The following is a 42,306-nucleotide window of genomic DNA, read 5'->3' as shown; positions in this document are numbered from 1 at the left end:
CCGGCGGGCTCTACGAACCCACCTGGCGTCTCGGCCAGACCGGGGACCTGCCCGTCGCGGGTGACTGGAACGGCAACGGCAACTCCGACTACGGCATCTACCGGCCGTCCGACGGCTCGTTCCACATCCTGTTCGACTCGGGTGGCCTGTACGAACCGACCTGGCGGCTCGGCGGGCCCGGCTACCTGCCGGTGGCGGGTGACTGGAACGGCAACGGGAACAGCGACTACGCCGTCTACAACCCCGCCGACGGGTCGTTCCACATCCTGTTCGACACCGGCGGGCTCTACGAACCCACCTGGCGTCTCGGCCAGACCGGGGACCTGCCCGTCGCGGGTGACTGGAACGGCAACGGCAACTCCGACTACGGCGTCTACCGGCCGTCCGACGGCTCGTTCCACGTCCTGTTCGACACCGGCGGGCTCTACGAGCCGAGCTGGCGTCTCGGCCAGACCGAGGACCGGCCGGTCGCCGGTGACTGGAACGGCAACGGGAACTCCGACTACGCGGTCTACCGGCCGTCCGACGGCTCGTTCCACGTGCTCTTCGACACCGGCGGCCTCTACGAGCCGAGTTGGAGGCTCGGCGGCACCGGCCACCTGCCCGTGTAACTGAAAGCCCAGGGGCGCGTTCACTTCGGTGGACGCGCCCCTTCGGCATTAGCGGGCGGTGAGGGCGTAGGCGGGCAACGGCACGTTGCCGCTCTCGCGCGCGACCTGGCCGAGCAACTCCTTGGCCAGCCCGTCCGGCGCCTCCTTCAGCGCGATCGAGATCTCCCAGTCCGCGTCCTGCAACGCGCTCGTGTCGACGTCACCGATCCGCTCGACCTGCCAGCCCGCGCTGTCGAGCGCGGCGAGCAGGGTGGCACGGGTCAGCGGCGCGCGCACGTTGCCGTCGGTCTCGCCCATGCGGTCCTGGGCGAGCACGGCCAGCAAGTGCGGAACCTGGTCGGCGCGCTGGGGTTCCGGGTCCCACTCGGCGAAGCAGAGCCGCGAACCGAGCTCGCGGGCCTTGGTCAGAGTGCGTTCGAGCAGGTCTGCCGAGGCGAAGTACCAGGAGCAGTGGGCGAGCACGACCAGGTCGTAGCCGGTGCCGACGTCGTCGGTGAGCGCGTCGGTCTCGTAGCGCATCTCGATGCGGTCGCCGAGGGGGCCGTCGAGCAGGTGCCGCGCGGAGTCGCCGACGGTGACCGGGGCGCCGTAGCCGGGCGGCGCGATGTCGGTGCCGACGACCCTCCCTTGTGGACCGACGGCATCCGCGAGCACGGCGGTCATGTCGCCCTGGCCGCAGCCGATCTCCAGCACTCTCGCACCTTCGGGGATCTGCCAGGTTCGCGCGAGTTCCAGGCGGTATCCGGTCTGCGTGACCTGGACGTCCGGGCTGACGGCGTGAGCCGCCATGAGGTGGGCGATCTCTTCGGATTTCATCGAGGCGGAGCGTAAGAGCGGAACTCCGCCGGCGCATCTTGTTTCTGGAGGTCACCGGCGCCGGGCGCCATCGCCGCGGCTTCCTCGACGGTCAGCCGGGTGCCCTGGTCGAACGCCAGGCTGAACGCCGTGTCGCCGAGAGCCGACCGGGCCGCTTCGGTGACGCGATCGACGTCGCCGCGCTCGGCGGGCGGCAGCGGGGCGTCCACGCTGCGCCGGGCGGTGTCGGCGGCGCCGAGCAACAACGCCGCACACTCGTCACCGCGAAGGGCGGCCGCGCCGGCGAGACCTTCGAGGGACAGGGCGAGCGCGCGGGGTTCGTTCAGCGACCGGGCCAGGTCGAGGCTTTGCAGGTGCTGGACGGCCGACTGGCGCGCGTCGCCGCGGAGTTCGGCGATGAAGCCGAGTTCCGCGTGGAGCAGGTGGTCCCCCGCCAACGACGACAGGTCGGCGTAGTCGTCGCGGATCTGCCGGAGGTGTTCTTCGGCGGCGTCGAGATCGCCGCACCGGCGGGCTCCCAGAGCCAGGCCCATCTTCGCGTGGATCTGGCCGTAGGTGTAGCCGTGTTCGACGGCGATGCGATGTGCGCGCTGGTGCAGGTCGTGCGCGCGCTCCCAGTCGCGGTCCAGCAACGCGAGGCGGCCCAGGCCGGACAGCCGTGCCGACACCTCCGCCTGCAGGCCCAGTTCCTGGGCGATGGCGAGTCCTTCGTGCTGGCAGCGTGCCGCGGACTCGTAGTCGCCCTTGATCTCCGCCAGCGTGGCGAGGGGCGGGATGGTCTGCATCTCGCCCCAGCGGTCGCCGAGCCGGCGGAAGAGTTCCGCGCTGTGGCGGCCGTCGCGGCCGAGTGCGGCGAGATCCCCGCGCACCAGCGCGAGCATCGCGCGCAGGCCCAGTGCCGCCGCGATCCCCCACTGGTCGTCCTCGGCGGTGAACAGGTCCAGCGCACGGGTGTTCACCTCGGTGCTCACCGCCAGGTTCCCCGCGCTGAACAGGCCATAGGCGCAAAGCCACTGTGCACGGGCGGGCGCGGCGGCGACCGGGGCAGCCTCGTGATCGCCGTTGAGCAGGGCGAACGCAGCGTGCAGGACGACGAGTTCGGGGGTGGCGCAGGTGCTCAGCACGGCTGCCAGGGTGCGGCGGCCTTCGGCGAGACGGCCGCGCAACAGCCACCACCACGACAGGGCCGTGACCAGCCGGACGGCCTCGCCCGGACCGGCGTGCTCCAGTGCGGCGCGCATGTTTCCGGCTTCGGCGTCGAGCCGGGCGAGCCAGACCTGCTGACCGCTCCCGCGCAACTGGGGTTCGGCGTGCTCGGCGACCGCGAGGTAGTGCCTCAGGTGGCGGTCGCGGGCGAGGTCCGCCGCGTCCTGCAGTCGTTCCAGGGCATAGGCGGAGACGGATTCGAGCAGCCGGTAGCGGGGCCCCTGCGTCACGACCACGAGCGACCGGTCGACGAGCCGCGTCACGAGGTCGAGCACCTCCGCCCGCGCGACGCCGTCGCCCGCGCACACCTCTTCGGCAGCGGCCAGGTCGCACCCGTCGCTGTGCACGGCGAGGCGGCGCAGGACGACGCGTTCGGGAGCGCTGAGCAGTTCCCAGCTCCAGTCGATCATGGCGCGCAGGGTTCGCTGCCGGGCGGGAGCGCCGCGTTGCCCGAGGGTCAGGACGGAGAACCGGTCGGCCAGCCGCACCGCGAGTTCCCGCACGCCCAGGGCGCGCACCCGCGTGGCCGCGAGTTCCAGCGCGAGCGGGATGCCGTCGAGGCGGCGGCAGATCTCGGCCACCGCGTCGAGGTCGGCCGGGTCGCAGTCCTCCTGGCGCGACGGGAAACCGGGTGCGGACGCGGCGGCACGCGCGAGGAAGAGCCTGATCGCGTCCGGGGGCGGCAGCGGTTCGACGTCGAAGACGCGCTCACCGGCCAGGCCGAGGGGTTCCTGGCTGGTGGTGACCACGACCAGGCCACGCGCGGCGCGCAACAGCAGTTCGGTGAGTTCGGCGGCGGCGTCGACGACATGCTCGCAGTTGTCCAGCACGAGCAGCATGCGGCGGTCGCGCAACGCGGTGGCGAGACGGCGCGCGGCCTCGCCGGTACCCGAGTCGCTGATCCCGAGCACGGCGGCGACGACCTCGGCCAGGTCCGCCGCGGTGGCGGTGCGCAGTCCGGCGAACTCGACCAGCCAGACGCCGTCCGGGAACTCGCCGGACCCCGCGTGCGCGATCGCCAGGCTGGACTTGCCGACGCCACCGGGGCCGGTGAGGGTCACCAGCCTGGCTTCGCGGTGCAGTTCGGCGAGCTGCGCGAGAGAGCGCTCTCGTCCGATCAGCGGGGTGAGCGCGCTGGGCAGGTTCGAGGGCGCCTTGCCCTGGGGCGAAACGAGTTCCTGACGGAGCATCGCCTGGTGCAGCGCCCGCAGTTCGGGACTCGGATCGACGCCCAGTTCCTCGGCGAGGCGGCCGCGCAGGTCCTCGTACGACGTGAGCGCCTCGCTCTGCCGCCCGGTCAGGTAGAGGGCCCGCAGCTGCGTCGCGCGCAGACCCTCCCGCAACGGGTGCTGGGGCACGACGGTCGCGAGTTCTCCCACGGCGAGCGCGTGATCACCGGCCTCGAGCCAGGCGTTCGCCCGTTCCTCGACGACGGCCAGCCGCAGTTCGGTGAGGTGGTGGGCGGCAGGGCGCACGAACTCGTCGTCGGCGAAGTCCGCGTACGCGGCGCCGCGCCAGAGATCGAGCGCCTCGGTGAACAGCGCCGCCCGCGAGCGCGGGTCCGCCGTCGACCTGGCCCGTGCCACGAGAGCGCGGAACCTGGTGGCGTCCAGGTCCTCCGCGCCGAGCACGAGCCGATAGCCCGGTGGCTGCCGGACGATCCGGTCCCTGCCGAGGGTCCCGCGCAGCTGGGAGATCTTGACCTGCAACGCCCCCGCGGGCTTGCCCGGCGGCCGGTCGCCCCACAGGTGCTGGACGAGCGCGTCCACGGCGACCGGGGCACCGTCGTGCGCGATCAGCGCCGCGAGCAGCGCGCGCACCTTGAGCTCCGGGACGGTGACCGGCTCCCCCGCCTCGTCCCACACCGCCAGCGGGCCGAGCACCCCGAACCGCATCCAGCACCCCTGACGTCCGACCCCTAAGCCGATCGTAAGCGAGTCCGAAGAACGTCCCAGCAGGGTGCTCGCATGAGCGCGCCACCCGACACCGTCCAGAAGCTCCCCCTGTTCGCCCTGCTGTCCCTCGCCACCGCCGTCTTCGTCACCAGCCTCACCGAGACCCTTCCCGCCGGCCTGCTCCCGGCGATGAGCGACTCCCTGGGCGTGACCGAGTCCGCGACCGGGCAGACCGTCACGATCTACGCGCTCGGCACCGTGCTCACCGCGATCCCGTTGTCCTCGCTCACCGCGGGCTGGCGGCGCAGGACGCTGCTGCTGACGTCGATGGCGGGTTTCGCCGCCGCCAACACGGTGACGGCCGTGTCCTCGGTGTACAGCGTCACGATGGCGGCGCGGTTCGTCGCGGGTGTCGCCGCCGGACTGGCCTGGGCACTGCTCGCGGGCTACGCGCGCCGCCTGGTCGTCCCTCAGCTGCAGGGCCGCGCGATCGCGATCGCCATGGCAGGCATCCCCGTCGCGCTGTGCCTGGGCGTGCCCGCTGGGACGTTCCTCGGCCAGGTGGCGGGCTGGCGCACGGCGTTCCTGTCGATGACGGCGCTGACCGCGGTCCTGCTGGTCTGGATCATCGCGGCCGTGCCGGACCATCCCGGTCAGGAACGAGCTCAGCGGCCCAGGACGCTGCCGACCCTGCGCGTGCCCGGCGTGGCCCCGGTCCTGTTCGTCACGCTCGTCTTCGTCCTCGCCCACACGATCCTGTACGCCTACATCGCGACGTTCCTCGCCGGTCTCGGCATGGGCGGCGCCACCGGCCTGGTGCTGCTGGTCTTCGGCATCGCGTCGATCCTGAGCATCTGGGTCGTCGGGGCCCGGATCCACCGCCGGTTGCGGCTGTTCACCGTCACGAGCGCGCTGCTGGTCGCCGTGGCCGCCCTGATGCTGGCCACGATCGCGGACGACCCGGCCCTGATCTACCTCGCCGCGGCTCTGTGGGGCCTCGGCTGGGGCGGTGTGCCCACCCTGTTGCAGACCGCCGCGGGCAACGCCGGTGGCGAGTCGGCCGACGCGGCCCAGGCGATGCTCGTGACGTTGTGGAATGTCGCCATGGCGGGTGGAGGTGTCATCGGCGGCGTGCTGCTCGACCTGAGCGGCAGCGGTTCGTTCCCGTGGAGCGTGCTCGTGCTGATGGTGCCGGTGCTGGCGGTCGTCGTCTTCGCTCGCCGGCACGGCTTCCCGGCTCAGCACGCCGGGAAGGCTGACTGAGTCAGCCCGTGCCGAGGGCGAACAGGTGGATCTGCTTGTCGGACGGCAGGGTCACGGCGGCGATCGTCTTGCCCTCCGGCGCGTCGAACGGCGCGGTGGCGAAGATGAACGCGGGGCCGGTGCCGCCCCAGTTCACGTTGCGGTAGCGGGGATGCGCGACCACGGTGTTGCCGAAGACCGGGTCGTTCGCGCTGCCGCCGGGCAGCACCCAGTCGCCGAACGACAGGTCGGTCTGGGCGGTGCTGCCGTCGGTGAAGGTGACGGTCGCGGTGCCGCGGTGGTCGCCGTTGCTCGCCGCGCCGACGAACACCAGGCGTTTCGGCTGCCCCGCCACGGTGACGGTCTGGCCTTCGGCGGCGACGTTGTCCGGGCGACCGGCCGGAGGAGCGGGCCAGGTGAACGCGGTGCCCGCCACCTCGACCCGCTTTCCGCCGGTCAGGCCCGCCTCTGCCAGGGCCTGGCGGGAGTAGCTGTTGCCGCCGCCGTCCAGGTTGGCCTGCGACTTGGCGTCGTCGTCCGAGATCCCTGTGTTGTTGTAGCGGGTGACCAGGCTGCCTTCCGGTGCCACCAGGACGGTCACCGTGGTCGTGACGGCGCGGTGGTCGCCCTTGATGGTCACCGGGACGACGTAGTAGCCCTCGGGTGCCGTCGCGCTCACCTGGTACTTCGCCTCGCCGTCGTTCAGGCGGAACCGCTGCGGTCCGGTGACGGTGAGCCCGGCGGGCGGGGCGGTGGTGACGGTGAGGTCGCGGTCCTTGCCCGCCAGCCTGCGCGCGGACACGGTGAACTCCGCGGTGCCGCCGGGTCGCACGGTGATCATGCTGTTGGCGCTGGCCAGGAAGTCGTGCTCACCGTCGCGATAGGACGGTGGCGCCTCCTCGGCGTCCGTAGCCCAGCCGCGGTCCGGGGTGGTGCCGAGCTCGAAGTCGAGCCTGCCGCCGGTGCTGACGATGTCGCGGGGCAGGCCGGTGCGCTCGTGGTCGCGGCCGTTGAGGTTCAGGTCCTGCACGTACATCGCGGTGGCCGAGGCCTTGGGGGCGTTGATGGTCAGGTCGCGGCCGGGCAGGTCGAGCACGATCTTCGGGAACAACGGGCTGTGCAGCGCCAGGTCGGACGTGCCCGGCGTCGCGGGGTAGAGACCCAGTGCGGCCCAGACGTACCAGGAGGACTGGGCGCCGAGGTCGTCGTTGCCGGGCTCGCCGTCCGGGGTGGGGCTGAACAGGGTGGTCATGATCTGCCGGACGACCTGCTGGGTGCGCCACGGCCGTCCGGTGTGGTTGTACAGCCAGGGAATGCCGAACGCCGGTTCGTTGCCCGCCCACATGTACGGCTCCTGCGGGCCGGCGTTGAGCTTCGTGGTGAACGTGTCGAGCCGTGCCGCCGCCGCGTCCTTGCCGCCCATCGCGGTGATCAGGCCCGCCGGGTTGTGCGGCACCATCCAGCTGTACTGCACCGAGTTGCCCTCGTCGAACCCGTCCTGGCCGAACCCGCCGCCGGGGCTCCAGGCCGGACCGTCCGGGAACCGCCCGTCGCCGTCACGCGGCTGGACGTGGGAGGTGGCCGGGTTGAACAGGTTCTGCCAGTTCTGGCCGCGCCGGGTGAACTCCGCGGCGGTCCTGCGGTCACCGGCGGCCTTCGCGAGCTGGGCGATGGCGAAGTCGTCGACCGACCACTCCAGCGTGATCGAGGCGCCGACCCGGTTGTGGTCGCCGCGGGCGGCGTCGGTGTTGGGCAGGTAGCCGCGCTTCACGTACTCGCCGATGCCCGGCCGTTCCTGGTAGGCGCCGGGCGTGGTGTCCACACTGGTCGCGCCCTTGACCAGGTACTGCAGTGCGGTCTTGAGGTCGAAGTCGCGCGCGCCGTACGCGTAGAGGTTGGCGATCAGCGGAACGGAACTGTCCCCCGTCATCTGCGCCGTGTAGTCGTTGGCGAGCGGCCAGCGCGGCCACCAGCCGCCCTGCACCGCGTCGTTCACGAGCGACTGCGCCATGTCACTGGCCTCGCGCGGCCACAGCATGGCGTGCAACGGGGCCAGGCTGCGATAGGTGTCCCAGTCGGAGAAGTTCGCGTACTGGGTGCGTCCGGCGGGCAGCGTGTGGATCTGGTCGTCGAAGCCGATGTAGCGGCCGTCCACGTCGTTGAACGTGTTGGGGTGCATCAACGAGTGGTACAAAGCGGTGTAGAACGTCTTCAGCTCACCGGTGTCCGTGCCGGCCACGCGGATCTTGCTCAGCTCGGTGCGCCACTTCGCCCTGGTGTCCGCGCGGACCTGGGCCGCGTCCCAGTCCGGGATCTCCTGGGCCATGTTCCGCTTCGCACCGTCCACACCGACGAACGACAGCGCCACCTTGGCCTTGACCTGGCCCGCGGGGAAACTCAGGTACGCGCCCGCCTTCGGCGCCTTGACGCCGCCACTACCAGGGCTGACCGCGTTGCCGTCCCACGTGCCGCGAGCCGTGAACGGCCGGTCGAAGGTGATGGCGTAGTAGACGGTGTACTTGTTGGACTTGCCGCAGAAGCCGCCGGTGCTGGCCGAACCGGTCACCGTGGTGTCGTTCTCGATGGTCACCTCGGCCGCCGAGTTGCCCGACAGCGTCGCCCCTCCCTTGACCAGCACGTGGCCGTCGGCGGGCAGCGTGAACGTGGCCAGGCCGGTGCGGGTGGTGGCGGTGAGCTCCGCCCGGACCTTGGAGTCCTCCAACGTCACCGCGTAGTAGCCGGGCTCGCCCTGCTCGCTGGTGTGCTGGTAGCGCTCGACCCGGTCCCAGGGCTTCTCCCCCAGGTCACCGGTGATCGGCAGGATCGGCACGTCACCGAACGCGCTGCACCCGACGCTGGCGTGCGTGAGGCTGAAACCTCGGATCTTTTCGTTGTGGTACTGGTAGCCGGCGTACGAGCCCAGCGTGTCCGGCGAGAACTGCATCATGCCGAACGGCACCGCCGGACCGGGAAAGTTGTTGATCTCACCAACCGCGGCGTTGGCCAAACCGGTGCCGATGAACGGATCCACGTACGCCGTGGGGTCGGAGACCAGCGCGGGCTCCGGTTGTGCGGCGGCCACCACCGGAGCAGCGAGCACCAGCGCGGCCGCCATCACTACCAGTCCCCTGAAGCGCATAGATCGGAACTTTCCGCAGACCTGACACGCTGTCAACGTTGTCGACGTCGATCTGACCGGTTCCGGACACCGCGTCAGGAAGGCGGCGCCAGCACGATCGCCGAGTTGTGACCGCCCATGCCGAGCGACGACTTGACCGTGAGGCCGTCGACGAGCGGCGTGAGCCCGTCCAGGAGCGCCGGATGCCCCGGCGCGACCACGGGCGGCGCAGGGATCACGCCGGTGTCGTACGCCATCGCGGTCACCGCGGCCTCGATCGCCGACGCCGCGCCCTGGCAGTGCCCGGTCAGCGGCTTCACGGAGTAGACCTCGGTGTCCGGCCCGAACAGCTGCTCCAGGACGGCCGCCTCGGCGGTGTCGCACTGAGCGGTGCCGGGACCGTGCGCGTTGAGGTAGCGCACGTCGGCGGCGTTCACCCCGGCGTTGTCCAGCGCGTCGGTGAAGCACGCGGTGATCTGGTCGAGCTGCGGGTCGATCGACGTCACGTGGTACGCGTCGTGCGACATCGCGCCGCCCAGCGTGAGGGCGTACGGCCGGGACGCGTGCCGGGAAAGGACGAACGCCACCGACGCCTCACCCATCACGAAACCCCTGCTGCCCTGTTGGAACGGACGGCACGCGTCGAGCGGCTCGGCGTCCACGATGGCCACACCGAGCCGGACGAAGTGAGCGACGTTCTCGGGTGTGAGAGAAAGATCCGTCGCAACGAACACGACGTCGTCGACGATTCCCGCGTCCAGCCACGCTTTCGCCGTGATCAGGCCGGCGTTGCCCGACGCGCACATCGCCGAGACGTTCATGGCAGGCCCGTGGAAACCGTATTCCTGCATGAGCATCGACATCGGTGTGGACGGCATCAGCGCCAGATAGTCGTGCACCGGCAACGATCCCCCGCGCGTGACGTAGAAATCGCGCCACAGGTCGACCTCGCCCAGCACCACGGCGTGCAGGAGACCGACCCGGCGACCGGGACGCCAGCCGCGGGTGCCCGCGTCCTCGATGGCCTCTCTGGCCGCGGCTCGCATGGCCTGCGCGAACCGGCTCGGTCCGTCGAGCGGATCACCGCCGTCGCCGACTCGCGCCGCCCAGACCGTCTCGCCGGGGTTCCTGCCCAGCTCGGGAACAACGGTGGCGGCGGGTTTCCCGCTCGCCAGACCGTCCCACAGAGACCGGCGGCTCCAGCCGTACGCGCTGACGACGCCGATTCCGCAGATGCTCACACCTCGCGCGACCATATCCAGCTCCACCACCGAGGGCCGACACCTCCTACCAGGGTAACTGCCCTGGACATCTGGCGGGTGAGCGATCTATTGCTCCACAATGGACACTGAAGTCGACCCCCTGATCGCCGGACGGTGTCCGGGTACCGATATAACGGCACACCATGTTTACGCCAGACGGATGCGCCTGCGGCCGCCTGTGCGGTAGGACTTCACGATGGCCACGCCACCGCGAATCCGAGGGAGCGCAGGACCTGGGAGCCACGACGTGAGCGGCCTGATCGGCGACGACGAGTTCGACCACGAGATGCTGGCCGGCCTCGCGCTCTCGATCGGCGCCTCGGTGGTGTGGTGGCTCGACCTGCGCGAGGACCGCCTCGGCTGGATGCCGGGCCTCGACGTGGTCATCGGCGTGCCCGGAGCGGACCCCGAGACCGTGCGTGCCGCGCTGGCCGCCCTGGTGGCGCCGCTGACGGTGGCCGCGAGGTCGGCTCCCGCCTGGCAGGACTTCGAGCTGGAACAACCCGTGGAGACGCCGTCCGGCACGTGCCGGCTCCAGTTCCGCGCCCGCGTGTCGACCCGCGACAACGCGCCGGCGCTGGTCGGCGTGGTCGCTGACGTGACCTGGCGGCACACCCAGCAACAGCAGCTCACCGACCTCGCGGACCGCTACCGGCTCCTGGTCGACCTCTCCCCCGACGCGATCGTGGTGCACGAGTCGGGCCGGATCGTGTACGCGAACCCGGCGGCGGTCCGGTTCGTGCGGGCGCTGTCCGACGGCGAGATCCTCGGCAGGCTGATCACCGACTTCGTCCACCCCGCCTCGCAACAGGAGATGCTGCGCCGGATCGCGAAGCTGACCGAGCCCGGCGCCGCGAGCGAACCCGCGGACGCCGTGCTGGTCCGGTTCGACGGCGGCACGACCGACATCGAGTCGGTGTCGGTCCGCACCACGTGGGAGGGCAGACCCGCGTTCCAGGTGATCATGCGGGACGTCACCGAGCAGAAGGCGGCCGCGGCGGCGTTGCGCTACCAGGCCGCACTCGCCGCGCACGTGAGCGACGCGCTCATCGCGACCACCGCCAGCGGTGTCGTGACCAGCTGGAACCCCAGCGCCGAGAACGTCTACGGCCACCTCGCCGCCGACGCGATCGGGCGGCCCATCGCCCTGGTGGTCGGGGCGCCGCTCGACCCGTCGGCGATCCTGGACGCGGGCGGCGTGGTCCAGGCGGAGCACCGCAGATCCGGCGGCGAGGCGCTGGCGGTGCGCGTGTCGGTCGCCAGGATGGACGACGGGTACGTGCTGATCTGCGCGGACGAGACCGCGCGCAGACGGGCCGAGCAGCGCTTCACCGCGGTGGTCGACGCCATCGAGGAAGGCGTGCTCGTCGTCGGCGCCACGGGCCTCGTCGAGTCGGTCAACCCGGCGGCCGAACGGATCCTCGGCGTGGGCGCGCGCGAGGCGACCGGCGAGCTCGCGTCGTCGGTCCAGCTGCACGACGAGGCGGGCCGGCCCATCCCGCTGCACCTCTTCCCGTCGGCCATCACCCGCGCGACCGGCAGAGCGCAGCACGGCCGGATCGTCCGGGCACCCCGGCCGGACGGCAGCCACGTCTGGCTGTCGCTGAGCGCCCGCCCGCTCAGCCAGGACGGCACGCTGCCGACGGCGACGGTGTTGTCCTTCACCGACATCACCGAACGGCGCATGATCGACACCCGGCTGGAGCACGAGGCGACGCACGACGCGTTGACCGGCCTGAGCAACCGCACGGTGACCATCAACCGGCTCAGCCCGCCCGCCAGGGCCCACCGGTCGGGACTCACCGCCGTGCTGTTCATCGACCTGGACAAGTTCAAGGTCATCAACGACTCCCTCGGCCACAGCGCGGGCGACGAGGTGCTGCGGGTCGTCGGCTCGCGGCTGAGCCTGAGCGCCCGCCGCGGCGACGTCGTCGGCAGGCTCGGCGGCGACGAGTTCACCGTCATCGCGTACGGCGTCACGGGCGAGGACGAGGCCACCGCGCTCGCCGACCACATCCGCTCCGAGATGAACCGGCCGATCACCGTGGACGGCCGGCAGCTGCACGTCGACGCGAGTGTGGGCATCGTGCTCGCCGAACCCGGCGACCCGCGCGACGGCGCCGATCTGCTCCGCGACGCCGACCTCGCCATGTACCAGGCCAAGACCAGGGGGCGCGGGCGGATCGCGTTCTTCGACGTCGAACTCCGCGACCGCATCCAGCGCCGCCTGCAGTTGGAACAGGACCTGCGGATGGCGCCGCTCAACGACGAGCTGTGGCTCGCCTACCAGCCGATCGTCGACCTCCGCACGGATCGGCGCACCGCCGTCGAGGGCCTGCTGCGCTGGACGCATCCCCGGTACGGCCTGATCTTCCCCGGTGAGTTCATCACGCTCGCCGAAGAGAGCGATCTCATCAACATCGTCGGCGCGCACATGCTGCACACCGCCGCCCGCGAGATCGCCGAGCAGGCACCGGATCTGCAGCTGACCGTGAACCTGTCGGCCCGCGAGCTCGACGACCCGTGGCTCGTGTCGGCCATCCGCAACGCCACGCACAAGGCGGGACTGACGCCCGCCTCGTTGTGCCTGGAGATCACCGAGAGCGCTCTCATGCGTGACCCGGCGCTGGCCGCCCGCACCCTCTCCTCGTTGCGCGACCTGGGAGTGCGGCTCGCGATCGACGACTTCGGCACCGGCCACTCCTCGCTCGCCCAGTTGCTCACGCTGCCGCTGGACACGCTCAAGATCGACCGTTCCTTCACGGCGGGCCTCGGGCGTTCCGACGAGGCGACCGCGATCGTCACCAGCATCATCGCCATGGCCCACGCGGTCGACCTGACCGTGATCGCCGAGGGGGTCGAGCACCCGGAGCAGCTGGAGATCCTGCGGGAGCTCGGATGCGACCAGGCGCAGGGGTATCACCTCGGGCGGCCGGCACCGCTGGCCGAGCTCTGACTTTGTTGACGGTGTGACCGGGCAGGTCCTAGGGTCGGTGCAGCACCAAATTGAAACGTTTCAATCGGCCGCCTGCGTTACCAGCACTCCCCTAGCCCAGGAGAAACGCGATGCGAAGTCGATCCCTGCCGCACGCCCCCAGCCGGTTACTCTGCGTAATATTATCGGCACTTCTAGCCATGTCCGTGATCATCGTGGTCCCCGCCGCGGCGGCTCCCGCCGATCTCACCGGGGCACACTGGATCTGGTACCCCGAGGGCAGTCCCGCGTCCTCCGCCCCTGCCGAGCACCGCTACTTCCGCCGCACCTTCACCCAGCCCGCCGGGCAGGTCAGTGACGCCCGGCTGGTCGTCACCGGCGACGACACGGTCGACGTGTGGCTCAACGGCGAACCTCTCGCCGCGTCCGCCCGCTACGTCAGCTCCTGGCAGCGCGCGGTCACCGTCGACCTGCGCTCCGCCCTCGTCACCGGCACCAACACGCTGGCGATCGCGGTGCGCAACACCACCGCCGGTCCGGCGGGCCTCGTCGGCCGCGCGCGGATCGTCACCGGCGGCACGGCCGTCGACCTGGTCACCGACGGGGCGTGGAAGGCGGGCCGGGGCGCGGGCGAGGGCTGGGAGAAGCCTGCTTTCGCCGACGGCGCCTGGCCCCAGGCCGCGGACCTCGGTTCGTACGGGATCGAGCCGTGGGGCAGCGGTGTGACCACGACCGATCCGGGCGAGGCGACGCCGTTGACGGTCGCCTCGATGACGACGGAACGGCGCGTCGCCCCGCTGGGTGTGGACGCGAGGCGACCGAGGCTGGGCTGGACGCTCACCTCCACGGCCTCCGCGCAGCGGCAGGGCTCGTACCAGGTGATCGTCGCCAGCACGAAGGCGCTGGCCGAGGCCGGGACCGGTGATCTCTGGGACAGCGGCCGGGTGCACGACGAGCAGTCCGTGGACGTCCTCTACGCCGGTGCCGCGCTGACCTCGATGACCGCCTACCACTGGCGGGTCCGCGTGTGGGACACGCAGGGCAGAGCAGGCGGCTGGAGCGCGGTCTCGTCGTTCGAGACCGGGCTCTACAACGCCGCCTCGGAGTGGCGGGGAGCGTTCGTCGGCGGGCCGGTCGGCCAGGGCTTGGACGGCGCCACCTGGATCTGGTACCCGGAGGGGTCGCCGACGGCCGGTCTGCCGCCGATGACGAGGTACTTCCGCAAGACGTTCACGCTCGCCTCGGTGCCGGCCGCCGCCACGCTCGCGGTCACCGCCGACGACACGGCGACCGTGTGGGTCAACGGCGTGCAGGTCTACTCCAGTCCGCAGGTGGAGCACTCCTGGCGGCGGGCGGGCGTGATCGACCTGACCGGCCGCCTGCGCGCCGGTGCCAACACCATCGCGGTGTCGAGCGCCAACACGTCCGACTCCCCCGCGGGTCTCGTGGCCAGGCTGTCCGCGGACGCCCTCGTGGTGCAGTCCGACGGGACCTGGAAGGCGTCGACCCAGTCCCCCGCGGGCTGGGAACAGCCGGGGTTCGACGACGGCGCCTGGGTCCAGGCGAGGGCACTGGTCGGCATCGGCGGAGCCCCGTGGGGCAACGAGGTCGTCGTGCCGCAGCCCGCTCCGTTGCTGCGCAAGGGTTTCACCGTGACCAAGCAGGTGCGCAGCGCCCGGTTGCTCACGACCGCGCTCGGCATTCACGAAACGCAGCTCAACGGCGCCAAGGTCGGCGAGGACGTGCTGGCACCGGCGTGGACCGACTACAACAAGCGCGTGCAGTACAAGGTGCACGACGTCACCAGCCGCATTCGTCAGGGCGACAACGCTCTCGGCGCGTGGCTGGGCAACGGCTGGTACTCCGGCAGCCTCGGCATCGGCGGCAACAGGTTCTACGGAACGCAGCCGTGGTACTCGGCGCAACTGGTTCTGACCTATGTGGACGGTACGACGCAGACCGTGGCGACGGACGGTTCCTGGAAGTACCGGGCCAGCCCGATCATCGCCGACGACCTCTACCACGGTGAGCGCCAGGACGCCCGGCTCGCGGTCCCCGGCTGGGACGGCGCCGGCTTCGACGACAGCGGCTGGCGTTCCGCCCAGGTCCGGCAGGGCGCGGTGCCGAACCTGGTGGCGCAGGTGGACGCCGGCACGAAGGTCCAGCGGGATCTGCGTCCGGTGGCGCTGACCCAGCCCAAGCCGGGCGTGTGGGTCTTCGACCTCGGCCAGAACTTCTCCGGCTGGAACCGGCTGCGGGTGCAGGGTCCCTCCGGCACCACCGTCACCCTGCGGCACGCGGAGGTCCTCAACTCCGACGGCACGCTCTACACCACCAACCTGCGCGGCGCGCAGGTCACCGACCAGTTCGTGCTGGCGGGTACCGGGCAGGCCGAGACCTTCGAACCGAGGTTCACGGTCCACGGCTACCGCTACGTCGAACTGACCGGCCTGCCCAGCGCGCCGACGCTGGACACGATCACCGGCCGGGCGGCGTGGACGAACGGCGAGGAGATCGGCGGGTTCGACACCTCGGACGCGATGCTCGACAAGCTGCAGAACGCCATCGTGTGGGGCCAGCGATCGAACATGCTCTACGTCCCGACCGACTGCCCGCAGCGCGATGAGCGCCTGGGGTGGACCGGGGACATCGCGTCGTTCGCCCCCACGGCCACGCACAACCTGGACGTGTCCGCGTTCCTCGACAAGTACACCGACGACATGGTCGACGCCCAGCGCTCCGACGGCGCGTTCACGGACGTCGCACCGAACGTCGGCGGCATGGGCGGCGGCACCGCGGCGTGGGGCGACGCGGGCGTGATCGTGCCCTTCACGCTCTGGCAGCGGTACGGCGATCTGCGCGTGGTGCAGGACAACTTCGCCGCCATGACGAAGTGGGTCGACTACCTGCGTTCGACCGCGGAGGCGGATCTCATCCGCGATCGCGGCGGATTCGGCGACTGGCTCAACGTCAACGACGACACGCCTCGCAACGTCATCTCGACGGCGTACTTCGCGTGGTCGGCGCGGCTGGTGTCGCGGATGGCGCAGGCCATCGGGAAGACAGCCGAAGCGGCGTCCTACGGTGCGCTCGCCGACCAGGTCTCGGCCGCGTTCACCAACCGGCTCGTGGCCGCGGACGGCACCGTCTCCGGCAACACGCAGACCGGGTACTCCCTCGCGCTGGCCTTCGGGCTAGTGCCCCAGGGTCGCGTGCAGTCCCTGGTGGACAAGCTCGTGGCCAGGATCCGGGCCGCGAACAACCACCTCACCGTCGGGTTCGTCGGGGTGTCGCACCTCCTGCCGGTGCTGGCCGACCACGGCCGGGCGGACGTCGCGTACCAGGTGCTGATGCAGCCGGACTACCCCGGCTGGGGCTACATGATGAACAAGGGAGGGACGACCGTCTGGGAGCACTGGGACAGCATCCGTCCCGACGGGTCGTTCGAGGACCCGGGCATGAACTCCTTCAACCACTACGCGATGGGCTCGGTCGGCGACTTCCTCTACCGCACCGTCGGAGGACTGAGCTCGGCCTCGCCCGGCTACCGGTCGTTGCTCATCGCGCCGAAACCGGGCGGCGGGCTGACCTCGGCCAGGTCGTCACACCGCACGCCGTACGGGGAGGCGGTCAGCGAGTGGAACACGAACGGGGGGCGCTTCACCCTCCACGTGGTCGTGCCCACCGGGACCTCGGCCGTCGTGCGCGTGCCGGCGACCACCGCGGTGACGGCTCCGGCCGGGGCTGTGCCGCTCGGCACTGGTTCCGGTGTGGCGTCGTTCCACGTTCCGGCCGGTGATCACACCTTCACGGTCTGACGGGTGAACGGTTCGGCGCGGAGCAGTCCGCGCCGAACCGTTCAGCAATTCCCTCAATACTATTATCGGCCGTTCGCCGCCCAAATTTTTATTAGGCATCTGGACCGTTTTCCCGAAACGCAGCACTCTGGCTGTGCGCCCCGCAACCCTGCCGGGGGGCGATTCTCGTTGCACAGTCGGGAGTTCTCGATGCGCGTTTTCCCTGCCACGCTCACGTTGGTGTCGATAGCCGCGCTGGCGGCCGGTTTCGTGTCCGCACCCGCCGCACAGGCCGATGTCTCCACTCTGGAAACAAGGCTCGGCACGTCCGCCGCCGGGTCCTATCTGGACGATTCCGGAAAGCTCGTCGTCACCGTGACCGACCAGGCCGCGCTGGCGACCGTGACCGCGGCCGGCGCACGAGCCCGGCTCGTCCAGCACAGCGCGGCCACCCTCGAAGCCAGCACCGCCGTACTCGATCGCACGGCCAAGATCCCCGGCACCTCCTGGGGCACGGACCCCGTCACCAACCAGGTCGTCGTGTCCGCCGACACCACCGTGACCGGCGCGGCGCTCGCCCGGCTGAAGACCGTGGTCGCCGGGCTGGGCGGCACCGCGCGACTGGAGCAGGTCCCCGGCTCGTTCCGCACCACCATCGCGGGCGGTGACGCCATTCTCGGCGGCGGCGTGCGCTGCTCGCTCGGGTTCAACGTCAAGAGGCCCGGCACCAGCACCGCCTACCTGCTCACCGCCGGCCACTGCGGCAACCTCACGTCCACCTGGTCCACCTCCGGCGGCCAGGTCATCGCGTCCAGGACCGGGACCAGCTTCCCCGGCAACGACTACGCGCTGTTCCAGTACACCAGCAACATCAGCAGGCCCGGTGAGGTCAACCTCTACGACGGCACCCGGCGTTCCATCGACAGCGCGGGCAACGCCGTGGTGGGTCAGACCGTCGGCCGCAGCGGCAGCACCACCGGGTTCCACCGCGGCAAGGTCACCGGCCTCAACGTCACCGTCAACTACGTGGACGGCACGACGGTCACCGGCATGATCGCGACGACGGTGTGCGTCGAGGGCGGCGACAGCGGCGGGTCGTTGTTCGCCGGCAACACCGCGCTGGGCCTCACCTCCGGCGGCAGCGGGAACTGCACCAGCGGCGGGCGGTCCTTTTACCAGCCCGTCACCGAGGCGCTCAACGCCTACGGGGTGACGGTCTACTAGCCGACCGAGTGATCGGATCTGTGCCGGGAAAAACCGGTCCTCGCTGGAGCATCCGACGTATTGACGCTCTCGATACGTCGGATGTTAACTGGGTGTGACACCGCCCTGTTCACCTTCTCCCTGCTCCGGAAGGTGCTCCATGAGGTCGCTTCGTCTGTTGCCCATCGCCGTGCTCGCAGGCGCCACCCTGACCGCCATCGCTCCCGCCGTCGCCGCACCCGGCGACGCCGCGTTCTCGAACTCGTCGGGCCGGCTCGACGTCGACCACGCGAACTACCTGTCCAAGCACGACCTCGTCTACAACCGGCCGAACACCAACCCCGACCACGGTCTGACGGTAGGCAACGGCCGGACCGGCGCGATGGTGTGGCAGTCCGGCGGCCTGAGCATGCAGGTGTCCAATGTGGACGCCTCGCAGCAGACCGCGTTCGGCGCCGGACTGCTCAACCTCGCCACGTCCCCGGCCATGGACACCGGCTACAGCACGTTCCAGCAACGACTTTCGCTGTACGACGGCACGTTGACCACCAAGTACGACAACAACCGCACCGTCACCATCATGGGCCGGCCCAACTCCGAGGTGATGGGCATCCACGTCGAGGACACCCGCAGCGGCATCAACGCGGTGACGCTCGAGCTGTCGCTGTGGGACGTGGCGAACCTCGGCAACAGCGGCGACGTGCCGGACATGACCACCTGGCGGACAGTCAGCAGTTACGCGGACGCGTCCGGCGCGGGGATCAGCCGGGGCCAGACGGACGCGCAACGCTTCGGGTACACGCTCGCCGCGACGGTCGAGGGCGCGAACTACAGCGCGTCCGTCGTGAACAACAGCCGCGTCCGCCTGTCGATCACCCCGTCGCAGAGCTACACGGTCTGGTTCACCGCCTCCACCCGGATCAACGCCCCGGGCAACAACTCCGTCAACCAGGCGAAGAACGCCCTGAGCGCGGTGAAGTCCACCGGCTACGCCACGACCCTCACCAACTACCGCAACTGGTGGCACAACTTCTGGCAGAAGTCGTTCGTCCAGTACGGCGGGATGGGCGGCGAGGCGGACTACCTGGAGAACGTGTACTACCTGTCCACCTACCTCGTCGCGGCCGGCGGGTACGGCAACTACCCGTTCCACTTCATCAACGGCGTGTTCCGCGCGACGGGTGATGCGACGAAATGGAGCAACTCGTACTGGTACTGGAACCAGCGCGACGTCTACAACTCGTTCCTCGCGTCCAACCACGTAGACCTGATGAACACCTTCAACAACCTCTACAGCCGCAACTACAGCGCACTGAAGGCGTACACGCAGACGCGCTACGGCGTGGACGGCCTGTGGGTGCCGGAGACCATGGGCTGGGACGGCAACGCCCGCGGCACGATCAACAGCGACTACACCAAGAACGTGCTGTCGACCGGGTACGAGGCGGCGTTCAACATGTACCTGCAATACCGGTACACCAACGACGCCAACTACCTCCGCGACGTCGCCTACCCCTACATCCGCGAGGTCGCGAAGTTCTACTCGCGCACGCTGTCGGTCGACAGCAGCGGCAAGTACTACATGGCCAACTCCAACTCCCACGAGACCTACTGGAACGTCCGCAACGCGATCACCGACCTCGCGGCCGTGCGCAGCCTCTTCCCGATCGCCCTGACGGTGTCACAACAACTCGGGGTCGACGCGAACCTGCGGCCGGAGTGGCAGCGGATCCTGGACAACCTGGTCGCGTACCCGCAGGAGAACGGCGCGTACCTGCCGCACCAGCCGCCGCTGTCGCAGACCCGCAACGGCGAGAACGTGGCGTCGGAGCTGATCTGGCCGTACAACGTCACGGGTCTGGGCTACCCGGACTACCAGACCGCGCTGAACACGTGGAACAGCAGGCCTTTCCCGTACGGCAACGTGTGGGCCAACGACGCGGTCCAGGCCGCGCGGCTCGGCCTCGGCGACCAGACGTTCACCGGCATGAAGCGGATGTTGCAGCAGTACCAGAACTACTCCAACGGTTTCACCAACAACACCAACGGGGTCTTCGAGTACCACGGCGTGCACCTGTCGGCGATGAACGAGGCGTTGCTCCAGTCGTACAACGACAAGATCCGTGTGTTCCCCGCCGCACCCAACAACTCGTCGTTCGTCGGCAAGTTCACGCTGCTGGCCAAGAACGGTTTCCTCGTCAGCTCCGAACGGGAGGCGAACGAGACCAAGTACGTCGGCCTGCGCAGCCAGTGGGGCGCCACCGCACGGGTGATGAACCCGTGGGGCGGCCAGCAGATCCGCGTCCGGCGCACCTCGGACAACGCGGTCCTGCTGACCACCTCGGCCGCCGAGTTCGAGTTCGGCACCGCCGCGAACGCCACCTACGTCGTCGAACGGACCGCCAAGCCGCTCAGTTCGTACGCCACCGCCCGTCTGACCGGCAGTCAGAACCAGGGTGCGAAGTCGTTGAGCGGCACGGCGTCCACGCTCGGACTCAACGCGAGCGGCGGCGGCCTGGTGAACAACACCGAGGGCAGCTACGACGGCAACTGGCACCTCACGACCGGCCGTGGCTACGGCGACTACAACGACGACACCCACCACTCGACCACCGTGAACGCCGCCGCGACCTACACGTTCACCGGCACCGGCATCCAGTACCTCTCCGAACGCAACGGCGACATGGGCACGGTCGACGTCTACCTCGACAACGCGTTCCAGTCCACAGTGGACCTCCGCGTCACCGGTGCACGCCAAGTGCAACAGGTGGTCTGGCAGAAGTCCGGCCTGACGCGCGGGCAGCACACCATCCGCATCGTCAACCGCAGCACGTCGGTGGGCATGATCGACGCCTACCGCGTCACACCCTGATCTCCGCGAGGCACACGCAGTCGAAGCGGGTCGCCGGGCGACGGAGTCTCCGGACTCCGTTCGCCCTCGACCTGGATCTCGATGTTCGTCCGGTGCGAGATCGGGTCCCAGATCTCCTCGATCGGCGACAGCATCGACCCACCACCACCCCGGCGGCGGGCCCGCGCGGCGTACAGGACGAACACCGCCAAGCCGAGCGGCACGCTGAGAAACGCCGCCAGAGGCCCCAGAAGCTCCATGCGCCCGACGGTACAGTAACGTCGTGTTTCCAGAAACGGTCTGTTACTGAAATGGCGGGCGATGATCCGGCTGACCCGGGCTGAGCAGCAGCAACGCACCCACGAACACCTGCTCGCCGCCGGGCGCGAGGTGTTCCTGCGCCGCGGCTTCCTGGCGGCGACGGTCGAGGAGATCGCCGCCGACGCCGGATACACGCGCGGCGCCGTCTACAAGCACTTCGGCGGCAAGGAAGGGCTGTGGCTGGCGATCATCGAGGCCGGCGCGGACGCCCACCTGCACGGGCTGCGGGACGCGCTCGGCCGCGCCACCAGCCGCGACCAGGTGCTCGCGGCCCTCGCCCCCGCCGACCCGACCGACGAGGACGCCGCGAAGTGGAGCGCGGCGGCCGCGGAGGTGCTGGCCGCGACGGCGCAGCAACCCGAGACCGCGACCCTGGTCGCCGCCATCCAGCGACGGCACGACGACCAGGTCGTCGCCCTGCTCACCGAGCACTCGCAGCGCCTGGACCTCGACCCCGCGATGCCGCTGGACCAGGCGGTGGTCATGCTCGGCGCCCTGGGCATCGGACTCGCCCTGCGGCAGGCGGTCGCCCCCGCGTCCGATCCCGGCGCCATCCTCGCCCACGTCCTGGGCACGATCTTCCGGTGACCGTCAGGGCTGGAGGCGCACGACGTCCTCCAGCACGGCGCGCACCGGGATCGCCGGTCGCCCGAGCAGGTTCTCCAGCGCCGGGTCGGTGACCGCGAACTGACCGGCCCGCGCCGCGCGGAACATGCCGAGCGTGAACTCGGCCGCCGCGGTCGGCATGCCCTGGGCCACCACCGTCTCCTTCCACTCCTCGTCGTCCACCACGACCCGCTTGACGTCGCGGCCGGTGATCTCGCCGAGAACGCGCGCCACGTCGGCGAAGTCGAGCAGGTCCGGCGCGGTGAGCGGCGGCGTCAGGCCGTCGAGCGCGCCGGGGCGCGTCAACGACAGGACGTCCGCCTCGACGAGGTCGGCGTGCGCGGTCCAGGAGAACGGCCCGTCCTCCGGCAGCCGGAACTCACCGGTCCGCAGCGCGGCGGGCACGTAGTGCTCCAGCGTGCTCGTGTAGAAGCCGTGCCGCAGGGCCGTGAACGCGACGCCCTGACCGGCGAGGTGCCGCTCCGTCGACGCGTGCTGCCGTCCCGGGTCGAACAACGAGTCGGGCGAGGCCGCCTGGTGGCTGGTGTAGAGCACGCGTGACGCGCCCGCTCGCACGGCGGCGTCGATCGCGGCCACGTTGGCACCGGCGGCCTGCGGGCCCCTGATCGAGGCCGAGACGACCAGCACCTGGTCCGCACCCTCGAAGGCGTGGTCCAAAGTGGACGGATCGGTGAAGTCGCCTGCCCGGACGCGGACGCCGCGAGCGGCGAGTGCCGCCGCCTTGTCCGGGTCGCGCACGCTGGCGCCCACGGTGTCGGCGGGAACGTGGTCCAGCAGCTTCTCGACGATCTGGGCGCCGAGCCTGCCGGACGCCCCGGTAACGATGATCATGCTTCCTCCTGCGTGAACCAGTGATTCGTTTTCACGCTACCACTGATTCGGATCGTTGGTATCAACTTCCTGATACCATCGATCCATGTCGGAGCCGACCACCACTGACACCCGGTCCGGGATCGTCGCCGCCGCGGCCCACCTGCTCCGCACGAGCGGCGCCAAGGCGGTCACCACCCGCGCGGTCGCGCAGGAGGCGGGCGTGCCGCCGCCGACGATCTTCCGGCTGTTCGGCGACAAGGACGGCCTCCTGGAGGCGGTCGCGGAGCACGTGCTGGCCGGCTACGTCGCCACGAAGGCGGCCAAGGCCGCCGGCGAGAACGGCGACCCGGTCGAGGACCTGCGGGCCGCCTGGCACGCCCACATCGCGTTCAACCTCGCCAACCCCGACGTGTTCCTGCTCCTCGTCGCGCCGGGGCGACTGCGGAACTCCTCCACCACCAGTGACGGCACCGAGGTGCTGCGGGCCCGAGTCGCACGGGTGGCGGCCGCGAGGTTGCTGAAGGTGTCCGAGGCGCGGGCGGTCGACATGATCCACGCCGCCGGCACCGGCGCGGTGTTCGCGCTGCTGGGGCAGCCGGAGGACCGCCGCGATCCGGACCTCGCCACCGCGTTGCTGGACGCGGTTCTCGGCGAGATCCTGACCTCGGCGTCCATCCGGCCCGACTCCGGGCCCATCGCACTCGCCGTGGCGCTGCAGGCCGCACTGCCTGACTTCCCAGCACTCAGCGAGGCCGAGCGCACTCTCCTGGCAGAGTGGCTCACCCGTGCTGTAGCCGAACTCCAGGACCGCCCACAGCGGTGACCGTCGCGTTGCGGCGCAGCGCGATCGCCGTCACCACAACGAGAAGCTGCACCGTGAGGACCACCGCCTGCGTCATCGGCGAGAAGGCGTTCAGCACGGCCGTCGTCGCGTTGACTCCGAAGTGGACGGCGACGGCCGCGGGAACACCACCGAGCTCGTAGGCGTAGCCGGTCAGCAGTGCCATCGGGAAGACGCTGAGCGTGAACAGCAACCCGCTCCAGCTCAGCAATCCGAAGCCCGCCTGCACGGTTCCGGTCATGAAGAACAACGGCAGGTGCCAGACCGCCCACGCCGCACCGAGAACCAGCCCGACGCGGAAGCGCCCCATCCTCGCCAGCAGGCGCGGGTAGGCCGTGCCGCGCCAGCCAGGCTCCTCGGCGAGCGGGCCACCGACGAGCATGCTGACGAGGAACGGCGCCGCACCGCCCGCTGTCGCGATCAGCGCCCGTCCCTCGTCCAGACTCAGCACCGGACCACCAAGTGCCTGCGCGAGCACCGTGCCGCCGGCCACCGTCGCGACCGCCAGCACCAGCAGAGGTAACGCCCACAGCAGCCGGGCGTTCAGCCGGAGCCTGACGGTGTGGGCGGGCACCGGCCCGCCACGCCGGCGAATCCTGACCGCGATCGCGCCGAACACGGGGCCGAAACCGCCGAGCAGGAACGGGATCACGGTCGGGAACGTCGTCGGCGGCTGCCCGAGCACGATGGCGACGAGCCAGAACCCCCACGTGGTGATGAAGGTGACCGCGAAGAACGTGGCGAGGCCACTCCCCCGGCCGGCCCGCGCGTTGTCGTTCATCCTCTGCTCCTCAGGTTCGATCGCTATCAGTTTCGAGAACATTATCAGACTTGATAGCGATGTCGACCCTCAGTGCCCGAGGCGGGCCAGCAGCAGGTTGGGGTCCGTCGCGGTGAGGTAGGCGGCGCTCGGCACGTAGACGGTCCGGCCGCGCACCGCGATCGAGGTCGGACCCTGCAGCCCGTCGGCTGCGGTCAGGACGACCTCGTGCGTGCCGTCGGACTTGACGAGCGCGACCTCGTTCACGGTGTCCAGCGCGGCGATGATCTCGTCGCCCCTTCCGGTGAACGCGAAGTCGTCGATGCCGGCGAGACCGGTGGCGGCGACCTGCACGGGACCAGCGCTTCCGTTGGCGCGCACCGGGATGCGCAGGATCGTGCCCTGATCCAGGTTGGTCACCCACACCGAGCCGTCGTGCAGCTTGAGGCCGTTCGCGCCGAGGAAGCCGGTCGGCTCGAGCTCCTGGCCGGACGCCCAGACGGTCGCGCCCCCGGTCGTCGGCACCTTCCACACGGCGCCGGTGGAGTCGGCGACGTAGAGGGTGCGGGTGCGCTGGTCCAGCGCGAGACCGTTGGGCAGGCTCCCGGCGGGCAACGGCGCGATGCGGCGCGGTGTCCCGCCCGGCCGCAGGCTCCAGACGCCGGTGAGGTCCGCGGTGCCGGTGGCGTAGAGGAAGTACAGGGTGCCGTCGGACGCCCGGTCGATGCCGACCGTCAACGGGAAGCCCAGCGCGGGAGTGTTGATCCCGCCGTCCGCGGGTGCGGGCAGCGTGGCCAGGATCCGGACCCCGCCACCCGGCGAGATCTCGGCGATCTGCCGGGCCTTGGCGAACGTCACGTACGCGGTTCCGCTGGGAGACAACACGATGCTCTCGGGCGTCTGCCCCTTGGCCAGGTCGAAGTGCTGGACGACCTGCGGAGCGCACAACGCGGCGGCGTGCGCCGGTGTGGCGGCGAAGGTGGTCGCGGCCAGGATCGCGGCGACGAACGCCTTGCGGACATGCTTCGCGGACATGGTTTCCTCACTGTTTTCGGGCATGCGGCAGCGCCGCACCCTTCTGATGTTGTTGCCGTGCGGGCGTTCTACGCCCGGATCAGGTGAGCGAGCAGGGACAGCGCGGCGTCCGACGGCGACCCCGGCGGGGCGGTCGCGACCACGACGCTCGGGCCAGGCCCGTTGCTCAGGGTCTGTTGCGTGACGACCAGCGGACCGACGAGGGGATGCCTCATCTCGTACACGGCCGTGGCGCAGGCTTTCACGCGGTGGTCGGCCCACATCGAGGCGAAGTCCGTGCTCCTCGCGCTCAGTTGCCCGACCAGTTCGTGCAGCGCGGCGTCGTCGGGATGCTGCCCCGTCATCAGGCGCAGGTTCCCGACCACCGCCTTGGCCTTGCTCTGCCAGTCCGCGTACAGCTCACGGGTGTGCGCGTCCAGGAACACGAGCTGGGCCATGTTCGGGCGTTCTGCCACCCGGTCCACCGCGGTGAAGTCCAGGTGGCCCGCGAACAAGGCGTGTCCCAGCCTGTTCCAGGCCAGCACCTCGCTGCGTCGGCCGAGCACGATCGCGGGAACGTCCGCCAGTGCGTGGAGCAACTGGACGGTCGCCTCCGGCACCCGTTCGGGAGCGGGGCGGCGTGCCCTGCGGGCCTTCGCCGGCTTCGCCAAGGTGTGCAGGTGCTGCCGTTCCGCGTCGTCCAACTGCAGAGCGGTGGCGAGCGCGTCCAGCACCTCGGGTGAGGCGCTGAGGGAGTGTCCCTGTTCGAGCCTCGTGTAGTAGGAGACGCTCACGCCGGCCAGCTGCGCCAGTTCCTCCCGGCGCAGACCTTGCACGCGTCGCCGTTCGCCGTAGGTCGGGACGCCGACGTTCTCCGGGCGAAGCTGCGATCGCCTCGTCTGGAGGAAGTCCCTGAACTGCGCGGTTCCGCTCATGGTTTCGAGTATGGGCTGCGATCAGGAGCGTTACCTGTCCCAGCCAGGGATACGCAGAGCCGGGAGTGGTCCACTCGCGGGACACCCGCTGAAGTGGGTTCCATGAGCACAGTCACCGAGCTGGACCCGTCCGATTTCACCTTCACGCGCCGCACGTGGATCGACGCCGATCCAGGCGACGTCTACGGCCTCGTGAGCGATGTGTCCGCGATCAGCCGCTGGAGTCCCAACGCGAGCGACGTCGCGTTCGACGAGGGCTCCGGACCCGAGGCCGGCGCGTGGTTCAGCGGCCGCAACCGCAGGGACGGCAAGGAGTGGACCACCCGGTCGCAGGTGGTGAAAGCCGAGCCGGGAGCCGTTTTTGCCTTCGTGGTCGACGGCATCGTGGAGTGGAGCTGGACGTTCGAGGCGCACGACCGCGGCACCGTGGCGGAGCAGTCGTGGCGGTTGCTGCGCATGGATCCGGTGCTCGGCAGCACTCGCGCGGACGTGGAAGCGTTGCGCGACTACATGGCGGCCAGCGCCGAGACCACGCTCGCCGCGCTCGCCGACTGGGTCACTCGGAACCCTTCGGCTCGTCGGGCACCACGACGAGACTGACGACCCGCCGCCTGCGTCCGCCGTCCCGCGCCCCGCCCATCCGCGACAGGACCGCGTGCTGGATCTCCGCGTTCATCGCGGCGAACTCCTCGTCGGTCAGCCAGACCGCGGCCTGCTGGTAGAGCACGCCGTCCGCGTGCGGATCGGCGCCGTCGTGGGCGAGATAGCGGTCGAAGTCGCCCATCAGCGAGGCGGCGAACGTCGAGTACGACCGCAGGTGGTCCTCGCGGGTCATCGCGGCGCGCGCGTCCTGGTCGACCGAGGCCTCCTCCTTGCGCACCCGATAGCTGCGCTCGACCGTGCCGCGGACACGGCGTTCGTCCGCCACTTCGAGCACGCCGCCCTCCGCGAGGACCGCGATGTGCCGGTACATGGTGGCCGGCGCGATGTCGGGCAGGCGTTCCCTCAACTGGGCCGTGGTCAGCGGATCAGTCTCGAACAACGCCTGCAGGATGCGCATCCGCACGGGATGCAGGAGGAGGTCCGCGGTCGCCATGTCCCCATCTTCTCACATACGGTAATGTTCTCAGAGTCGAGAATATTCGTGGCGCTGAGAGACATGCGGAGCTGGGACTTTGCAGAACTTGGACCTGACGATCAACGCGAGTGACGACACGCCGTTAGCGGGCACGCTCTCCCTGCCCGACGGCGCCGGACCCCACCCGGCCGTTCTGCTGCTGCACGGTTCCGGGCGGCTCGACCGCGACGGCAACGCGGGGCGGCTCAAGCAGAACCTCGGTCCGGCGCTGGCCGAATCGCTCGCCCGGCAGGGCATCGCGTCCCTGCGTTACGACCGGCGCGGTGTCGGGGCCTCCTCCGGCGACTGGCTGGCGACCGGGTTCGCCGACAACCGGGACGACGCCGCGGCGGCACTCGACGCGCTCGCGGCGCGCCCGGACATCGGGAGCGTCGGCGTCGTCGGCCACAGCGAAGGCGCGCTGCACGCCATGGCGCTCGGCTCGCGTCCCGGGGTCGCGGCCGTGGTGCTGCTGGCAGGGTTCGCGCGCTCGGGCGAGGACGCGATGCGCTGGCAGGCCGAGGCCGTCGCCCGCGGTCTTCCCGCACCGCTGCGGCCGCTGGCCAGGATGGCCGTCCGGCGGGTGATCCGGCTCAAGCCGCCAGGCCCGGACGTCGTCCGCGTCGCCGGGAAGCCCGTGAACGCCCGGTGGACGCGCGAGATGCTGGGCCACGACACGAGGTCCGACCTCACGCGCATCCGCGTTCCGGTGCTGGCCGTGACCGGCGAGAAGGACATCCAGGTCGATCCCGACGACCTGCAGCAGATTCACGCTCTCGTCCAGGGCGCGGCGGAGGTGCGGCGGGTGCCCGACCTGACCCATCTGCTCCGCCGCGACCCCGGCCGTCCGTCGATCCTCTTCTACCCCAGGCAGTTGCGCCGGCCGGTGGACGACGAACTCGTCAGGACCACGACGGCCTGGCTCGCCCGCACCCTCGAAGGAACCGGACAGGAATGACCGCGCACGAACAGTTCCGCGTCAAAGCACTGGGACACGGGTTCTCCGAGTCCGAAGTGGAGCGGTGGGCACCGCTCGTCCGCCCGTGCGGGGTGCACCGCGAAGGCGGACAGCGCGTGGGCCACTTCGGCGGGCCGATCCTGGTTCCCGAGGAGGTCGGCGAGCGCTGGTTCCCGTTGGTCGCGACGATCGACTGCGCCGCCGTGCCAGCGGAGGTGACAGACCTCCCGCTGCCGTCCGACGGGCAGTTGTTGTTCTTCGGGTATCCGGAGGAGGACGGCATGGGAGACGTCGTGCACGTGCCGTCGGGTGCGGCGGTGCAGGAGCGGGCGTTGCATCCCGACATCGGGTACGACGAGGACTTCCCCGAGATCTACCAGGAACTCCAGCGCGGCGACATCCACCTCGTGCCCGGCCTGTCCCTGCCGTTCACCGACGACACGAAGGCCGCGGCCGAGGCTCTCGCGGAGGGGTGGGGCGCCCCCGCGTCGCGGCTCCTGTTCGGCGGGTGCGGCACCGAGTTCGACGGCCGTCCGCCCGATCGGGCGACCGACACCGAGCACCGGGTGCTGCTGGCCGAGCTCAACATGTACCGCCCTGGCGGTGGCGCGACCATGTTCTGGGCGATCCACCGCGACGACCTGGCCGCACAGCGCTTCGAGAAGGCCCAGTTCGTCGTGCACTGGAACCCCTGATCCCGCAGGAACACCTACGCCGGTAGTCCTCGCGCGGCGATCGTCAGAGCCTCGGCGGTCGCCGCCGCGAGGGACGCCGGCGTCTCGGCGTTGAACGCGTGGTGCTCCACGGCCACCCGCAACGCCCCGTTGATCATCGCCGCCTGGATCGCGGTGGCCAGGTCGGGCTCTGCCAGCCCCGCGCGGTGGGCGAGCGCCTCGGCGAAGGCCGGTTCCGCCTCCCGGTGCGCCTCCAGCCAGACCGCCCGCAGGCCCGGATCGGTCCTGGTCAGCCGGACCAGGTTCAGCATCTCGCCCGCCGCCGCGGGCGTCTCGACGTGGGCGGACGCGAGCGTGCTGACCAACTCGGCCACGCCCTGGTCACCGCGCCACGACCGCAACCGCGCCGCGGTCTGCTCGATCCCGCTGGCCAGCAGCGGCATGACACAGCTCTCCTTGCTCGGGAAGTAGCGCCACAGCGTGCGCGCGGAGATGCCCGCCTGCGCCGCGATCTCCTCGACGGACGTGTCCGCGACCCCCTTGGCCAGGAAGAGGCGGACGGCCGCGCGCGCGACCTCCAGCCTGGTCTCCGCCTTGCGCCGTTCGGTCAGCGGCGGGCGTCCGGTCCGCTCCGCCGCGCGGGTCTGCTGATGGCCGGTCATGCCACCTCCGTCCTGTGTGCTCCACATCCTACTTTTTGTCTTTCAGCGACATAGTGGCGCAGCGTGCCAATAAGTCGGTACGGTGATCACATGACCACAACCAGTGACCTGGACGGCAGCAGCGTCGTCGTGACCGGCGCCGGATCGGGCATCGGACGGGCAGCAGCCCGTCAGTTCGCCCAGTTGGGCGCGAAAGTGGTGGTGGCCGACGTCAACGGCGACGCCGCCAAGACCGTGGCCGAGGAGATCACGGCGAGCGGTGGCACCGCGGTGGCCGTGGCGGGTGACCTGACCGATGCCGCCGTGGTGGACGAGGTGGTCACGACGGCGGTGAGCGCGTTCGGCGGCCTGGACGTGCTGGTGTGCAACGCCGGGATCATGGACTCGATGACGGCGGCGGCCGACGTCTCCGACGAGGAGTGGGATCGCCTCCTCGCCGTCAACCTGACCTCGCCGTTCCGGCTCACCCGCGCCGCGTTGCCGCACCTGCTCGCCAACGGCAGGGGCGCCATCGTCTACACCGCGTCGGAGGCGGCCCTGCGCGGCAGCGCCGCCGGACTCGCTTACACGGCAGCGAAAACGGGGCTCGTCGGGCTCATGCGCTCGGTCGCGGTCATGTACCGCGAGTCGGGTGTCCGAGCCAACGCCATCGCGCCCGGCGGCACGGCGACGGGCATCTCCACCTCCCCCGACCCCGCCGGGCACGGACCCCGGGTCGTCGGGCGGTACATGCCGAACGTCGGCCGAATCGCGGAGGCCGAGGAACAGGCCGCCGCGATCGTCTTCCTCGCCTCCGCAGCCGCCTCCAACATCACCGGCGTCGTCCTCCCGGTCGACAACGGCTGGTCCGCGGTCTGACGACCACTTCTTCAGCGAAAGGCTCTTTCTGTGCTGTCCGTTTCCGAAGACCTCGGCTTCGACCCGCACGAACTGCGCGCCAGGTACCGGGCCGAGCGGGAGCGCCGCATCCGCCCCGACGGCGCCGCGCAGTACCGCGACGCCTCCGGCGAGTTCGGCTACTACGCCGAGGACCCGCACGGCGATCCGCACTTCACCCGCGAACCCTTGCAGGACACCGTGGAGGTGATCGTCATCGGTGGCGGGCTCGGCGGCCTGCTCGCCGGCGCCCGACTGCGGCAGGCCGGGGCCGGCTCCATCCGGGTGATCGAGAAGGGCGGCGACTTCGGCGGTACCTGGTACTGGAACCGCTATCCCGGAATCCACTGCGACATCGAGTCCTACATCTACCTGCCGCTGCTGGACGAGCTCGGCTACGTCCCCGAGTGGAAGTACTCGCCCGGCGAGGAGATCCGCCTGCACGCCCGCGCCATCGGCGAGCACTTCGACCTCTACCGCGACGCGTGCTTCCAGACCGCCGTCACGGAACTGCGGTGGGACGAGGACGCGGCCGAGTGGATCGTGTCCACCGACCGCGGCGACCGGATGCGGGCGCGGTACGTCGTGATGTCCAACGGCACCCTGGACCGGCCCAAGCTGCCCGGCATCCCCGGCGTGGAGACCTTCACGGGCCACACCTTCCACACCAGCCGCTGGGACTACGGCTACACCGGCGGCGACGCGAACGGGAACCTCACCGGACTGGCCGGCAAGCGCGTCGCCCTGATCGGCACCGGCGCGACCGCGATCCAGGTCGTGCCCCACCTCGGCCGCGACGCCGGGCAGCTGTACGTCTTCCAGCGCACGCCGTCCACTGTGGACTACCGGGGCAACCGGCCGACCGACGACGACTGGGCCGCGTCGCTGACACCGGGCTGGCAACGCGACAGGATGGAGAACTTCCTCGACATCCTCAGCGGCGGCCAGACCGACGAGGACCACGTCGGAGACGCGTGGACATCCAGCGCCCAGCTGTTGCGGAAGATGACCCAGGGCCAGGCGCACGAGTCGCTGACGCCGGAGGAACGCGAGCGCGTCGAGGAGCTCCTCGACTTCCGCAAGATGAACGAGGTCCGTGCCCGCGTCGACGGCATCGTGGCGGATCCGGACACGGCCGAACTGCTCAAGCCGTGGTACCGGTACGCGTGCAAGCGGCCGACGTTCAGCGACGAGTACCTCCAGACCTTCAACCGCCCCAACGTCACCCTGGTCGACACCGCGGACCACGGCGGCGTCGAACGCGTCACGGAGAACGCGATCGTGGTCGGCGACCGCGAGTACGAGGTGGACTGCATCATCTTCGCGACCGGGTTCCAGGTCGGCATGTCGGACCTGGTCACCGGCCGCCTGCCGGTGTACGGCCGCGACGGCGCCCACCTGCTGCAGAGCTGGAGCCGCGGCCCGCGGACGTTGCACGGCTTCTACAGCAACGGTTTCCCCAACCTGTTCACCATGGGCGCGCTGCAGAACGCCGCCTCGGTGAACTTCACGCACGTCCTGGACGAGCAGGCGAGCCACATCGCGGCCGTCGTCGAGGAGGCCGGCAAGCGCGGCGCGCGGTGGGTCGAGCCGAGCGCCGAGTCCGTGGACGCCTGGGTGTCGGCTCTCGGCGCCAACGCGGAGGAGCTCTACCGGTTCCACCTCGAATGCACGCCCGGCTACTACAACAACGAGGGGAAACCTCAGCCGCGCAACGGTTACGGCGCGGGTGCCAGCGCGTTCCACGCCCTGCTCAGGGACTGGCGGGCGAACGACATCGACGACGTCATGGTGATGGGCGGATGAGCCCGTTCCGCGGTACCAACGGCATCGCGTTCGGCCCGGACGGCCGGCTCCACGTCGCCGAGTACCTCAGCGGGCGCATCAGCGCCGTCGATCTCAGCACCGGCGAGATCGAGGTGATCGTGCCGGTCGACAGCGTCGTCCAGTCACCCGACGACCTGGCCTTCGGCGCGGACGGCTCGATGTACATCGCCGACCTGGTGCCCGGCCGGGTGTGGCGCCGCGCCCCGCGCGGCGAGTACACGCTGGTCAGCGACGAGGTGAAGGTGCCGAACGGCATCACGTGCGTGGGAGACCGGCTGTTCGTCAACGAGATGCGTCCCGGCGGCCGGCTGCTCGAACTGTTCCCGGACGGTGGCGAGCCCGTCGTGCTCGCCACCGGTCTGGCCATGGGCAACGCGATGCAGGCAGGCCCCGACGGGCACCTGTACTACCCGCACATGCTCACCGGTGAGGTACACCGGATCTCACCCGACGGCGGCGCACCCGAACTCGTCGCCGACGGCCTGCACACCCCGGTCGCGGTCCGCTTCGACCGCGAAGGCGCGCTGCTCATCCTGTCCGCCGGCGCCGAGGGCGAGATCACGCGCATCTCCCCCACCGGGCAACGGGAACTCCTCACCACCGGGGTGTTCGGGCTCGACAACGCCGCGGTGGACGACGACAACCGGGTGTACGTCTCCAGTTTCGCCGGCGGCGGCATCGCCGAGGTCCACCCGGACGGCCGGATCCGGCAGATCGTGCCGCAAGGCCTGGTCGGGCCTTACGGCATCACGGTCGACTCCGGCGGCGTCGTCCACGCGGCGGACCACTATCGCGTGGCCGGCGAACGGGCGGTCAGCTTCACGCACGGCGTGGCCGCCGATCAGGACCGGCTGCACACGACCTCGCAGTACGGCGAGGTGCGCACGGACGGGAAGGTGCGCGCCAAGAATCTGCGCTGTCCGCTCGGTCTCGCGGTGCGCGACGACGGCGTGCTCGTGGTCGCGGAGACGGGCGCCGGGCGGATCATCGCGATCGACGCCGACGACACGATCACCGTGCTGGCGGAGGGTTTCCGCGAGCCGATGGACGTGGCGTTCGACGCCGAGCAGCGTTGCTACGTCAGCGACGAGCAGGGCGTGCACCGCGTCGACGGACAGCCCGTGCTGATCGCCGGAGGTCTGGCGGCACCGCAGGGTCTGGCCGTCCGAGGCGACGAGCTGTTCGTCGTGGAGGCCGGTCGGCGGCGGCTGCTGGCGATCGACCTGACCACCGGCGAGATCAGGACTGAGGCCGAGGATCTCGCCCTCAGTCCACTGGAGACGGTTCCGCGCGCTTTGTTCGTGCACGGAATGCCGGGGTGCCCGCGTGGTTTCGCCGGGCTCGCCCTCGCACCGGACGGCACGCTGCACGTGTCCGGCGACGGCGCTGTTCTCCAGGTCAGATCACTGATTTGATCGTGCCGCCGTCGACCCTGATCGTCGCGCCGCTGACGTAGTCCCCGTACGGGCTCGCCAGGTAGGCCACGGCGCCGGCGATCTCCTCCGGACGACCGAAGCGGCCGATGTCGTTGGGCACGAAGTCCCTGGCGGCGTTGCGTTCGATGTCCTCCCACCGCTCGCCCCAGCCGTTCGCCGGCGCGTGACCGGTCAGCCACTCGCGAACCGAGTCGACCATGATCGCGCCCGGTGAGACCACGTTCGAGGTCACACCGGTCTCCTTGAGCTCACGGGCCAGGGAGACGGCGAGGCTGTGGCGGGCGGCCAGGGTGGCGCTGTAGTGGGGCTGGACCGGGATCGGCTGGGAGCCGAGGCCGCCGCCGATCTGGATCACCCGGCCCCAGCCGCGGGCGCGCATGCCGGGGACGAAGCGCTGGATCATCCGCACCGCGGAGACCACGTTGGTCTCGTAGATGTCCCGCCACACGTCCGGGGTCGAGTCCTGCCAGCTCTCGTGGCCGTAGACGCCGGCGTTGTTCACCAGCACGTCGATCTCGCCGGCGGCCTCGGCGACCGCGTCGGCCCCGGCGTCGGTCGCGAGGTCGCCGATCGCCACCGCCGCGGCGCCGATGTCCGCCGCGACGGCCTTGGCGCGGACCTCGTCGCGTCCGTGCACGACGACCTCCGCTCCCTCCGCGGCCAGCAGCCGTGCGATCGCTTCGCCCAGCCCCGAGCTCGAGCCCGTGACCAGGGCACGCTTGCCCTTCAGGTTCAGTTCCACTGCGTCTCCACCAAGTCTACAGTCGTATACTTACGAGGTAAGTCTACACTCGTATACATGACGACGACACATCGCCGGGACGCGTCCGCCACTCGTTCGGCGATCCTGCGAGCGGGCATCGAGGGCTTCACCCGGCACGGCTTCGACGGGATCGGCGTCCGCGAGATCGCCCAGGCAGCCGGGGTCAGCGCGATGCTGGTGAACCGCTACTTCGGTTCCAAGGAAGGGCTGTTCGCCGAGGTCGCCGAGGTGTCCATGACCGACCGCACGGTGCTCGGCGGCGACCCGGCGACCCTGGCCCGCGACATCGCCGCCGCGCTGGTCCGCCGCACGGCACCGGCCGCGGACGACCTGTCGCCGTTCCTGCTGATGCTGCGCTCGGCCGCCAACCCGCGGGCCGCCGAGATCCTGCGCGAGAACATCGAACGGCACGTCGAGGCGCACCTGCACGAGGTCGCGCCGGAGACCCGCGGCACCGACCGCGCCGCGGTGGCGCTGTCGGTGATCGCGGGATTCTGGTTGCTGCGCAAGGTGATCGGCAGCACCGCGTTGAACGGGACGGACGAGGAGCAGCTCGAGGCCACCCTGCGGCAGCTCTTCGAGCTCCTGCTGCCCTGACGTCAGCCGAGAAGCCGCACGAGGTGCACTGTCCGGTCGCGAGACCACGACTCGCGCGCACCGCCGTGGAAGTCCACCTCGACGTCCTCGCCGATCGTCACGGCCGCGACCTGACCGACGGGTCCGATCGTGCCGTACAGGCGGACGTTGTCGCCGGGCACCAGCTCGTCCGCCGTCGTGGTGCCGATGTTGCGCGCCGGGGACGCGGGCTTCAGCCGGGTGGTGAACAGCCACCACGCCCCGCCGCACACCACGGGCACCGCGAGCACGAGGACCCCGGCGGCGACGGGTTGCGCACGCACCAACGCGGCCGCGACGACCACGGCTCCCAGCAGGCCGACCACCGCGGCGACGAGCGCCGAGCTCACGGGGTGGTCGCCGACCTGGAGCCAGCCCGTCGTGCGCACCCAGCCGCCGGGCGTCAGGCCACGCGGGGTACGGCCGTCGGCGAGGCCGGGCCCCGTCTCGGCGGCGGGAGCGGCCTTGCTGAAGAGGTCGACGTCGTCGTCAGTCTCCACGGCGCCACCTCAGCTGGTTCTTGCCGTTGCGGGAACAGACGATCTCGTAGCCGTCCTTGGTCGTCCTGCGCGCGCCCTCGATGAGGCAGAACTTGCCCAGCCTGGAGTCGTCCCACTGCTCGTCCGGCGCCGAGGTGGTCGTGGGCGGCGGCGGAGGAGGTGGCGGAGGCGTGGAGGTCTCCGTCGTGGTCGTGACCGTTGTCGTCGTGGTCGGACTCGGCACGGAGGACGACGGAGGCGTGCTGGACGCACTCGTCACCGCGCCGGGAGCACAACCGGCCGCCCAGAGTCCGAGGCGCCCCAGCCGGGCACCGGACTCGTCGGGCGCCAGCTCGCCGCGGGCCGCGAGATCGGCCTGCACCACGCCGCCGCTCACCACGGTCTGCGCGTAGTCCGTGCCGTCCGGCAGCTCCACGTCGACCAGGATCCGATCGGACGCGTCGTCCCTCCTCACCACGAGACGCACGTCCTTGCCGCGCAACAGGTCCTGGGCGGTGGCGCGGGACTCCGCCACCCAGCAGCCCGCCGCCGGTCGCAACCCGGCGACGCGAGCGCGCACGACGCGTCCGGTGATGGGCTCCGCACCCTCGAAAAGATCCACTTCGGTCACTTCGCGCACGGTCACCTGGATCGAGTCGCCGCGGAACCCGCTCGCTTCAAGTCCGGCGTTCCCGCGTTCCCGGGAAAGGGCGTCGCCACTGAACGCCACCGCGCCCGTGGCGGCGAGCACGGTGACGACACCGAAACATCCGATCGCGAGCCTCGCGGGCTGGCTGGTGCGCCACCAGAATCGGCGGACGATCCCCGCGGCCGCCCCGTGAGCGGCGGATTCAGCTGTGCTGGGCAATGGCGGTCCCCGGCTTGATGAAGGTCGGACGATCCATGACACAAACGGCTGTTCTGTCTTTGACTAAATACGCGTCACCGACCAGATCGTTCATTCACAGATCGGCATTACCGTTCACAGGGAGCCGGGGGCTGTGATTGATGGCGCACGCTCTGTCACTTCTTCTTCGGCCAGGGAATCAGCATCATGACGCCGGCGCTGGCGCACAGCAGCCCGATCGTCGTCCAGAGCTGCTGCCCCGTCATGAAGCTGCCCTTCAGATAACCCAGCCCCTGCGCGGTCCACACCCCGCCGACCAGCAGCAACACGATTCCGAGCCCGACCAGCAGTTTTCTGCTCATGGACGGGAGGCTACCGGCGAGTCCGGGACCACTGAAGGTTCGATGACGGTCGTACTATGAACGACATCGAAGTCGTGAGGAGTTCACCGTGGCACGTCCCCGCACCACCCCGCGGACCGTGGAGCACCCCGAGCTGTCCGAGGTCACGTTGCAGCAGGCCCTGGAGGCGCTGGCGGACCCGGTCCGGCGGATGGTCGTGTGCCAGCTGACGCAGGCGGGCGGCGAGAAGGGCTGCGGCACGTTCGACACGCCGGTGTCGGACTCGACGCTCACCCACCACTTCAACGTCCTGCGCGAGGCGGGCGTGATCCGGCAGCACTACCGGGGCACGACGAAGCTGAACTCGTTGCGCACGGAGGAGATGGAGGCCCGCTTCCCCGGCCTGCTGCCGGCCGTGGTGACCGCGGCGGACGCCGAGGCATAACTTCGATGCGCGTCAAAGTTTGACGGCCATCAAAGTTTGGGGCAGGGTGGGCGGCACTGCTTCCCGACCCCTGAGGACGGCTCACCATGGCCAGGCACGTGCAGTTCGACCGGCTCGGCGGTCCCGAGGTGCTGACGCTCCGCGACGTCGAGGTGGGCGATCCCGGCACCGGTGAGGTGCGGATCCGCGTGGACGCGATCGGCCTGAACCGGGCCGAGATCATGTTCCGCGAGGGCGTCTACTACGAACAGCCGGTCTTCCCCGCCACGCTCGGCTACGAGGCCGCGGGCGTGGTCGAGGCAGTCGGCGAGGACGTGTCGCACGTCGCCGAGGGCGACCCGATCGCCGTGGTGCCGGCGTTCTCACTGACCAGGTACGGCACCTACGGCGACCACGTGATCGTGCCCGCCTCCGCCGTGTTCCCCCGCCCGGCGAACATCGGCGCGGTGCAGGCCGCGGCCGTGTGGATGGCCTACATCACCGCGTACGGACCACTTTTCGAGTCCGGCGAGGTCCGCCCCGGCGACCACGTGCTGCTCAGCGCCGCCGCGAGCAGCGTCGGCCAGGCCGCCGTCCAGATCGCCCGCCACATCGGCGCCGTCCCGATCGCCACCACCCGCGACGCCTCGAAGCGGCAGCGACTCCTGGACGCGGGCGCGGCCCACGTCGTCGTCACCGGCGACGAGGACCTGCCCACCCGCGTCAAGGAGATCACCGGCGGCGAGGGCGTCCGCCTGGCGTTCGACCCGATCGCGGGACCCGGCGTCGAGACCATCGCCCAGGCCATCGCTCCCGGCGGCCACCTGGTGGTCTACGGCGCGCTCGACCCGCGCCCCACTCCCCTGCCGAACGCGAGCAGCTACCCGCAGCTGACCAGCCGCGCGTACTCGATGCACTCGATCAGCAGGGACCCCAAACGCCTGCGCCGCGCCGTCGCGTTCATCAACGCGGGGCTCGCGACCGGCTCGTTCACGCCGGCCGTGGACCGGACGTTCGATCTTGCCGAGATCGCCGACGCCCACCGCTACATGGAGGCGAGCAGCCACATCGGCAAGATCGTCGTCACCGTCACCCACTAGACCAGCCAGGCCGGCTCTCCGGTCACCACCTCCGCGATCGCGGACAGCGGAATGACCGTCCACTCCGGACGGAACCGGTGCTCGTGCCGCACCTCCAGCACCGCCCGGTCCAGTTCGACGGCGGTCAGCAGCGCGCCGTCGGGCCGCAGGTCCGGCGCCAGCTCGGCGTACCCGTCGCAGAACGCCTTCCGGTTGCGCTCCAGCCATCGCGCGGCACTCGGCAGCAACGTGGCGACGTCCTCCGCGCCGACCAGCAGCTGTGCCGCCGCGTAGTGCAGCGACCGCAGGACGGTGGCCACGTCGTGCTCGGCCGGGCGGGGCCGCGCGCGTTCCGCCGCGGTGCCGTTCGGGTCGCCCTCGAAGTCGACGAGCACCCACGTGCGCGGCGACCGCAGCACCTGGCCCAGGTGCAGGTCGCCGTGCACCCGTTGCAGCCGAACGGGTTCGGCGGTCGCCAGCACCGCGTCGAACCGGGCGCGCAGGCCCGCCTCGAACGGTGCCAGCGCGGGAACCTCGGCCAGCGCGGCGTCCAGGCGGCGGTGCAGGGCCGCGGCGAACTCGACCTCCTCGTCCGGTCCGGCGATCTGCTCGCCGAGCGTCTCGCGCAGGTCGGCGTGCACGCGGGCGACGGCCCGGCCCAGCCGGTGCGCCTCCGCGGCGAAGTCGCCGCCCGCGTCCTGCGGATCCGCGCCGGGGCCTGCCAGGAAGTCCCGGACGCTGGCGGTGGCCATCGGCCAGCCGAGGGCGCCGAGCGGCACGAACTCGTGCAGCACCGCGAAGGTCGTGCGCACTCCGTCCAGTTCGGACTCCAGCGCGCCCAGCGGCGGTGCGATGTGCGGGTCGTCGATCTCGTGCAGTGCGTTGTGCAGCACCAGTTCCGGGTTGTCGCCGGGCACCAGCTCGCGGAAGAACTTCAGCACGTGCCGCTGGCCGTAGACGATCGAGAAGTTGCGCTGCGGCCCCGGGAACGGTCGTCCGACCGGTGCGGCGGTGTACCTGGGCGGCAGCGCGCCGCGGAACCGCAGCTCCTCCACCTCCGAGGGCTTCTCGAAGTGGTCGAGCAGCACTGCCGTCAGCTCCGGGTCGTACACCGCCTCGTACACCTGGCGCTTCCCGGCGGTGCCGATCCGGGCGTGCACCAGGCGTTCGGGCAGCTCGTCCCGCAGGCCCAGCAGCAGCTGGTACCGGCGCCCGTCGGCCGCGAGCACGACGTGGACCAGCGCGGGATCACCGTCGCGCAGGACCGTCACGCGTTCGCACACCACCGGCGCGCGGCCGCGGAACCACGGCTGCGCGTGCAGCCAGCGGTCCAGCTGTTCGGGGGCCGGGACGACCTCGACGGCCTCGCTCGTCGTCACTTCTTGTCGCCGCCTTCCACGTCGGAGCTCAGCTGGAACCAGTAGAAACCGTGGCCGGGCAGGGTCAGCTGGTACGGCAGCTCCCCGACCGCGGGGAACGCCACCCCGCCGGTGAGTTCCAACGGCACCGTGCCGGCGTGCTCGGACAGGTCGAGCTCGACGGGCTGCGGGAAGCGCGAGAGGTTGTTGACGCACAGCACCACGTCGGCGCCGAGCGTGCGGCGGTACGCGAGCACCGTGGGGTTGGACGCCCCGAGCTCGGTGAAGTCGCCGTGACCGAACGCGCGGTGCTGCTTGCGCACCTCGATCATCCGGCGGGTCCAGTTCAGCAGCGACGACTGGTTGCGGGTCTGCGCCTCGACGTTGAGGCCCTGGTAGCCGTAGACCGGATCCATGATCACCGGCAGGTAGATCCGTCCCGGGTCGCACGACGAGAAGCCCGCGTTGCGGTCCGGGGTCCACTGCATCGGCGTGCGCACGGCGTCGCGGTCCTGCAGCCAGATGTTGTCGCCCATGCCGATCTCGTCGCCGTAGTACAGAACCGGCGAACCCGGCAACGACAGCAACATGGCGGTGAACAGCTCGTGCTGGTTGCGGTCGTTCTCCAGCAACGGCGCCAGACGACGGCGGATGCCGATGTTCGCCTTCATCCGCGGGTCCTTGGCGTACTCCGAGTACATGTAGTCGCGCTCTTCGTCGCTGACCATCTCGAGCGTGAGCTCGTCGTGGTTGCGCAGGAAGATGCCCCACTGGGCGTTCTCGGGGATGGCCGGCGTCTGCGCCAGGATCTCCGAGATCGGGAACCGCGACTCCCGCCGCACCGCCATGAAGATCCGCGGCATCAACGGGAAGTGGAACGCCATGTGGCACTCGTCGCCGCCGACGGCCTGATCACCGAAGTACTCGACCACGTCCGACGGCCACTGGTTCGCCTCGGCCAGCAACACCCGGCCGGGGAACTCGTCGTCGACGACCTTGCGGCACTTGCGCAGGAAGTCGTGGGTCTCTGGCAGGTTCTCGCAGTTCGTGCCCTCGCGCTCGAACAGGTACGGCACGGCGTCGAGGCGGAACCCGTCGATGCCGAGGTCGAGCCAGAAGCGCAGGATGTCGAGCATCGCGTCCTGGACGGCGGGGTTGTCGAAGTTGAGGTCCGGCTGGTGGCTGAAGAAGCGGTGCCAGAAGAACTGCCCGCGCACCGGGTCGTACGTCCAGTTCGACGACTCCGTGTCGACGAAGATGATCCGCGCGTCGCTGTAACGCGAGTCGTCGTCGCTCCACACGTAGTAGTCGCCGAAGGGGCCCGTCGGGTCCTGCCGCGACTGCTGGAACCACGGATGCGCGTCGGACGTGTGGTTGAGCACCAGGTCCGTGATCACCCGGATACCGCGCCGGTGCGCCTCCTCCAGCAGATAGGAGAAGTCTTCGACCGTGCCGAACTCCGGCAGCACCGCCCGGAAGTCGCTGATGTCGTACCCGCCGTCGCGCAACGGCGACGCGTAGAACGGCGGCAGCCACAGGCAGTCGACACCCAGCCACTGGAGGTAGTCCAGTTTGGACGCGAGCCCGCGGAGATCGCCGGTGCCGTCTCCGTTGGAGTCGCTGAACGCCCGGACCAGAACCTCGTAGAAGACCGCGCCCTTGAACCAGTTCGCCTCGTGCTCCATGGCACCTCTCGCTCGCACGTAGTGGGAATTGCGGCAGAGTGCGGCACAGCGGGCGCCAAGATCAAATCGTTCACCTGACCGTGTGAACGCCCGAATCTCGGCGTCTGCCAACGACTTTCACCGGATCAGGTGAGCCGCGGCCGCGAACCGTTCGGCGCAGGCTCGGCGCAGGACCCGCATCGGGGTGACAGGATGCGCACATGGACGCGCGGCGGAGGAACAACGTGACCGTCATCGGTCGCGAGGACGGTCCGACCGTGTTGCTCGCGCACGGGTTCGGCTGCGACCAGAACCTGTGGAGGCTGGTGGCGCCGAAGCTCGCCGAACGGTTCCGCGTCGTGCTGTTCGACCACGTCGGCTCCGGCAGGTCCGACACGGCGGCGTGGTCGCCGCAGCGCTACTCCACCCTCGACGGCTACGCCGAGGACGTGCTGGACATCTGCGCCGAGCTCGACCTGCGCGACGTCGTGCTGGTGGGGCACTCGGTCAGCGCGATGATCGCCGTGCTCGCCGCCCGCCGCGAACCCGCGCGGTTCGCCAAGCTCGTGCTGCTGACCCCGTCGCCCTGCTACCTCGACGACGGCGACTACCGCGGCGGGTTCTCCCGCGCCGACATCGACGAGCTGCTCGACTCGCTGGAGTCCAACTACCTCGGCTGGTCCGCGGCGATGGCGCCGGTCATCGCCGGCAACCCGGACCGTCCCGAGGTCGCCGGGGAGCTGGAGGCATCCTTCTGCCGCACCGATCCGGCGATCGCGCGGGTGTTCGCGCGCACCACGTTCCTCTCCGACAACCGCGCGGACCTCGCGGGCGTCACCGTTCCCACCGCGGTCGTGCAGTGCTCGGCGGACGCGATCGCGCCTCCGGAGGTCGGCCAGTTCGTGCACGACCAGATCAGGGGCAGCGTCCTGGTGACGC

Annotated in this window: 34 protein-coding genes and 1 pseudogene (1 of these 35 only partly in view); 18 read left to right on the top strand and 17 right to left on the bottom strand. The window is 70.5% G+C overall.

What is annotated here, in order from left to right; genetic code table 11:
* Positions 1-611: pseudogene (locus ACH413_RS04485) on the top strand (hypothetical protein); the annotation flags it as partial.
* Between the two features lie 48 nt (positions 612-659).
* On the opposite strand, the gene ACH413_RS04480 reads toward ACH413_RS04485, so the two are convergent.
* Together ACH413_RS04480 and ACH413_RS04475 are read right to left on the bottom strand one after the other, a co-directional pair.
* A complete protein-coding gene (locus ACH413_RS04480; protein WP_360042736.1) occupies positions 660-1,427 on the bottom strand; it encodes a methyltransferase domain-containing protein in 768 nt (255 codons plus the stop codon).
* Positions 1,424-4,528 carry a BTAD domain-containing putative transcriptional regulator gene (locus tag ACH413_RS04475; RefSeq protein ID WP_360042739.1) on the bottom strand — a complete coding sequence of 1,035 codons (3,105 nt, stop codon included), beginning with the start codon at positions 4,526-4,528 and terminating at the stop codon, positions 1,424-1,426. Before ACH413_RS04475 ends, ACH413_RS04480 begins: the two co-directional genes overlap by 4 nt.
* Positions 4,529-4,600: 72 nt before the next feature.
* Here ACH413_RS04475 and ACH413_RS04470 point away from each other — a divergent pair, with 72 nt between their 5' ends.
* Positions 4,601-5,791 (top strand): MFS transporter, encoded by a 1,191-nt coding sequence (locus ACH413_RS04470; protein WP_360042742.1) that lies wholly within the window; start codon positions 4,601-4,603, stop codon positions 5,789-5,791.
* A gap of 1 nt (position 5,792) precedes the next feature.
* On the opposite strand, the gene ACH413_RS04465 is transcribed toward ACH413_RS04470, so the two are convergent.
* The gene (locus ACH413_RS04465) at positions 5,793-8,909 is read right to left on the bottom strand and encodes a GH92 family glycosyl hydrolase (RefSeq protein ID WP_360042745.1); all 3,117 of its coding nucleotides are present in this window, start codon (positions 8,907-8,909) and stop codon (positions 5,793-5,795) included.
* A 74-nt stretch (positions 8,910-8,983) separates the two neighbouring features.
* On the bottom strand, positions 8,984-10,144 hold the full coding sequence (locus tag ACH413_RS04460; protein ID WP_360043052.1) for a beta-ketoacyl synthase N-terminal-like domain-containing protein: 1,161 nt from the start codon (positions 10,142-10,144) through the stop codon (positions 8,984-8,986).
* A gap of 292 nt (positions 10,145-10,436) precedes the next feature.
* Here ACH413_RS04460 and ACH413_RS04455 point away from each other — a divergent pair, with 292 nt between their 5' ends.
* The 4 genes from ACH413_RS04455 (at position 10,437) to ACH413_RS04440 (ending at position 20,957) form a co-directional block, all read left to right on the top strand.
* Entirely contained in the window at positions 10,437-13,106 is a 2,670-nt protein-coding gene (locus ACH413_RS04455; protein WP_396424911.1) for an EAL domain-containing protein, read from the top strand.
* A 179-nt stretch (positions 13,107-13,285) separates the two neighbouring features.
* On the top strand, positions 13,286-16,903 hold the full coding sequence (locus ACH413_RS04450; RefSeq protein ID WP_360042751.1) for a family 78 glycoside hydrolase catalytic domain: 3,618 nt from the start codon (positions 13,286-13,288) through the stop codon (positions 16,901-16,903).
* A 189-nt stretch (positions 16,904-17,092) separates the two neighbouring features.
* A complete protein-coding gene (locus tag ACH413_RS04445) occupies positions 17,093-18,106 on the top strand; it encodes a S1 family peptidase (protein ID WP_360042754.1) in 1,014 nt (337 codons plus the stop codon).
* A gap of 139 nt (positions 18,107-18,245) precedes the next feature.
* Complete coding sequence (locus ACH413_RS04440) at positions 18,246-20,957, top strand: glycosyl hydrolase family 95 catalytic domain-containing protein (protein WP_360042757.1); 2,712 nt, start codon at positions 18,246-18,248, stop codon at positions 20,955-20,957.
* Here the strand turns inward: ACH413_RS04440 and ACH413_RS04435 are convergent.
* Entirely contained in the window at positions 20,939-21,196 is a 258-nt protein-coding gene (locus tag ACH413_RS04435; protein WP_360042760.1) for a hypothetical protein, read from the bottom strand. The two genes, ACH413_RS04440 and ACH413_RS04435, sit on opposite strands and share 19 nt — an antisense overlap.
* 61 nt (positions 21,197-21,257) lie before the next feature.
* Between ACH413_RS04435 and ACH413_RS04430 the strand changes: the two genes are divergently transcribed.
* Positions 21,258-21,845, top strand: coding sequence for a helix-turn-helix domain-containing protein (locus ACH413_RS04430; protein ID WP_360042763.1), 588 nt, complete (start codon positions 21,258-21,260; stop codon positions 21,843-21,845).
* Positions 21,846-21,848: 3 nt separating this feature from the next.
* Here the strand turns inward: ACH413_RS04430 and ACH413_RS04425 are convergent, their stop codons facing one another.
* A complete protein-coding gene (locus tag ACH413_RS04425; RefSeq protein WP_360042766.1) occupies positions 21,849-22,715 on the bottom strand; it encodes an NAD(P)H-binding protein in 867 nt (288 codons plus the stop codon).
* 85 nt (positions 22,716-22,800) lie between these two features.
* Here ACH413_RS04425 and ACH413_RS04420 point away from each other — a divergent pair, with 85 nt between their 5' ends.
* A complete protein-coding gene (locus tag ACH413_RS04420) occupies positions 22,801-23,520 on the top strand; it encodes a TetR/AcrR family transcriptional regulator (protein WP_360042769.1) in 720 nt (239 codons plus the stop codon).
* On the opposite strand, the gene ACH413_RS04415 is transcribed toward ACH413_RS04420, so the two are convergent.
* The 3 genes from ACH413_RS04415 to ACH413_RS04405 all read right to left on the bottom strand — a co-directional run bounded on the left by ACH413_RS04415 (position 23,477) and on the right by ACH413_RS04405 (position 26,247).
* Positions 23,477-24,319, bottom strand: coding sequence for a type II CAAX endopeptidase family protein (locus tag ACH413_RS04415; RefSeq protein ID WP_360042771.1), 843 nt, complete (start codon positions 24,317-24,319; stop codon positions 23,477-23,479). The genes ACH413_RS04420 and ACH413_RS04415 overlap by 44 nt on opposite strands.
* A 69-nt stretch (positions 24,320-24,388) precedes the next feature.
* On the bottom strand, positions 24,389-25,333 hold the full coding sequence (locus tag ACH413_RS04410) for a hypothetical protein (protein ID WP_360042773.1): 945 nt from the start codon (positions 25,331-25,333) through the stop codon (positions 24,389-24,391).
* Between the two features lie 68 nt (positions 25,334-25,401).
* Positions 25,402-26,247 (bottom strand): helix-turn-helix transcriptional regulator, encoded by an 846-nt coding sequence (locus tag ACH413_RS04405; RefSeq protein WP_360042776.1) that lies wholly within the window; start codon positions 26,245-26,247, stop codon positions 25,402-25,404.
* A 102-nt stretch (positions 26,248-26,349) separates the two neighbouring features.
* Between ACH413_RS04405 and ACH413_RS04400 the strand changes: the two genes are divergently transcribed.
* Positions 26,350-26,847 (top strand): SRPBCC family protein, encoded by a 498-nt coding sequence (locus ACH413_RS04400; protein ID WP_360042779.1) that lies wholly within the window; start codon positions 26,350-26,352, stop codon positions 26,845-26,847.
* On the opposite strand, the gene ACH413_RS04395 is transcribed toward ACH413_RS04400, so the two are convergent.
* Positions 26,804-27,343, bottom strand: coding sequence for a helix-turn-helix domain-containing protein (locus tag ACH413_RS04395; RefSeq protein WP_360042782.1), 540 nt, complete (start codon positions 27,341-27,343; stop codon positions 26,804-26,806). The two genes, ACH413_RS04400 and ACH413_RS04395, sit on opposite strands and share 44 nt — an antisense overlap.
* A gap of 79 nt (positions 27,344-27,422) precedes the next feature.
* Between ACH413_RS04395 and ACH413_RS04390 the strand changes: the two genes are divergently transcribed.
* Both ACH413_RS04390 and ACH413_RS04385 read left to right on the top strand, forming a co-directional pair.
* Positions 27,423-28,322 (top strand): alpha/beta fold hydrolase, encoded by a 900-nt coding sequence (locus ACH413_RS04390; protein ID WP_360042785.1) that lies wholly within the window; start codon positions 27,423-27,425, stop codon positions 28,320-28,322.
* The gene (locus ACH413_RS04385) at positions 28,319-29,017 is read left to right on the top strand and encodes a hypothetical protein (RefSeq protein ID WP_360042788.1); all 699 of its coding nucleotides are present in this window, start codon (positions 28,319-28,321) and stop codon (positions 29,015-29,017) included. The genes ACH413_RS04390 and ACH413_RS04385 overlap by 4 nt, the downstream gene beginning before the upstream one ends.
* Before the next feature lie 14 nt (positions 29,018-29,031).
* Here ACH413_RS04385 and ACH413_RS04380 read toward each other — a convergent pair whose 3' ends face one another.
* Positions 29,032-29,658, bottom strand: a complete 627-nt coding sequence (locus ACH413_RS04380; RefSeq protein ID WP_360042791.1) for a helix-turn-helix domain-containing protein — start codon at positions 29,656-29,658, stop codon at positions 29,032-29,034.
* Between the two features lie 90 nt (positions 29,659-29,748).
* Here ACH413_RS04380 and ACH413_RS04375 point away from each other — a divergent pair, with 90 nt between their 5' ends.
* The 3 genes from ACH413_RS04375 to ACH413_RS04365 are packed head-to-tail and all read left to right on the top strand — an operon-like array spanning position 29,749 to position 33,776.
* Positions 29,749-30,516 carry an SDR family oxidoreductase gene (locus tag ACH413_RS04375; RefSeq protein WP_360042794.1) on the top strand — a complete coding sequence of 256 codons (768 nt, stop codon included), beginning with the start codon at positions 29,749-29,751 and terminating at the stop codon, positions 30,514-30,516.
* Between the two features lie 30 nt (positions 30,517-30,546).
* Positions 30,547-32,340 (top strand): NAD(P)/FAD-dependent oxidoreductase, encoded by a 1,794-nt coding sequence (locus ACH413_RS04370; protein WP_360042797.1) that lies wholly within the window; start codon positions 30,547-30,549, stop codon positions 32,338-32,340.
* The gene (locus tag ACH413_RS04365; RefSeq protein ID WP_360042800.1) at positions 32,337-33,776 is read left to right on the top strand and encodes a hypothetical protein; all 1,440 of its coding nucleotides are present in this window, start codon (positions 32,337-32,339) and stop codon (positions 33,774-33,776) included. Before ACH413_RS04370 ends, ACH413_RS04365 begins: the two co-directional genes overlap by 4 nt.
* Here ACH413_RS04365 and ACH413_RS04360 read toward each other — a convergent pair.
* Positions 33,760-34,539 (bottom strand): SDR family oxidoreductase, encoded by a 780-nt coding sequence (locus ACH413_RS04360; protein WP_360042803.1) that lies wholly within the window; start codon positions 34,537-34,539, stop codon positions 33,760-33,762. The two genes, ACH413_RS04365 and ACH413_RS04360, sit on opposite strands and share 17 nt — an antisense overlap.
* A 57-nt stretch (positions 34,540-34,596) precedes the next feature.
* Between ACH413_RS04360 and ACH413_RS04355 the strand changes: the two genes are divergently transcribed.
* Positions 34,597-35,157, top strand: a complete 561-nt coding sequence (locus ACH413_RS04355; RefSeq protein WP_360042806.1) for a TetR/AcrR family transcriptional regulator — start codon at positions 34,597-34,599, stop codon at positions 35,155-35,157.
* A 2-nt stretch (positions 35,158-35,159) separates the two neighbouring features.
* Here the strand turns inward: ACH413_RS04355 and ACH413_RS04350 are convergent, their stop codons facing one another.
* The 3 genes from ACH413_RS04350 to ACH413_RS04340 all read right to left on the bottom strand — a co-directional run bounded on the left by ACH413_RS04350 (position 35,160) and on the right by ACH413_RS04340 (position 36,863).
* Positions 35,160-35,675, bottom strand: coding sequence for a hypothetical protein (locus ACH413_RS04350; protein ID WP_360042809.1), 516 nt, complete (start codon positions 35,673-35,675; stop codon positions 35,160-35,162).
* Complete coding sequence (locus ACH413_RS04345; RefSeq protein WP_360042812.1) at positions 35,665-36,522, bottom strand: hypothetical protein; 858 nt, start codon at positions 36,520-36,522, stop codon at positions 35,665-35,667. The genes ACH413_RS04350 and ACH413_RS04345 overlap by 11 nt, the downstream gene beginning before the upstream one ends.
* 155 nt (positions 36,523-36,677) lie before the next feature.
* The gene (locus tag ACH413_RS04340; RefSeq protein WP_319974135.1) at positions 36,678-36,863 is read right to left on the bottom strand and encodes a hypothetical protein; all 186 of its coding nucleotides are present in this window, start codon (positions 36,861-36,863) and stop codon (positions 36,678-36,680) included.
* A gap of 88 nt (positions 36,864-36,951) precedes the next feature.
* Between ACH413_RS04340 and ACH413_RS04335 the strand changes: the two genes are divergently transcribed.
* Positions 36,952-37,287: a helix-turn-helix domain-containing protein gene (locus ACH413_RS04335; protein ID WP_360042815.1), complete on the top strand. Its 336-nt coding sequence runs from the start codon at positions 36,952-36,954 to the stop codon at positions 37,285-37,287.
* A gap of 86 nt (positions 37,288-37,373) precedes the next feature.
* A complete protein-coding gene (locus ACH413_RS04330; RefSeq protein WP_360042818.1) occupies positions 37,374-38,366 on the top strand; it encodes a zinc-dependent alcohol dehydrogenase family protein in 993 nt (330 codons plus the stop codon).
* On the opposite strand, the gene ACH413_RS04325 is transcribed toward ACH413_RS04330, so the two are convergent.
* Positions 38,363-39,724, bottom strand: a complete 1,362-nt coding sequence (locus tag ACH413_RS04325; RefSeq protein ID WP_360042821.1) for an aminoglycoside phosphotransferase — start codon at positions 39,722-39,724, stop codon at positions 38,363-38,365. The two genes, ACH413_RS04330 and ACH413_RS04325, sit on opposite strands and share 4 nt — an antisense overlap.
* Entirely contained in the window at positions 39,721-41,388 is a 1,668-nt protein-coding gene (gene treS, locus ACH413_RS04320; RefSeq protein WP_360042824.1) for a maltose alpha-D-glucosyltransferase, read from the bottom strand. Before treS ends, ACH413_RS04325 begins: the two co-directional genes overlap by 4 nt.
* 224 nt (positions 41,389-41,612) lie before the next feature.
* On the opposite strand from treS, the gene ACH413_RS04315 reads away from it, so the two are divergent.
* On the top strand, positions 41,613-42,306 hold the 5' portion of the coding sequence (locus ACH413_RS04315) for an alpha/beta fold hydrolase (protein WP_396424861.1). 83 nt of this gene lie beyond the right edge of the window; the window shows 694 of its 777 coding nt (coding positions 1-694); its start codon is at positions 41,613-41,615; its stop codon lies off the right edge, out of view.

Origin of the sequence: Lentzea sp. NPDC020367, assembly GCF_044387305.1 — a bacterium.
GTDB lineage: Bacteria > Actinomycetota > Actinomycetes > Mycobacteriales > Pseudonocardiaceae > Lentzea.
The sequence above is the reverse complement of the archived record's forward strand: the minus strand, read 5'-3'. Positions and strand labels throughout refer to the sequence as shown.

Excerpts from the sequence above, each read along its gene's own strand:
- ACH413_RS04480 (WP_360042736.1), bottom strand. The coding sequence starts at position 1,427 with ATGAAATCCGAAGAGATCGCCCACCTCATGGCGGCTCACGCCGTCAGC.
- ACH413_RS04475 (WP_360042739.1), bottom strand. The coding sequence starts at position 4,528 with ATGCGGTTCGGGGTGCTCGGCCCGCTGGCGGTGTGGGACGAGGCGGGG.
- ACH413_RS04470 (WP_360042742.1), top strand. The coding sequence starts at position 4,601 with ATGAGCGCGCCACCCGACACCGTCCAGAAGCTCCCCCTGTTCGCCCTG.
- ACH413_RS04465 (WP_360042745.1), bottom strand. The coding sequence starts at position 8,909 with ATGCGCTTCAGGGGACTGGTAGTGATGGCGGCCGCGCTGGTGCTCGCT.
- ACH413_RS04460 (WP_360043052.1), bottom strand. The coding sequence starts at position 10,144 with ATGGTCGCGCGAGGTGTGAGCATCTGCGGAATCGGCGTCGTCAGCGCG.
- ACH413_RS04455 (WP_396424911.1), top strand. The coding sequence starts at position 10,437 with ATGCTGGCCGGCCTCGCGCTCTCGATCGGCGCCTCGGTGGTGTGGTGG.
- ACH413_RS04450 (WP_360042751.1), top strand. The coding sequence starts at position 13,286 with ATGTCCGTGATCATCGTGGTCCCCGCCGCGGCGGCTCCCGCCGATCTC.
- ACH413_RS04445 (WP_360042754.1), top strand. The coding sequence starts at position 17,093 with ATGCGCGTTTTCCCTGCCACGCTCACGTTGGTGTCGATAGCCGCGCTG.
- ACH413_RS04440 (WP_360042757.1), top strand. The coding sequence starts at position 18,246 with ATGAGGTCGCTTCGTCTGTTGCCCATCGCCGTGCTCGCAGGCGCCACC.
- ACH413_RS04435 (WP_360042760.1), bottom strand. The coding sequence starts at position 21,196 with ATGGAGCTTCTGGGGCCTCTGGCGGCGTTTCTCAGCGTGCCGCTCGGC.
- ACH413_RS04430 (WP_360042763.1), top strand. The coding sequence starts at position 21,258 with ATGATCCGGCTGACCCGGGCTGAGCAGCAGCAACGCACCCACGAACAC.
- ACH413_RS04425 (WP_360042766.1), bottom strand. The coding sequence starts at position 22,715 with ATGATCATCGTTACCGGGGCGTCCGGCAGGCTCGGCGCCCAGATCGTC.
- ACH413_RS04420 (WP_360042769.1), top strand. The coding sequence starts at position 22,801 with ATGTCGGAGCCGACCACCACTGACACCCGGTCCGGGATCGTCGCCGCC.
- ACH413_RS04415 (WP_360042771.1), bottom strand. The coding sequence starts at position 24,319 with ATGAACGACAACGCGCGGGCCGGCCGGGGGAGTGGCCTCGCCACGTTC.
- ACH413_RS04410 (WP_360042773.1), bottom strand. The coding sequence starts at position 25,333 with ATGTCCGCGAAGCATGTCCGCAAGGCGTTCGTCGCCGCGATCCTGGCC.
- ACH413_RS04405 (WP_360042776.1), bottom strand. The coding sequence starts at position 26,247 with ATGAGCGGAACCGCGCAGTTCAGGGACTTCCTCCAGACGAGGCGATCG.
- ACH413_RS04400 (WP_360042779.1), top strand. The coding sequence starts at position 26,350 with ATGAGCACAGTCACCGAGCTGGACCCGTCCGATTTCACCTTCACGCGC.
- ACH413_RS04395 (WP_360042782.1), bottom strand. The coding sequence starts at position 27,343 with ATGGCGACCGCGGACCTCCTCCTGCATCCCGTGCGGATGCGCATCCTG.
- ACH413_RS04385 (WP_360042788.1), top strand. The coding sequence starts at position 28,319 with ATGACCGCGCACGAACAGTTCCGCGTCAAAGCACTGGGACACGGGTTC.
- ACH413_RS04380 (WP_360042791.1), bottom strand. The coding sequence starts at position 29,658 with ATGACCGGCCATCAGCAGACCCGCGCGGCGGAGCGGACCGGACGCCCG.
- ACH413_RS04375 (WP_360042794.1), top strand. The coding sequence starts at position 29,749 with ATGACCACAACCAGTGACCTGGACGGCAGCAGCGTCGTCGTGACCGGC.
- ACH413_RS04365 (WP_360042800.1), top strand. The coding sequence starts at position 32,337 with ATGAGCCCGTTCCGCGGTACCAACGGCATCGCGTTCGGCCCGGACGGC.
- ACH413_RS04355 (WP_360042806.1), top strand. The coding sequence starts at position 34,597 with ATGACGACGACACATCGCCGGGACGCGTCCGCCACTCGTTCGGCGATC.
- ACH413_RS04340 (WP_319974135.1), bottom strand. The coding sequence starts at position 36,863 with ATGAGCAGAAAACTGCTGGTCGGGCTCGGAATCGTGTTGCTGCTGGTC.
- ACH413_RS04330 (WP_360042818.1), top strand. The coding sequence starts at position 37,374 with ATGGCCAGGCACGTGCAGTTCGACCGGCTCGGCGGTCCCGAGGTGCTG.
- treS (WP_360042824.1), bottom strand. The coding sequence starts at position 41,388 with ATGGAGCACGAGGCGAACTGGTTCAAGGGCGCGGTCTTCTACGAGGTT.